The organism is Prochlorococcus marinus str. GP2, from assembly GCF_000759885.1.
Taxonomy (GTDB): domain Bacteria; phylum Cyanobacteriota; class Cyanobacteriia; order PCC-6307; family Cyanobiaceae; genus Prochlorococcus_A; species Prochlorococcus_A marinus_J.
The window spans coordinates 1-57,671 of the sequence record NZ_JNAH01000008.1 but is presented as its reverse complement, the minus strand read 5'-3'; the positions used below and the strand labels follow the sequence as shown (position 1 = coordinate 57,671).

The window sequence follows — 57,671 nt, the reverse complement described above, 5'->3', positions numbered from 1 at the left end:
TTTAAAAAATACAATATCACCCTCTTTTAGGTAAGGAAACATCGATTCACCACTAATAATGGCAGTTTTTCTTAAACCTAAAAAAAATAGAATGAAATCAAAAAGACTTTTGAAAATAATTCTGGTTAACTAGCTTTTACAAAAGCGTCTGTTCTTCCTTTTGAAGCCCAGAAAATATTATGAATCTTTTCTACATAACTCATGAGTTCTTCAGCTTGAGCCAAGTCAATATTAACTTTGCATGCACTGCATAATTTGGCAGCCTTCCAAATGGTTTCATGTAAATCTGGATAAGTTTCTAAGTGAACTGGTTTAAAGTAATCTGTCCACAAAATTAGAATTTCTTTCTTTGTTTCTTTTGCTTGCTCTTCTTTAACTGCAACATATCTAGAAAACGTATTACTGTAGGCAGCCCACTCGGTTGAATCAGTGCTAGAAGGAGCTTCTAATGCAATAAGTTTTTTTGTCATTGATAAAACTGCTTCAGCTGCAACTCTTGTAGATGCTGGGTCGTAAACACCACAAGGACCATCACAGTGAGCATGGGCTGTAATTGCGGATTTTTTATCTAGAAAAGAATTGATGAATTTACTTAACATTTCAAATGTCTTGTAATGTATATATTCTACTTGGAGATTAACTAAATTGAAAAGTCTTAGATATTTTTCTTACTTAATTTAATTGACTTTTAATAATTCGACTTCAAATATTAAGGTCGCATTAGCAGGTATTACATTTCCTGCTCCTCTTGATCCATATCCAAGTTCCGGAGGTATTGTTAATTTTCTTTTACCTCCAACTTTCATGCCTGCTACACCTTCGTCCCAACCTTTTATTACTCGCCCAGCACCCAAGGGAAAGCTGAATGGAGCTCTTCCGATACTGGTATCAAATTGTGTCCCGTCTTCTAGAGTTCCTGTGTAATTTACAGTAACTGTTTGCCCAGCACTAGCTTCATCTCCTTCCCCATTAACGATATCTGCAATAATTAGACCACTTTCTGTAGTCCTTGAATTGCTGTCTGATGGTGTTTCTTCTGTCATGGCGAAAAGTATAGGATTTGGATCTGATGGGTCTAGTTCAAATAAATTATTATTTGAAATATTTGATGATTTTGCTAGAGGCTTTTGTTGAATTAATTGATTTTCTGATTCAGCAGCATTAACAACTTGAGGGGAATTAAATTGACTAAAAATTGTTAATGAAACACAAAGAACAAAAACTGCAAAACTGATAAAGACTTCTTTCACTTAGATTTTGAAAGTTACTAAAACTAATATTACAGAATAAAGGTACAATAAATGGGTGATTTGAAATTTAATTTGAAATTTTAGATTGTTAATCCCAACTCAAGTTAAAAGTTTAAAACAATATTTTTACCCATGTTTAGGTGGCATTTTAGGGGGAATTTCTGTTGCAACCTATTTTTGGTTGATTTTTATGCCGATATCATTATTTATTTTATGGAAAGCAAGTGAAAGAAGAATAGCAAATTTTTGTTGGGGTTTTTTCTTTATCTTGATAAGTCATTCTTGGCTTTATGATCTTCATCCATTAACATGGCTAGGTTTTTCATGGCTTGTAAGTTTAATAATCACTATTTCAATATTATTATTTTGTGCTTTTCTGGGAGGTTTATTAGTTTATTTATGGGGTTTGTTAGTTGAAATTATTCTCTGGAAAGAGGATGTTTTTAAAATGAAAACATTACCTTTAGCCGTAAAAGTATTTTTTTTATCTTTGACTTGGGGGATAGGTGAATTGATACTTTCTCAAACACCTTTTTTTTGGATAGGTTTAGGCGAGAGTGTTCTTCCAGGTGATATTTATCTTGCTGGTTTGGCAGGATGGATTGGCGCAAGTGGTTTATGCGTATTACAAATATTGATTGGATTTTGGATATTTTTTTGTCATGGTAGATGGAGAAGAAAGCTTCATTTTAAAAAAATATTTATTTTCGGACTTTTTATTATTTTTTTCTTACATCTATTTGGGGGTTTAACAACTTCAATTAAAAGAAATTATGAATATCCTGTATCTATTTGGCAAACTAACCTCCCAACAAGAGAAAAATTTAAAATAGATGATGAATTTATTAAAGAAAAACAATCTATCGCTCAAAAATATGCTTTAGCCAATCAAGCAAAACTTCTCGTTGCTCCTGAAGGGACTCTGTATAATAATTTTTATTTATCTAAAGGCTTTAAGATTAATACCTTGGCAGGAGGTTTCAGAAATTCTAATAAGGAGTTAAGAAGTTCTTTACTCGGGTTTCAAATTGGAGATAAATCTTTTACCTCATTTATAGATAAAAATAGACTTGTTCCATTAGGTGAAAAAATACCTAGATTTCTAGATAGTTTTTCAAGAGGATTATCTGCAGTAGGAGGAATTCAACCAGGTTCTGATTCAAGATTTTTTGATCCTAAATTTACACCCCCATTAGCAGTGGCTATTTGTTATGAAATTAGTGATGGATTGAAAATAAGAAAGGCTATTAATAGCGGTGCAAAACTAATAATAACTGCAGCAAATTTAGATCCCTATCCAACTAAGCTTTATAATCAATTCCTGTCTTTGGCAAGATTGAGAAGTATCGAAAATAAAAAAGATAATCTACTTGTATCAAACACTGGTCCTTCGGGTTTGGTAAGTGATGATGGGAAAATTATCCAACTTCTGGATTTTAATGTGGAGCAAAATAAAGTAGTTTTCCCTAATTTTTCATCCGAGAAGACTTTCTATACAAAATTTGGCGATAAACCTATTTTGTTATTGTTTATATTTTTTATGGGATTAAATTTCTTTTGGAAAATTAATTAATTAATTAATCCGCCACCTAATAAAATTTCTCCTTTATAAAAAACTGCAGCTTGTCCAGGCGTTACCGAACTTTGACTTTCTTCAAAAATTAATTTAAATGTTGTAGTTGGACTATCAAAATTTTTCAAAGGAATTAAAGTTCCTTTTACTGGATGACTTCTATATCTGATTTGTGCTTCTACTTCAATTTCTTGTTTAGGTTCTTCGATAGAAACCCAGTTAATCTTACTAATTATTGCTTCTCTATTAAATAGATCACTTTTATCTGCTACATAAACAATGTTTTTTACCCTGTCTAGACTTTTTACATATAGTGGTTCCGGCCAAGCGATGCCCAAACCTTTTCTTTGACCTACCGTAAAGTGCTGTATACCATTGTGTATTCCTAGGATTTTCCCATTTACATGCACAATTTCTCCTTCTTTGGGTTCAATGTGTTTGTCGATGAATCTCTGCATTGATCCATAATGCTCAACTAAACATAAATCTTGACTTTCTGGTTTTTGAGCAGTTCTAAGGCCTAATCTCAGGGCTTCCTTTCTTGTTTCTTCTTTTTTCATTTCACCAAGGGGAAATTCTAATCTGCTTAGTACTTCTTGTGAAAGAGAATAAAGAAAATAACTTTGGTCTTTGTTTTCGTCAGCACCTCTGAGAAGAAGGAAGTCATTAAATACAAAGCTCTTGCAATCAAGTGTTTCAGCATAAGATGATTTTTTTATCCTTGCGTAATGTCCCGTCGCAATATGAGTAAAGTCTTTTTTGTTTAATGCGTAATTAAGCATCTCTTCAAACTTCACATTCTTGTTGCACATCGAACATGGAAGTGGTGTGAATCCTTTCTCGTAGCTTTCAGTAGTTTTTTTAATTACCTCTCTTTCGAAAATTTCTCTTGAGTCTATTATTTTATGATTAATTCCCAAATCTTCACAAAGGCCAGCAGCATCTACTAATCCTTCAGAACAACAAGAGCCTTGTCCTTTCATTAGCCAAAGAGTTAGTCCCTCAACATTCCAGCCTTTTTCTACAAGAAGAGCAGCTGAAAGAGAACTATCTACGCCACCAGAAAGACCTACAATAATATTTTTCTTTTTATTAGTTTTATTATTAGTAGAAAAACAGTTCTCTGATTTTTTATCCTTTTGTGTCTTTAACATGGAAGTTTAAATTTTTGAACAGTACCTAAATTGCTTTGTACTAATTATGAACGAAATTGTATGGCCAACAATTGACTCAAAACATTTAATTGTTGATTCAATGCAAATGTTGAAATTAGAGAAAGAAATGTTTTCTGATGGAATGCCACAAGAAGCATTGATGGAAAAAGCAGGTATCCAAATTAGTAGATGGCTCTTAAAAAAGAAACCTCTTCTCAAGCATGGAATAACTGTTTTTATAGGCCCTGGGCATAATGGTGGGGATGGTGCGGTAATAGCTAGAGAGCTTTTTTTGAAAGGTTTTTTAGTAAAGGTATGGTGTCCATTCCCTATAAAAAAAACATTAACAATCAACCATGTTAATTATCTTACATCTATTGGCGTCACAAAATTAGTAGAGCCCCCTGATGCAAATGGAAAAGAACTTTGGATTGATGCAGTTTTTGGTAATAATCAAAAAAGAAAAGTCGATAATACATTAATAAAACTTTTTAATCAAAAATTTTATAACAAATATGGCAAAGTAATAAGTATTGATATTCCAACAGGATTATGTCCTGATAAAGGAGAGCCTTTTTTAGGTAACGCAGTAAAGGCAGACCATACCTTGGCTATTGGTCTTCATAAGATTGGGTTGACGCAAGATTCAGCTTTACCTTTTATTGGAGAATTGCACCATATCGATATTGGGGTGCCTATTTATAAGCTACTCAAGATTGAAAAAAAAGTTTTTAAGGTTACTTACAAAGATTTAAAAAATATTGACTTACCTTCTTTACCAAAAAATTCCAACAAATATAAAAGAGGCAGAACATTATTAATAGCCGGAAGTGAAAAATATCCTGGCGCTGCATACTTAGCATTAAAAGGGGCCATATCAAGTGGAGCAGGTTTTATTTCCGCTGTTCTGCCTGAGTTGGTTGCTGAATCTATTTGGCAAGTGGCTCCTGAAATAGTTTTAAAGGGAACTATGCAATCTAATCAAAATGGAAATGCTTCTTTATATAGTGCATTAAAAAATATTGATTTAAGTGCATTTGATTCAGTAGCTGTTGGCCCAGGAATAGGAATTGATAATGATGATTGGCAAAAATCAAAAGACTATCTTATTAGTTATGGAGGATTATTGATATTGGATGCAGATGCACTTAATAGAATTTCGGAATCTAAGTTAGGGTCAAAATTCTTCTTAGAGAGAAAATTTAATACATGGATTACACCACATAGCAAAGAATTTCGAAGATTATTCCCTGATATGAAATCTGATACCAACTTAAGGTTAGCTGGCGATGCCGCAAAAGAATTTAATATTAGTATTCTATTGAAAGGTGCTAATAGTGTAATTGCTAATAACAAGAAAGCATGGCAAATTTTTGGTACTGATTCTCACACAGCTAGAGCTGGATTAGGTGATCTTTTAACTGGATTTTTAGCTGGCATATCTGCGATTGATTTAACCTTCAGTAGAAATGTACCAACTGATTTTTTTGCTAAATACGTTCTTTTACATTCATTCGCTGCATCAAAGTGTAAAACGGGGTCAAATGCATCTGCTATTGGTGATGAGTTGTCAAAAATAATGAGAAATGGGAAAACGAGACAAATATCTTGAAAGAAACAATTAAAGAGAGTTATTTCTAGTTTTAAACACATAAAGATGCAATTGTTACATCAAATCTGAAGCGCGCATTAAATATTTGGCTTTTTTCAAAAAAGTATAGGAAAGTTTTAATACCTCCTTTAGGTCAAAATTATGGTTTCTTCAATACCAGCTCAAACAGAACCACGGAAAAGAAGAGGTAACGATCCGATCAGCTGGTATTTGCAAAATATCGGCAGAGTCCCTTTGCTAACACCTGCTGAAGAAATTGAACTGGGTAATCAAGTCCAGAAAATGATGATTCTTACAGAAGATGGCACATTGAATGAAAAAATTAAAGAATTTACGGCTCATCAAAAAAGAACAATAAAAATTGGCAGAAGAGCCAAGGAAAGAATGATGAAAGCTAATTTAAGATTAGTAGTCAGTGTAGCAAAGAAATACCAAGGTAAAGGACTTGAACTTCTTGATTTAGTTCAAGAAGGATCGCTTGGATTGGAGAGGGCTGTAGAAAAATTTGATCCTACAAGAGGTTATAAGTTTTCTACTTACGCCTTTTGGTGGATTCGACAAAGTATGACAAGAGCAATTGCTTGTCAATCAAGAACGATTCGCTTACCAGTTCACTTAAGTGAAAGGCTAGCATCTATAAGAAAAGTTAGTAGGGATTTGGCTCACAAACTTGGTGCCATGCCAAGCAGAATTGAAATTGCAGAAGCAATGGAAATTGATGTAGAGGAATTAGATTCTGTTTTAAGACAAGCTTTATCAACAAGTAGTTTAGATGCTCCAGTTAATGGTGATGATGGTAGGAGCTTTTTAGGTGATCTAATCGCAGATAGTAATAATGAAGAGCCTTTAGATCAAGTTGAACAGAAAATGCATCAAGAGCAACTTGGGAAATGGTTAAGTCATCTAAGCGAACAAGAGCAGCATGTTCTTAAACTAAGGTTCGGATTAGATGGAAATGAAAGACATACACTCGCTGAAATAGGAAGATTATTAGAAGTTTCTAGGGAAAGAGTTAGACAGGTTGAACTTAAGGCATTAAGAAAATTAAGAAATTTAACAAGAAAATTACCTAGCGGTATTTAACTTAATCCTCCGCCCAAATATATTTAGTTAATTCCTGTGAAGGTGGTTCAGGAGCCTCTAAAGCATTTTTAACAGATTCTGATATCTCTTTGTCTATTTTCTTTTCGATATTTTTTAACTCATCTTCCGTGGCAAATTTACCATCAATAATTTCTTGTGCTAACTTTCTTATAGGATCTCTTTTTCCCCAAAACTCCTTCTCTTTCTCGGATCTTAATTCATCTGGATCAGCAAGAGAATGTCCTCTGTATCTATAAGTGAGGCATTCTAAAAGTGTCGGCCCATCTCCTGCTCTAGCTCGCTCAATCGCTCTTTGTGCTGCTCCTCTGACAGCTAAAACATCCATTCCGTCAACTTCCTCACCATGCATTCCAAAAGCAGAAGCTTTTCTCCAGATTTCTGGATTACTAGTTGCTCTATCGTGAGCCATACCTATAGCCCATTTATTATTCTCAACAACAAAAATTATGGGTAATTTCCATAATTGGGCCATATTTAAACATTCAAAAAACTGACCATTATTACAAGTCCCATCTCCAAAGAATGCTGCAGTTACTGCATCACTGCTATTATTGCCAACAACTTCCTTTTTATATTTACTTGAGAAGGCTGCTCCTAAAGCAACTGGGATTCCTTCTCCAATAAATGCGTATCCACCGAGTAAGTGATGCTCTCTTGAAAATAAGTGCATAGACCCACCTCTGCCTTTACTACATCCTGTAGCTTTTCCAAAAAGTTCACTCATTACTTCAAAAGATGGAACACCTGCACTTAATGCATGTACATGATCGCGGTAAGTACTGCAAAACCAATCATGTTTCTTTTTCATGGCACCAATTACCCCAGTGCTTATAGCTTCTTGACCGTTATATAGATGTACGAAACCAAACATTTTCCCCCTGTAGTACATTTCTGCACACTTATCTTCGAATCTACGACCAAGTGTCATATCCTCATAAAGAAATAATCCGGATTCTCGATCTAATTCGGCTTTTTTTATGTCTTGAAGATTTGAGATTCTCTCTACGGGTGTTTCCAAGAAAAATACCTTAATGAAGTTTTGATTTGTTAACATTCTAAGCTGCGAAGGTCTAATTTCATGATTTTTTTTAATAACTCTGTAAGACCATATGAAAAAATTTTTTAACTTGATAAAATTTGTCTAAGATTATCAATAGGATATTTGTTTGGAACTTCCTTTAGATCATTTTCGTTTAATTGGCGTAAGCTCCTCTGCATCATCTGAGGAGATATTAAGGGCATTTCAATTGCGTTTGGATAAAACGCCTGATGAAGGATTTACTTATGAAGTTTTAACTCAAAGGTCAGAGTTGCTTCGCCTAACTGCAGATTTGCTTACAGATCCAGAGAGTAGAAGGGAATACGAAAATTTATTACTCGATGGTGTATCTGGATTAGAGTTTTCTTCTAATAGAGAAGTAGCGGGTTTAATACTTCTTTGGGAATCAGGTTCTCCAAAAGAAGCTTTTAAAATTACGAGAAAAGCTTTACAGCCCCCACAAACACCAGCTTTAGGAAGTAGTAGAGAAGCTGATTTAACTTTATTGGCTGCTTTAACTGCTAGAGACTCTGCAATTAAAGAACAACAGCTTAGATCCTATTCAAACGCTGCAGACTTTTTACATGAGGGTATACAACTTCTTCAAAGAATGGGAAAGCTCGTAGAAAGAAGGAAGGATCTTGAGGAAGACTTAGCTTCCCTTCTTCCTTACAGGATCCTAGACCTACTTAGTAGGGATCTAAATGATCAGGAGTCTCATGCTAAAGGTTTAAATATGTTGGAAAATCTAATTATTAAAAGAGGTGGCTTAGAAGGTAATAATAAATCTGAATACGGAAATTATCTAAATCAGAGAGAATTTGAAGCTTTTTTCCAACAAATAAAGCCATATTTGACAGTCCAAGAACAGATAAATTTGTTTCTTGAATTACAAAAAAGAGGATCGTTAGAAGCGGGTTTTATGGCCTTTCTATCCATGACAGCAATTGGGTTCGCTAGGAGAAAGCCGGAAAAGATATTTGAAGCGAGGAGAATTTTAAAGAAATTAAATTTATCAGGTCTTGACTCAATGCCTCTTATGGGTTGTTTAGATTTGCTTTTAGCAGATATAGATCAAGCCACCGCTAGGTTCTCTAGCAGTTCTGATGAAAACTTAAGAGATTGGCTTAATAATTATCCAGATAATAAGTTAGAGGCTATATGTAGTTTCTGCAAAAATTGGTTGGAGAATGATGTTTTAATTGGTTATAGAGATATTGAATCAAAAGAGGTCGACTTAGATTCTTGGTTTGAAGATAATGAAATTCAAGAATTTATAGAAAAATTAGAAAAAAAATCAAATAAATCTTCATTTAAATCAAATCTTCAAAACCAAAGGATTAAAGAAGATTCTTCGACAAAAATTACTGAAGATTTTGAAAGTGATTTAAATAATGTCGAGGAAGGAAGTTTACCTTGGCCTGGTGGTATAAAAAAAGAATATGAAAAGCTAGATACCCAAGAAAACAAAATTAACGATGAAATCTTCATGAATAAACCAATAGAGGTTTACAAATATTTAATTGAAAAAATTGCTGAATTAAAATTTAGTTTTGGTGAATTTCTAAAGGAGAAAGATATACTTAGGCGGTCACCCTATACAATTTATTTATACGCTTTTTTTATCCTATTTACACTTGGGATTGGTATTGGATTCTTAAGAAATAATTTTAAAAAATCACTTCAAGATAAAGCTGTAATTGATAAACCTTTAATAGCTTTAGATGAAAATCAAAATAGAAGTAATAAAGATATTAATCAAGAGATTAAAATGAAATCTACAAATGAATTAAATTCTATTAATGAGAAGCCTATTGCAACCAATCCCACTCGATTTAAAGAGTTAACTGAAGCATCACCTTCTTTAGAAGAGATAAGAAAATTAATTAATGTATGGTTAACAAGTAAAAGAAATTACTTAGCTGGAAAGAGTGAAATTAATCTTTCTAAGATTGTGAGAAATGGCTTAATTGAAAGAACAATCGAAGAGAGAAGGAGTGATATCAAAAAAGGTATTTATAAAGAAATTAATTCCAAAATACTCAATATAGATTTGGAATCTCAAACTTCCTCTAGGATAGTTGTTTTAGTTGAATTAAATTATCTAGAGAGAGTAATTAAAAATTCTGGAGAATTAATTAATGAAACTTCATTGTCACCGCTGAAAGTTAAATATATTTTGGGTTTTTCCAAAAAATCATGGAAATTGGTGGATTTTGTAAGTGGCTTGTAATTATGAACTTTGAGATCGTTTATAATAGTTAAAAATACTTTTGATAATGTTTGATGAACTTTCATCACGCTTTGAAGATGCTGTAAAGGGTTTAAGAGGCGAAGCAAAAATTAGTGAAAATAATATTAATGATGCCTTGAATCAGGTCAAAAGAGCACTGCTTGACGCTGATGTTAGTTTGTCTGTAGTAAAAGAGTTCATATCAGATGTAAAAGAAAAAGCTATTGGAGAAGAAGTGGTTAGGGGTGTAAATCCAGGTCAAAAATTTATAGAAGTTGTAAATAAAGAATTGATAAATATTATGGGAAATGAAAATTCTCCATTAAACGAAAATAAAAATAACCCCACTGTTATCTTAATGGCCGGTCTTCAGGGAGCTGGTAAAACAACTGCGACAGGAAAATTAGGCCTTTATTTGAAGGAAAAAGAAAAGAAAGTTCTTTTGGTGGCTGCAGATATTTATCGACCAGCAGCAGTAGAACAACTAAAAACATTAGGAAGTCAATATGAATTAGAAGTTTTTTCAGCTAAAGAAAAAAATAGCAAACCAGAAGAAATAACAAAGGATGCATTGAATTATGCGGGTGAGAATAATTTTGACTCAATTATTATTGACACTGCTGGAAGATTGCAAATTGATGATTCTATGATGAGTGAAATGATTCGGATAAAAGAGGTTTCTAATCCTGATGAAGTTTTACTTGTTGTTGATTCTATGATTGGACAAGAAGCTGCTGACTTGACAAAGTCATTTCATGAAAAAGTAGGAATTTCAGGGGCGATACTAACCAAGTTGGATGGCGATTCAAGAGGAGGCGCCGCTTTATCAATAAGAAAAATAAGCGGTAAACCAATCAAATTTATTGGTGTGGGCGAAAAAATAGAGGCGCTACAACCTTTTCATCCAGAAAGAATGGCCAGCAGAATCTTAGGCATGGGTGATGTCTTGACACTTGTTGAAAAAGCTCAAAAGGAAGTTGAGCTTGCTGATGCAGAAGCTATGCAAAAGAAGCTTCAAGAAGCAACTTTTGATTTCAATGATTTTGTTAAGCAAATGAGATTAATTAAAAGGATGGGATCTCTAGGTGGATTGATAAAACTAATCCCTGGAATGAATAAAATTGATGATGGGATGATAAAAGATGGAGAAGATCAATTGAAGAAAATAGAATCTATGATCTCCTCAATGACTCTTGAGGAGAAACAGAAACCTGAGGTTCTTGCTGCACAACCATCAAGAAGACAAAGGATCGCTAAGGGTAGTGGTTATCAAGCAAAAGATGTAGATAAAGTATTAGCTGATTTTCAAAGAATGAGAGGTTTTATGAAACAAATGTCGAATGGAGGAATGCCAGGAATGGGAGGAATGCCAGGAATGGGAGGAATGCCAGGAATGGGAGGAATGCCAGGAATGGGAGGAATGCCAGGAATGGGAGGAATGCCAGGAATGGGTGGAATGAGTGGTAATAAACCAATAAAAAAACAAACCAAAAATAAGAAGAAAAAAGGGTTTGCTGATTTATAGTTTCTAAATTATTCCCGTTAAATGATATTATTGTTTAAAACGCATTGATTTAAGATGATTAAATTGCGCCTTAAGCGCTTTGGGAAGAAAAAAGAGGCAAGTTTCAGAATTGTTGCATGCAATAGTACTTCCAGGAGAGACGGCAAACCTTTGCAAGAACTAGGCTTTTATAACCCAAGAACTAAAGAAACTAGACTCGATACGGAAGCTTTAAGGAAAAGACTTACTCAAGGTGCTCAACCAACTGATGTGGTGAGGACTTTATTAGAAAAAGGAGGGTTATTAGAAAAAATAGAAAGACCCTCTATCGCTATAGGGAAGGCAAAATTAGAGAAGGAAAAAGCAGCTAAGGCTAAATCTAATGACTCAGAAAGTGATACTAGTAAAGCTGAAAGCGATAGTATCCAAGCTGAAAGCTAGTGATTTGATAAATTTTTATTCTTTATTCAATAATTAAATGAAAGAAGTTTCCAAAACTGGTCACTTCACAATTGATTTGCCAAACACTGATGCTGCTACAGCGTTATCAGGTCCCGGCAATTCTTTCTTGAAAAAGTTTGAGTCTCTCACGGGAGTTTCTTTAACTATAAGAGGCTTGCAACTTGAGATGAACGGTGTCATATCTAAGATTGAGAGAGCATCCGCATTGGTTGAACTGACAAGACCAATTTGGGAACAAGGATTAGAAGTGCCAGAGGTAGATCTTAAAGCGGCTTTGAGTTCTCTAAATATGGGAGAGTCATCTTCACATGCTGAACTTGGGAAAAAAGTTCTTGCGCGTTCCAAAGAAGGAAGATATCTAAGACCAAGAACTATAAGGCAAAAGGAATATGTTGAATCAATTGAGAACTTTGATCTTACCTTCGCAATTGGTCCAGCAGGAACTGGGAAGACATTTTTGGCTACTGTTTGTGCCGCAAGATTATTAAATGAGAAAAAAATAGAAAAAATTGTTTTAACCAGACCAGCTGTAGAGGCTGGTGAAAGTTTAGGATTCCTGCCTGGAGATTTGCAACAAAAAGTAGATCCATACTTAAGACCACTATTTGATTCTTTACATAGTATTTTCGGATTTGATAGAACAAATTCGCTTATAGATAAAGGAATTATTGAAGTTGCTCCTTTAGCATTTATGAGAGGCAGAACCTTGGATAATTCTTTGGTAATTCTAGATGAAGCACAAAACACTACTTGCTCTCAAATGAGAATGTTTTTAACCAGATTAGGTGAGAGATCAAAAATGGTTGTAAATGGAGATGTTACTCAAATTGATTTAAAAAAAGATCAGGAAAGCGGCCTCATTGAAGCATCAAGAATATTTTCTGAAACCGAAGGTATAAAATTTTGTTATCTAACTGTTGAAGATGTAGTTCGCCATCCTTTAGTTCAGAAAATTATTGAGGCTTATAAATAACTTTATAACTCTGGAGATCCGTACCCTGAAATTTGAAAAATCAAGTAGAATATAACCATGTTTAATAAAAAAAATGCCAGCAAGTAGTAATTTCAATCAAGCTATTCGTGAAGCACAAACTAGTTCAATTGTTGGACCTAATGTTGTTCAAAAAGCTCTACCTTATGTAGGTGGAGGTATGGTCCTAACCTCTTTAGGTGTTTTAGCAGGTGTCTCACTTATAGCAACAAACCCAGGTCTTTTCCAGCCCCTATCAATAGTCGCCTTAATTGCGGAATTAGTTTTGTTTTTTGTAGCTACAAGTGCAGCAAATAATGCAAATAATGCAAAAGCTCTGCCATTGCTAACAGGATTTAGTTTGCTAACTGGATTTACCTTAAGTGGAATAGTTGCTTTAGCAATAGGAACAATTGGGATTGGTTCAGTTGGAACAGCTGCCTTAGCTACTGGTATAACTTTCGTTATTGCCTCTTATACTGGCCAAAGAATGAGTGATAGTGTTGGTCAAGCACTAAGTGGGGTAGTTGGTCTTGGATTGATAGGACTGCTTATAGCAATGTTTGTCCAATTAATTGGTGGATTCTTTGCTCCAGGAGTTTTTGGAGGTTCAGGACTCGAATTGATAATTGCAGGATTTGGAACTGTCTTGTTTGTTGCAATGTCTTTCGTTGATTTCTATACAATGCCAAGAAGATACAATGACGATCAATACCTTGCAGGGGCTTTAGGTATGTATCTAACTTATATAAATCTTTTTGTTTTTATATTAAGATTAATGATTGCACTACAAGGTGGTGGAAGAAGAGATTAAATAAATTATTTAAATTTCCAAATTAAAGCGTAGAATTTTTTCTACGCTTTTTTATTGGGCGATATCAAGAATTTGTTTTTTTATGAATTCCTTTTGTTCTAAGTCATATTTTACTGAATTATCAAAACTATTACCCATATCATCTAAGTCTCTAAGTACTTGATTAACAGACTTTGTAACTAACTTAGTTTCTAGCAGTCTTAGAATGGCCTTACATCTTTCTGAAATGTTCTCCGATGTTGTCTCATATTCATGATTATTTTCTCTTCGATGAATAATAATTTGAGCGGAACTCATTATTAAATTTTTTACTACTATGTCTGTTACGGCACCACCACCTTCGTTCAGTTTGTAAATTAGTGAAAAGGGAAGTTTATCTAACAAAAAACAATCTTTATCTGATAAAGCGTACGCAAAAAATCCTCTGAGTCCATTTCTTGTTTTAGTTAGCTCTGCGATTCTATCTGCTAAAACCTCTTCGCTGAGTAAATCATCACCCCACTCTTTGCACCATTGTGCTGATATGTTTATTGCTTGCGTGAACGAAGCTTCTTTTAAATTTATGGTTTTTTTTTCCATTTTTGATCAGAATTTTATTATTGATGCATTAAAAGTCTTTGGCCAATTATAGATCTGGGTTTGTAACTTTACTAGGAAGGCCAAATGTCGGTAAATCAACTTTAATAAATAAATTGATTGGAGAAAAAATAACAATTACTTCTCCAATAGCGCAAACTACTAGAAATAAATTAAAAGGAATACTTACTACAGACAATGGGCAAATAATTTTTGTTGATACGCCAGGTGTTCATAAACCTCATCATCGACTTGGAGAGATATTAGTAAAAAACGCAAAATCTGCAATTAATGGAGTTGATATGGTAATTTTTGTAATTGATTCAAGTGAAGAACCTGGTAGAGGTGATGAATATATTTTGAACTTTCTAATCGCAAATAAAACTGAGTTTATTGTGGCATTAATTAAGTGGGATTTGGTTAATAAAGAATTTAGGAATTTACGATTAGATCAATATAGGAGATTTTTCGGAGTTAATAGAAACTTTCAAATTGTAAGTGCTTCTCAAGGAGAGGGATGTTCGGAACTAGTCGATATGGCACTAAATTTTCTTCCAGAGGGACCAAAACTTTATGACGAAGAGACGATTTGCGACCAACCATTAGATAACTTATTATCTGATTTAGTAAGAGAGCAGGTATTAAAAAATACAAGAGAAGAGGTACCTCATAGTGTCGCAGTAAAGATAGAAAAGAGAGAGAAAATGAAAAGAAAAAATGGCAAAGTTTTTACAGCTATTTTGGCTACTATTATTGTTGAAAGATCAACTCAAAAAGGTATTCTTATTGGAAAGAAAGGTTCAATGTTAAAAATGATTGGTCAGTCAGCAAGATCAAATATGTCAAAATTAATAGATGGTCCAGTTCACCTAGAGTTGTTTGTGAAAGTTGTTCCAAATTGGAGAAAAAAAGAATCAAGGTTAATTGAGTTTGGTTATGAGGAAGATTTCTAGATGAGTGGTTTTAACTTTGATGTAATTACTTTGTTCCCTAAAGCTTTTGAATTAATAAATAATTTAGGGGTCATAACAAAAGCTCTAGAAAAGAATTTGATCGATTTAAATTTACATGATTTGAGAGAGTATGGAGAAGGTTCTTACAGACAAGTAGACGATAAGCCTTATGGAGGAGGAGCAGGTATGGTATTAAAACCTGAACCTATTTATAAGGCATATGAATCAATTAGAAAATTATCTAAAAGTAAAACTTTGCTGATGACCCCACAGGGTAAAGTCCTTAAGCAAAAGGATCTTGTGAGATGGTCCACTTTGGATCAAATAATAATTATTTGTGGTCAATATGAAGGTTTTGATGAAAGGATTAGATGTTTAGCTGATGAAGAGATATCGATTGGCGATTATGTACTTTCTGGAGGTGAAATACCCGCTATATCAATAATTAACGGTTTGACTAGATTATTGCCAGGAACTCTTGGTGATCCAGAGTCCTTAGTCGATGAGAGTCATAATTCTTCTTTATTAGAATATCCTCAATACACGAGGCCAATAAATTTTAAAGATATGAAAGTGCCAGATATTCTAGTGAGCGGTAATCATGAAGAGATTAAATCGTGGAGAAGAAGAAAAAGTTTTGAAAGAACATTGGAGAGGAGAAGTGACTTGATTTCAAATGAAAACTACAAAAAATCCCCACAAAGTAAGAGAATAATAAAAGAAAATAATCAATTCATGAAATTTAGAATAGGTAATGGATACGATATTCACAGATTAGTAGAGGATAGAGATTTAATTATTGGAGGTGTAAAATTAAATCATCCTGAAAATTTAGGATTGGATGGTCATAGTGATGCGGATGTTTTAAGTCACTCAATAATGGATGCATTATTGGGAGCCCTTTCTTTGGGCGACATAGGAAAGTATTTCCCCCCATCTGAAGAAAAATGGAAAAATGCTGATAGCTTGTTTTTGTTATCAAAAGTAATTGACTTGATAAGACAAGATGGTTGGGAAATAAATAATATCGATAGTGTTCTTGTTGCTGAAAGGCCAAAAATCATGCCACATATAAAACTAATGAAAAAAAATATTTCTGAAATATTAAATATCGATGAAAATTTAATTGGGATTAAAGCAACCACGAATGAAAAATTAGGTCCAGAAGGGAGAGAAGAGGGTATAAGTTGCCATTCAGTAGTGCTACTTGAGAAAAAATGAAATTCAATTTAAATTTGAGAAGAATATTCCAAAAATTTTGTTTAATATTTATTTGCTTAGTAGCTTTAAATTTTCAATCTAATTTCCCCAATTTACAAGCTCTTCCTATGGATAATTATCAAGATGAAATGGTTACAGAGGAATTAAGACTTAAAGTCCCTTCTGAGGTAAAAGCTGCATGGTTGAATGCAGAAAAAGAAATCTGGGATCCCTGGTTATCTTCTCAAGAGGGTTTTTTGGGGAGGCAATTATTTTGGGATAGAGAAAAAGAAGAAGCTCTAATATTAGTGAATTGGGAGAGTAAAAAACTATGGAAAAGCATCCCAATGTCTGAGGTAAATGTAGTCCAAGAAAAATTTGAAGATATTGTTAAAACAGCTCTAAATGTAAAAGAAAATCCTTTTATATTAATTTATGAAGGAGAGTTAGATAAGCAAGGATGAATTTTGATATTAGATTTGATTTTCAAAGAAGAGATAGGCTTGGACTTATTGAAGCAATTTGGGGTCAAGACAAGAGTATCGACCAATTAAAAAGAGTATCTGAAACTGTATTGAATAAAAATGAGGTTGTTTTTATTACAAGGATTAATAGTGAAAAAGCTAATTATCTTTTAGATTTATTTGATGATGCAAGATTCTATGAAGAAGCAAAATGCTTAATAATTGGGGAAAATCTAAATAAAATAAATACAAATAAAAAAGTTGCTATAATTTCAGGCGGCTCAAGTGATTTGGCCGTCACACTTGAAGCAAAATTAACGCTTGAAATTTATGGAGTGAATTGTCAATCTTTTATAGATGTTGGAGTAGCAGGACTTCATCGATTAATGAGTCAGTTAGAAGAAATTAATAAATATGATGTATTAATTGTTTGTGCTGGAATGGAGGGCGCTTTGGCAACAGTTGTGGGAGGATTGTTGGCACAGCCCATTATCGCAGTGCCTGTTTCAGTCGGCTACGGTGCTAGCAAGGATGGAGAAACTGCATTAAATAGTATGTTGTCTAGTTGTTCTCCAGGTATTGCAGTTATGAATATAGATAACGGTTATGGAGGAGCAATGGCAGCCATAAGAATTATTAAAAGTATTTCCTAGATATTTACTTCTTTTCTATTTCTAATAGGTTTTCTATCCATAAATTCAGTTGTTTTGATAATATCCCTTCTTCTCGCATTTTGATTGCCTTAATTACAACTTCTGTGTTTACCCACTCTGGAAATCTTTTAGGCATTTATTATTTAGCTCAGTATTTATAATTTGGTACAAAATTTTATAAAAACAAGTTTTAAGTAACAAATTTAATCTTTTATGTTTGATTTAGTACCTAACCTAGAAAGTTCAGAAGAGGTATGTTCACTTTCCACATTTTTTAATCTCTCAATTAACTCGGATAAATCCTTAGAAGCAAGCTCCCCATTTTGTTCCCATTTTAAGGATCTTGAATTATTATTTATCTTTTCTTTCATTGGTTTATTTATGTATTAAGAATATATAACGAAAAAAGAAAAAATTTGGTAATTGTTTCAAGCTTAAAATTAAAAAAATATGAAGATTTTAAATGTATAAAAATCTTATCTTTTATCCACCGCCAACTATTGAAACGATTTCTAAATTATCTCCATCTTTAATTTTTAAATTTCCCCATTGTATTGAATTAATAATCACATTATTAAGTTCGACAACAACTGTGTTAGGTTTATATCCCATTGAATTAAGTGCTTTAGAGAGCAGGGCATTTTCTTGATCAAGTTCTATTTTTTTTTCTTCTCCGTTTACTTTAATTTTCATTGGTTAATTCTTTTAAAATCATAATAGCGTCTTCTTTAGGATCTTCAGAATTCATTAATTGCGAAACTAAAGCAACTTTTTTAAAACCATTTCTTTTTAGATATGAAATATTATTTGTCTTAATTCCTCCAATAGCGAACCAAGGAATGTTTAAATCTTTTGTTAATGTTTTGATCTTTTCAATACCTATTGGTTTTTTGTCCTTTTTTGTTACAGTTTCAAATACTGGTCCTATTCCAATATAATTACAACCATTTTTAAGGGCATTAGAAATATCAATTTCATTATTTGCACTTATACCAATAATTTTTGAATATCCTAATAATTTTCTTGCGTTTTTTAAGTCTAAATCATCTTGTCCGAGATGAATTCCATCCGCATTTGAAGCTAAAGCTATATCAACCCTATCGTTAATGATAAACAATGAATCATATCTTTTACATAAATTTTTAATTTGAATTGCTTCTTCAAGGTGATCTTTATCAGTCCCCGTTTTAAATCTATGCTGAATAATTCTTACGCCAGCAATAAGTAGATTCTCTATAATTTCTATTAAGTTTTCCTTTTGGTCCGTTATTACATATAAGTCATTTTCTTTTAATATTTCCTCCGACTTCATACATTCGCTTAAACATAATAAGTCGATCTCTAGAGTGTAAATTTCATATCTAATTTCCGAAGCGATTTTTGAAAGCTCATGATTATGTAGCCTTGAGAATTCTTCAATTACTCTCAACGCTTCTTGAACTCTGCCTGAATTAGAACTTATAATTTGCTCATTGCTTTTCCTCTTAAGTTGCTCTTGGTGAGTCAATCCTTTGCATTTGTCCTCAATATGATTCCTGGATAGTTTATAAACTTCTAAATGATTTTTCCCTAAGATTTGTCTAAAGTTTTTAATCCTCTCAACATATTTCTCTTTGCCTAGACCAAATCTAGCCCAATCCTCTAGTACTCTTAATCCTTCTCTAGCTCTATCTAGATTAGCGTCAATAATTTGATAAATTCTCAAATCTTCAGCGTTTGTGGGATTGAAATTCTGCATTTGTAATTTATTTTTCGTAGTTTTTAAAAATACTTAAAGCATTATCTCTATCTTTTTTTATTTGATTAGAAAGTTGATCTATATTATCGAATTGAATTTGAGATCTAAGCTTTTCAACTGGTTCTACTGATAGATTTAAACCATATAGATCGATATCTTTATTTATTAAATGGACTTCAACTGCAGATGGCAATAAAGGATTTATTGTTGGTTGAGATCCAAGATTCATAACAGATTCAATTTTTTGGTTAGAATTTTTCAAAGTTGTCCAAGCTGCATAGACTCCTTCTCCAGGTAAAAATTTTCTGCCATCTATTTCAAGATTTGCGGTGGGCCATCCTATGCTTTTCCCAATCCCTTTACCTTTGACAACCTTTCCACTAAAACTGTAGGGCCTTTTAAGAATTTTGAAAGCATTTTTTAGATCACTTTTATCTAACAAATCTCTTATTCTGCTGCTGCTGATCCTTCCTTCTTTATCTTCTAAAATAGGAGTAATTTTTAGTTTTATATCCGTATCTTTAATTATTTTTTTTATAGTATTTATGTCTCCACTTCTTCTAAAACCAAATTTAAAATTAGCACCTACAGAAATGTTTTTAGCTTGTAATTGATTTATCAAAATATTCCTTACAAAACTTTCTGCACTTAATTTAGATAGTTCCTTATCAAAAGGAATCAGAACTAGTTGTTCAATCCCGAGATCTTCAAGAATATGTAGCTTTTCATCTGGTAGATCTAGTCTAAGACGAGTCTCTTTGTATAAAATCTCTCTGGGATGTGGCCAAAAGCTTGCAATTGTTGGGGTATATTGATTTTCTTCAACTACACTTTTTATTAATTTTCTGTGGCCAGCATGTAGGCCATCAAAACTACCAATAGCGATTGAAGTGGGATTCTTAACTTCAGATGGCGATTTTAAAGAGATCAAAAGATTACGTGCAATTTTATGATTTTGATGGCAAATTTGAATAGTTATAGTTTATTCAATCAAATGAATGTCTGACAAAATTGATTTTCAGTCCCTTTCATTTGGAATGCGACGCATTGGATGGATACGCTTTTGGGTTCAATCCATTTTAGGTGTTGTTGTTGCAGCTGTTTTGCTTTTTTCAAATGTTGTAAATAATAACGAAGGACAGCTTGGGCTATCTCCTGGTTTATCACTTACAACTATATCCTTGATTTTACTACTTTTTAGTCTTTGGCAAGGTTGGTTAATAGTTAGAACAGGAAGAGCAATAGCAAGTAATGCGAGACCCTCAAGAGGTCAAACCACTAAATTAATAAAAAGAGGTTTGGTAGTTGATTTGTTAGGAATTTTGTTTGGAATAATTGGATATCAAGCTCTTATGGGCGCACTATTTATACAAGCATCCTCTCAAACTACCGGACAATTGATAACAGCGACATCTGATATCCCAATTACAGGACTTGAGATTTTATCAGTACTAAGTAATACACAAGTGATTGCTGCTCATTATTTTGGACTTTGTTTTTCTTTATGGCTTTTAAGAAGGATTTATAAATGAATTATTAATTTTAGGTAAGTCGTTTAAATCTCCCCTCCAAAACAAATCTGGTTCTACAGGTGTAAGAGATATTTTATTATCTTGTATTTGAGATACGTCGCTGGGCCAGTTCTTTGGGCCGTAACCTTTTGACTTAAGATCTAAAACCACCTCACCTGCTAACCAATAATAATCGTCTCCCCTAGGGTCTTCCCTTTTTGAAAATTGATTTTTATATTTTCTCACTGATAATCTTGTCCAGGATAATTCTTTTATTTCACTTTTTTCGCAAGGAGGTATATTTAAGTTTAAGAGAAGTGAAGCTGGCCAACTATTGTTAATTGCTTGTTCAGCAATATTCATTGCAATTTCTCCAGCAAATTCAAAATTTTTCCATTTGAAACTTGCAACACTTACTGCCATGGAAGGAACATTTTCTAAAGTACCTTCCATGGCGGCTGCAACAGTACCAGAACAAAAAATATCTGTCCCTAAATTTGGCCCGTGATTTATTCCAGATAGAACAAGATCAGGTTTATTATCCAAGAGTTCAGATAGTGCTAATTTGACGCAATCAGCAGGAGTTCCCGAACATCCCCAAGCTTTTATTCCTTTCTCAAATAATTCGTCTGCCCTTTCCAGTCTTAATGGAGATTGCAAAGTAAGTCCATGACCAGTAGCTGATCTCTCTTGGTCAGGACACACTACTGTCACTTTATGACCTCTCTTCTGTGCTGATTTTGCAAGAGATCTTATACCCTCTGCAAAAACACCATCATCATTACTAATTAGTATATTTAACGGTTCCATTAATCAATTCATTTTATTTATTGACGATATTTAAGTAAGATAAAGTAATACTTATTTTTACTATATCAGTGAGTCAAATTGAATCATTAAGTCAAATTGAGGAAAAGCTAAATAATCTTTCTCTTACTGCAAAAAATAATATAGATAATGCTAATACTCAAGAAGAACTGGATCAATTGAGAGTTTCTCTCATTGGGAAAAAAGGTGATTTATCAATGATTTTGAAAACCATGGGTCAATTATCTGCAACTGATAGACCAATTGTTGGCCAGAAGGCAAATTTAATAAAGATAAATTTGCAAGATCTAATAACTAAAAGAAAAAATCAACTAAACAATCAAGCTTTAGATCATCAGATTAAAAACGAAAAAATTGATGTAACTATTCCTGCAATTGGAACCCCTCCTGGGAATAAACATCCTTTGATTTCAACCCAAGATGAGATCATAGATATTTTTTGTGGTTTAGGATACTCAGTTGAAAGTGGCCCTGAAATAGAAAGTGATTTTTATAATTTTGAATCACTTAACATACCCAAAAATCATCCTGCAAGGGATATGCAAGATACTTTCTATTTAGATGAGAATCTACTTTTGAGGACTCATACTTCGCCTGTTCAAATTAGATATTTAGAAAAAAATCCTCCACCAGTAAGAATTATTGCCCCTGGGAGAGTTTATAGGAGAGATGCTGTAGATGCTACTCACTCTCCTATATTTAATCAGGTTGAAGTTTTATGTATCGATCAGGATATTAATTTTAGTCACCTCAGAGGAACAGTTCTAACTTTTCTAAAGGCTTTTTTTGGAGACATTCCTGTAAGATTTAGAGCTAGTTATTTCCCATTTACTGAGCCTTCTGCAGAAGTAGACGTTCAATGGAAAGGAAAGTGGTTAGAGGTAATGGGATGCGGAATGGTAGATCCTAAGGTCCTAGAAAAATTAGGAATAGATTCAGAGAAATGGACCGGATTTGCGGCTGGATTAGGAGTTGAAAGATTTTGTATGGTAAGACATCAAATTGACGATATCAGAAAATTTTATACCAATGATCTTAGATTTCTAGAGCAGTTTTAATAGGTTAAATTATTTAATTAGTATTGTATAACTTATTAGTTTAAAATGATTATAGTTTTAATTGTTTGATTGGTACGTAAAGCAGGACTGATAGTTAATGATGGTAAAGAACTGGCTGTTCATACTGCAAGTTCTGTGCAGGAAAAATTGGAAAAATCCAATTATGAGGTAGTAAGAGTTAGCAGTTCTGGTGGGATGGTTGGATTCGCAAATCCAGATCAACATGTTCGTCCTTTGGGATATACGAATTGCGTTCCAGAGGGGTTTGATTCGGCAATGGAATTTGCAATTGTTCTTGGTGGAGATGGAACCGTTCTTTCTGCAGCGAGGCAAACTGCACCTGCAAAAATTCCAATCCTTACAATAAATACTGGTCATTTAGGATTCCTTGCAGAGGCTTATTTATCTAATTTAAATGAGGCTATTGATAAGCTCATTATTGGGAATTGGGATATTGAAGAAAGAACTTGCTTCATAATCAGTGTAATGAGAAATGATCAGAGGAGATGGGAGTCTCTTTGCCTTAATGAGATGGCACTTCATAGAGAACCTCTTACAAGTATGTGTCATTTTGAGATTTCTATAGGGAGACATGCACCTGTGGATATTTCAGCTGATGGAGTGATTTTATCAACTCCAACAGGATCTACAGCATATTCTCTGAGTGCTGGAGGACCAGTAATCACACCTGATTGTCCAGTCGTCCAATTAACTCCAATTGCTCCCCATTCATTGGCATCTAGAGCATTAGTTTTTAATGACTCAGAGCCAGTGACTGTTTTCCCCGCGACTCCCGAAAGATTAGTGATGGTTGTTGATGGGAATGCTGGTTGTTATGTTTGGCCTGAAGATAGAGTTTTAATAAGAAAAAGTAAACATTCAGTAAAATTTATTAGACTTGAAGACCATGAATTTTTCCAAGTTTTAAGAAATAAGCTTGGTTGGGGTTTGCCACATGTGGCTAAACCTAACAAATAACAATAATTTGAATTTATTTTTTCCCTTTTAAAAGAAAAACAGGATTATTTGGTTCTAATCTCGCTCCCTCAGCGATACTTAAGCTTTTATAGGTCTGAATTAAATTTAAATTTGTTTTGAAATTTTTATCTTCTAATTCCTCCTTTAATTCTCTAATAGTTTGAATGTCAATTATTGGGATAACGATAATATCTCCATCACTCATTCCCTGAGCCAGTTTTTTAATAATTTTAATTTTAGTCTTTTTATTACAACCTCCAATTACTAATCTATTGGGTTTTTCAAATGAACTTAAATTTCTCGTATTTAAGGTATTGTTTATATCTTCCTCAAAAATAAATTTTGGTTTAACACCAAGCCTTTTTGAGTTTTCTAATATTAGTGCTTTTGTGCCAATCCTTTTATCAATACAAAATAAATTTAAATTAGGCCGTATTTTTAATGCCTCTAAACCAATTGAACCACAACCTGCGCCTATATCCCATATAACACCATTTTTAGGGAGCTCTAGATCAGCTAATATTTGAACGCGAACCTCTCTTTTTGTTAATAAATTTGGTCTATCATCAAAAGTTTTAAAAATATGGTCTTTAATCCCGAAAAGTGGAAGATTATTATTTGAGTAATTATTCTTTGTTTTTATAAGAACAACAATGTTCAAACTTGATATATCAGAGGGAAATGACTCTTTAAGATTTAATTTTCTTATATTTTCATCATCAAAGCCTAACTCCTCGCAGAGCCAAAAATCATAGAGGTCAATCAGATCTAATTCTGATAAGTTTTTTTTAATTATTTCTAAACTTTTGTTATTTGAATCTGTAATAATAGCTAAACTTGAAGGCCTTGCTTTAAGAGCCTCAACTAACTTGGTTGAATCTCTGCCGTGAATACTAACATTAACGGTATCTTGCCATGGGATCTTTAACTTCCTGAATGCTAATTGAATGCAGGTATTTGAAGGGTAGAAACTTAATTCATCTTTTGAAAAATTTTCTAGTAGTATTCTCCCAATTCCAAACCAAAGTGGATCTCCTCTCGAAATTAAAATAACATCAGTTTTTTGAGATCTAATCCAGTGAATAAGTTCGTTATTACTGTTGCTGGAAAAAAATGATTTATTTTTTTTTGAATCATTATCGATCCATGATTTTATTTCTTCAAAATATGAATTGGGAACTGCAATATTTCTTGTACTTATAAATAGATCTTGTAATTTGGAAGGTAAATCTCTAAATTTAAATGAATTAATACCTAATACATGAATTTTTCTATTAACTTCGGTCATAGATATTTAAAGGTATTAAACTGATTGAATGTTTTATTAAATTATCTTATTATTATTCGAGCCATCATAGTAAATTAATTGTCTGAAAGGAGAAAGAGATTACATGATTTATTGTTAACTCTAATTAATAAAGATAGTGATTTTGAGTTTATTGAAGAAGATTCTAGTGATTTGACATCTAGCTATTCTGAAAAAGACACTTTGAATTTATCTCGAGTTATAGAAAAAAATCGTAAAATAATAAAAAGATATCAAGCTATTGTAAGAACAGCTGTAACTCTAGATGCACTGATGGATTCTGAAAATGAAGAAAATTACAAAATCAAGTAAAAATATTTTTTTAAAAGGAATTTTCCCTTTAGTTTTACTAATATCCCTTATTTTTAATCCATTAAAAGTATCTGCAGAAGTTGCTGAAACAGAAATAAATGGGGAATTAATAAATGCTAGTAGTGAGTTTTTAAGGGATTTGGATTTTGAAACTTGGCAATTAGTAGCTTATAAATCTCCTCTTTTTGCAGATAAATTGATCTTGAGAGTAATAGGATATCCCGGCAATCTTAGGATTGATCATCCCACTGACTTAAGTGTTGAATCAGGAAGGAAAAAGTGGATTTTGGATGATAAAACATTACTTAATGTAGAATTAGCAAATGATGGAAGACAAGCTGCTGCAGAATTTGATCTTGATGAATTGATTAAAAATTTAGATAAAAATAGACCATTAAGATTATCTTTGTCGGGAGTTTTTTCTGAGCTGCCTGTCCCTCCCTTTGTTGTTAAAGAATGGAGATCAATAAACTGAAATTGATTTTTAGAGATGTCTGAAAAAAATGTAAGCCATACAAAATGGATGAAAAGGGCAATTTTTTTGGCTTCTTTAGGCAAAAATACAACTAGTCCTAACCCTAGTGTGGGAGCAGTAATAATTGATAAGAATGGAAATCTTATCTCGGAAGGTTTTCATTACAGGACAGGGATGCCTCATGCTGAGGCGATGGCTTTTAATAATTTAAAAAAAGATGCTAAAGGTGGAACAATGTATGTAAATCTTGAACCTTGCTGCCATCATGGCAAAACACCTCCATGCGTAAGTAAGGTAATTTCTTCAGGAATTAAAAAAATTTTTATATCTATTCAAGATCCTGATAAAAGAGTTGCTGGTAAAGGTATTAAATTGCTTAAAGAGGCTGGAATTCAAGTTGAATTGGGTTTATGTAAAAAAGAATCTTTAGAATTAAATAAGGCTTTTATTCATAGGAATAAAACTGAAAAAGCATTTGGGGTACTTAAATGGGCAATGAGTATTGATGGCAGAATAGGTTTAAAAAATGGAAAAAGTAAATGGATTTCTAATGAAGAATCAAGATCATTAGTTCACTCTTTTAGAGCAGAATTTGATGCAATAATCATTGGAGGAAATACATTAAGAAAAGATAATCCTCTTTTGACTTCAAGGGGTTTAAAAAATCCTGAGCCTTTACGAGTAATTTTTACAAAAAGTTTGGATCTACCTTCAAGATCTAATCTTTGGGATTGCGATAAAGCAAAAACTATTATTATTTATGATTCTTCTACAGCAAATGAAGGTTACCTTAATAGGATTCCTAAATGCGTGGAGGTTAAAAAAATATCATCAGATAATCCAGAATTAATTTCAAGAATACTAGCTAAAAGAGGTTGTAACAAGGTTTTGTGGGAATGTGGACCTAGATTGGCTACAGCTGCTATTAAATCTAATTGTATTCAAGAAGTTATTGCTTTTATTGCTCCAAAAATTTTAGGAGGAGAAAATTCTATGAATCCTTTAAGTGATCTTGACTTTAGTGAAATGAAGGAAATTATTGAACTAAGAAATTCTCAGTTTGGTTTGATTGGAAATGATATATGCCTTAAGAGTTCATTAGATTATTAATTTCGCTTCCAACGAAAATGGGTCAAAGTACCGTACGGTTCTTACCCAAATAAAATAATACAGATACGGAAACTCTTGGTTTAGTTTATAATAAGTTCATAATTTGACACCACTATGCCAATAAGACAAGACGATAATCAACCTAATAGAAGATTCGGAATAGTTAATATCATTTTAATAGGAGTTGGAGCTTTACTTTTATTCAGTAGTCTTTTCCCGAATCAGAATATGCAGATACCAAGAGTACCTTATTCACTTTTTATCGATCAAGTAAATGATGGTGAAGTTAAAAGAGCATATATTACTCAAGAGCAAATTAGATATGAATTGAATGGGGCTGAGGAAGGTGCTCCTTCAGTATTAGCTACAACTCCTATCTTTGATATGGATTTACCACAAAGACTAGAGAGTAAAGGGGTAGAATTTGCCGCTGCACCTCCTAAAAAACCTAATTTCTTTTCAACAATTTTAAGCTGGGTTGTACCTCCATTGATTTTTATACTTGTTTTGCAATTTTTTGCAAGGAGAAGTATGGGAGGTGGAGGCGCACAAGGGGCTTTAAGTTTTACAAAAAGTAAGGCTAAAGTTTATGTTCCAGATGATGAATCAAAAGTAACTTTTGCTGATGTGGCAGGTGTTGATGAGGCTAAAGATGAATTAACTGAAATAGTTGACTTTTTAAAAAAACCAGAAAGATATACAGATATTGGCGCAAGAATTCCCAAGGGTGTACTTTTAGTGGGCCCTCCTGGAACAGGTAAAACTCTTTTGTCAAAAGCAGTTGCTGGTGAAGCTGAGGTTCCCTTTTTTATTATTTCTGGTTCTGAATTCGTAGAACTTTTTGTTGGTGCTGGTGCAGCCCGAGTTAGAGATTTATTTGAACAAGCTAAAAAGAAAGCTCCATGCATAATATTTATTGATGAGTTAGATGCAATTGGTAAAAGTCGTTCTGGTTCAATGGGAGTTGTAGGAGGTAACGATGAAAGAGAGCAAACCCTAAACCAGCTACTTACTGAAATGGATGGTTTTGCTTCTACTGATAAGCCTGTGATAGTTCTTGCTGCGACCAACCAACCAGAAGTCCTTGATGCTGCTCTTTTAAGACCCGGTAGATTTGATAGACAAGTACTAGTAGATAGACCCGATTTGTCTGGGAGAAAAACGATACTGGAGATATACACTAAGAAAGTTAAATTAGCTGATTCAATAGACTTAGACTCTATTGCACAGGCTACAAGTGGTTTCGCAGGAGCCGACTTGGCTAATATGGTTAATGAGGCTGCTTTACTTGCTGCAAGAGCTAAAAGAAAGAGTGTGGAACAACAGGATTTGAGTGAGGCTATTGAAAGGGTAGTTGCTGGTCTTGAAAAGAAAAGTAGAGTTCTACAAGATGATGAGAAGAAAGTTGTAGCCTATCATGAAGTTGGCCACGCCATTGTTGGTCACCTTATGCCCGGAGGGTCAAAAGTTGCAAAAATTTCCATTGTGCCAAGAGGTATGAGTGCGCTTGGATATACTCTTCAACTGCCAACGGAAGAAAGGTTCTTGAATTCAAAAGATGAATTAAAAGGACAGATAGCTACACTGCTTGGAGGTAGGTCTGCAGAAGAAGTTGTTTTTGGGAAGATTACTACTGGTGCTTCAAACGATCTACAAAGAGCAACAGATATAGCAGAACAAATGGTTGGCACATTTGGAATGAGCGATATTCTTGGACCTCTTGCTTACGACAAACAAGGCGGAGGTCAGTTTTTAGGTAATGGAAATAATCCTAGAAGATCTGTTAGTGACGCCACCGCTCAGGCAATTGATAAAGAGGTCAGAGAGCTAGTTGATGATGCACATGAGACTGCACTCAAAATTTTAAGGAACAATTTATCTCTTTTGGAATCAATTTCTCAAAAAATTCTCCAAGAGGAAGTTATTGAAGGTGATGATCTCAAAGCTCTCTTGGAAGAATGTAAAATGCCTGCATAGTATAATTTAGGTTTTTATAGATAAGTTAGATGATAAAACCTATCAAGCTTGCACAAAAAGATTTTTTATCAAGCTTAGATATGTCAACTGAAGAGTGCACCCATATTATAGATCTTGCAAAAAATATAAAGAATAATAGCCTAAATCTGGAATATGAAAATAAAGTCTTGGGTCTAATTTTTGACAAATCATCAACTCGTACAAGAGTTAGTTTCCAAGTCGCAATGTCAAGACTTGGGGGGACAACTATAGATCTCAATCCGACCACATCACAAATAGGTAGAGGTGAACCTATAAAAGATACAGCAAGGGTTCTAAGTAGATATTGCGATTTAATTGCAATTAGAACTTTTAATCATTCAGATCTTGAGGAGTATGCAAAGTGGTCTACAAAACCAGTTATCAATGCTCTTACAGATTTAGAACATCCATGTCAGGCCTTAGCTGATTTTTTAACAATAAAGGAGGTATTTCAAGATTTTAGAAATGTAGTTTTGACTTTTATAGGCGATGGAAATAATGTTGCACATTCCTTGATCTTGTGTGGGGCATTATTAGGAGTTGAAGTAAGGATTGCTTGTCCAAAGGGGTTCTTGCCAAATCCTTTTATTATCAAAAAAGCTCGTGAAATTTATAAAAGTGATGATTTGTTAAAAATCATTCATGATCCCCAAACTGCTGTAAAAGGAGCAAATGTTTTGTACACAGATGTTTGGTCTTCTATGGGAGAGGAAAATCAAAAGGAGAATAAAGATAAAGAATTTAATGGATTTACTATTGATACTGATTTGTTAAGTAAGGCTAATAAAGATGCAATTGTTTTGCATTGTTTGCCTGCTTATAGAAATAAAGAAATTACTGATGAAGTAATTGAAAGTAAAAACAGTAGGATTTTTGATCAAGCGGAAAATAGACTACATGTTCAACAAGCACTCTTATCCTGCCTTATCCAATAGGAATACTTGCAAATTAATTAATAAAAGGGTACAAATGTATTAGTTTATATTTGTTTTATGGAAACCTCCTCAGGGGATAATCTTACGCAAGCTCAAAATGAGCTCTATGGTTGGATAAAAGATTATATGAAAAACTTCCAACATAGCCCATCAATCAGGCAGATGATGAAAGCCATGGGATTAAAATCTCCTGCCCCAATTCAAAGTCGCTTAAAGCATTTACAAGAAAAGGGATATATCTCATGGCAAGAAGGTAAAGCAAGAACAATGCAAATAGTTGATGAAATTATAGAAGGAGTACCAATTATGGGTTCGGTCGCAGCTGGAGGTTTAATTGAGACTTTTTCCGATGTTCAAGAGAATTTAGATATTTCAGATGTTTTAAAAAAGAAAAATGTTTTTGCTCTTACAGTTAATGGAGATTCAATGATAGATGCCTGTATAGCTGATGGAGACATGGTTTTGATGGAGCCAATCACTGATTCATACTCTCTTAGGAATGGAACTATTGTTAGTGCAATGGTTCCTGGGTTAGGAACTACTCTAAAGTATTTTGTTAAGAGAGGAGGACAAGTATTTCTAGAGGCAGCAAATCCTGCTTATGAGCCAATAATTGTTGATATTGATCAAATCTCGATTCAAGGAAAATTACTTGCAGTTTGGAGGAAAGTCTAAATTTAAAAAATTTCTATTTAGTTCGCTGATTAACATATAATAAATTTCATAACTGAAAAAAATATTGAAAAATTTTCAACAAATAAATCTTTTTATTTTTTTAAATGGATTATTGATATTTGACTTCTTACCTATTCATCCAATCAAAATTTTTGCCAAAGATCTTGATTTAAGTGATTTAACAAAAATAAATAATAATTCTCCTCAATTTAAACCTATGGAAACTCAAAAAGGCTTTGATTTTTCAATTAGTAACTATATATCTAAAAACAAAATGATTGAGGATTTAAAAGCTAATGGAGATGGATTATTTAATCTTTTGGCGTTTGAACAAAAAGATTTAGAAGAAGAGTTTTTTGTGGAAATAGATTCCGATTTACAGTATAGAGATAAAGATTTATTTGTAGCAGAAGGTAACGCGATAATTTATCTTTCTGATGCAACCCTTTCAGCCGAATTAGTAAAATATGATCTTACAAATAAAATATTAACTGTAGTTGGAAATGTAATATTTAAAAAAGGGGAGCAGTATTTTGAAGCTTCAAAACTAATTTATAATTTAAAAGAAGATACAGGTAATATTTATGATGTTTATGGATTGCTAGATAGTAAAACTTTTGGAGAAGATTTCAAATTAGAATTAGATAAGAATGCAAAAAAATTAGAAAAATTAGAAAAAATAAAGGGCACTAATCAACCAAAATATATAAATACTGCCACGATAGGATTGGTAAATAAATTTGAAGATGATAAAGCTTTTAATATTACAGATACAGATTTAGAAATTCCTAAAATTAGTAGGTGGAGATATAAAACTAATGAGTTTATCTATAATTCAAAAACTTTAGAATCAAAAAAAATATATTTTACAAATGATATTTATAATAAACCACAATTTATTTTTCTTAGTAAAAATTTTTCTGCAGAAATAATTGATAATAAGTTAAGACTTTTGAGCAAAAATAGCTGGATAATATTAGATAATAAATTAAAAATACCAATTGGAAGACAATCAGTTATTGATAAAGAGGATTCTTTAATAAGATGGGGATTTGGAGCTGATTTTGATGACAAAGATGGATACTTTTTTTATAGAAGCTCATACCCAAAGAAGATTTTCAGAGATTTTAGTCTGCAACTCCAACCTTATTTTTTAATACAAAGAGCTCTTAAGGGCAATACAAATGCCTTTAGAGCAAAAAATACCTCGGTTTTCAGCGGTAAAGAAAAGAATGATATAAGTTTTTCTGATTACCTTGCTTTAGATTTGTTATTAAATGGTAAAGAGAAAAATTGGAACATTGAATCCAAAATTCAGTTAAATAGTTTAGATATCTCTAGACTTGATGAGTCATTAAGAACTAAGTTAATATTATCAAAGAGAATCAATTTAAAAAATACTCAGAAAACTAAAAGCAATATAACTAATGATTATGCTTTAAATAAAATAAGTGATATTCAGGGAGATTTAAATAACGATAAGTTTTTAAATAATTTTATTGGTATTGACGAAACTGCTGATTCAAAACCTAACTTTAAAGAAGATAACTCTTTAAACATTTATTCAGAAAAGAATAAACAAACTTTTACTAATTTATTGGATATTCAAATTTATAACATTTTTAGAGAAAAGGTCGTAAAGGATTTTGCTACTGAAGAGATTCATTTTGCGAGTGGATTTAATATCGCAAATAAAAAAGCATGGTTAAACAATGAGAAATATTCAAGTTTATCTTTAATTTATGATCTAGGACATTTCAAGTCTAAAAGTAGATCCGTAGATGAATTTAGAGAATTGTTTAGAAATTCTTTTGTAGGACAATATAATTATCAATTTCCAATTTGGAAGAAAAATGCATTAGATAAAACTATAGATAAAACTTATAAATTTACTCCTAATGTTATTTCGCAATCTTTAGATTGGTCAACAGCAATTCAATCAGGTATTTTCTTATATAGTGATGGATCTAATCAAAATGTTTTAAAGTTTAAAACCGGACCAGTTTTAACTATTGGAAGCTTTAAGAAAAAAATCTTAGATTACACTAAAGTCAGAGCTAATTATAATTACACTTTAAAAGAAGGCCAGAGTCCATTCAGTTTCGATAACATCGATGATGAACCAAGAATAAACTTAAATTTACAACAACAGATTTTTGGCCCATTGTTATTAAGTTTTGATACCTCTGTAAATTTAAATACTGGATCTTATACAAATGTAAAATATGGATTAGATTTTAAAAGAAGAGCTTATTCAATAGGTGCTTTTTATAATTCAACAGATAAGAGTGCAGGTATAAAATTTAATATATTTAATTTTGATTATTCTGGATTGAGTGATAAATTCTAAAGATTGGTTTATATCTTTAATCCTCTTGTTTTAAACCTAATTTGTTTTTTTTCTTTTTCTATCATCTATCCATTCCCAAAAACAATTTTAAAGAAGCTGCGAAATGGATCAAGGAAAGATTTAGAAATGGTACTACAACTTGTTAATCTCTAGGACAATTTTAAAGAGTAGATTCCAATAATTAAACGCAATAAAGTAATATAAGAATTAAGGACGTTACTAAAAAAATCTTAAGATTGATTGATATGAGTTGCGTTTCAAGATTAGGGGGCCATAGCTCAGCTGGTAGAGCACCTGCATGGCATGCAGGGGGTCTGCGGTTCAAATCCGCATGGCTCCACTTAATTTTTTCAGTCATACCAATAGTTTTCAGACAGCGTTTAGTAATAACATAACTTTTGTCACTACTTGTCCAAGCTTGTTTATGCGATTCTGCTCTCTAAAATGCTCTTAGAAGTATTTTTTTTGTTGCAGAAATGAAATCTCCAAAATGGGTTGCTATGACAAGGCAATTAATAAAATCCAATCATGGCTTTGGTTGGTCAATATCTGGTTGGGAAAAGAATAATAAGTTGATAACTAAGGTTGTTTATAGATACCCAGATGGTTCAAGAAATTCTATTTTGCTTGACCTTAATTGGGCTTCAGATAACAGCAAAAAAATGACAGATATTATTGATGAACTTGCTGATTTAATGAAAGAAAGAAATGTTGATTTAGCCAAAGCTTATGAACTAATTAATGGAGGAAAAATATCAAAAGGAATTAAAAAAGAAATTAATTGGGAAGCATTAACTGATGAATTTATTTATGACGAAAGAGGTAATAGAAGAGATACAACAAAGCGTGATTTGATGACAAGAATGTATAGAACTTTGCAAGCTGTTAATGCAAAACCAAAGCCAAGAAATGGAGAACAATTATTTAAAAATTATGCAGAATTATTTTTTGATAGAACTATGCCAAAAGGCGGAGTTGGTAGAAAAAGAAATATGGGAGATTTAAGAGCATTTTTAAATTGGGCTGTTTTAGAGAAAAAATATTTAGGTGTTGAATGGTTGCCTTTAACTTCAAAACAATATGCAAAATATATTGGTGCAGTTCCAAAAGGTAAAAAATCAAAGGTCAGAGAACCCATTTCTACCCCTGATCTTGAGATGTTATTAGAAGCATTAAAGAGAGAAAATAAGCTTGGTCTAAGGGCAATAGTGGTACTCTCAGCGGTATATGGAATAAGGATTTCAGAGATAGCAAATATGAAAATTAAAAATAAAAAAGTTGAAATTACAACCCTAAAACAAAACGTAAAAACCATGCTTGAAGAACCACATGTAAGAACTGTGGAACCTCTAAATTTACCTAATCTTGCAAAAGAAGGAGAAAAAATTATTTCTGATTTAGAGTCTGGAAAAATAAAATATCCTGATCCAATTCTTAGAGCTATTGCAAAATCAGATGATGAAAAAGGCTACAAATTAATAGGAGAAAGATTTGGAAAAATGTTAAATAGATTTTGGTTTTGGAAAGAATTAAAAACTAAAAATCCAAATTATGTTCCCTATAGTTTTCGTCATTCTTTTGCTTGGAGAGCATCAATGGAAACGACCCCTGCATTACCACTAAGAACAATTTGCGATTATATGGGTCACGATCCAAAAACTCATTTGACCTATTACGGCAAGTGGTCGAATGATGCAGAAAATAAAAAACGTATTGAAGAAGCTAATAAAAATAATGCGGAAAAATACGCACTTGCACGCACTTGATTAATCACTATACTGACAATAATTGATGCCTTGAAATTATCTAATTTCTTGGAGAGAGGTAAACAAAAGGAAGATTTACGGCTTCCCTGATCCTCAGTAATAGCTCATATATAAACCCTGACTTCTTAAGTCTCTGAAGATGAAGCGACCCAAATTAAACTTAAAACAAAAATCTGGTAGAAAAAAAATTGACGTTGATGATTTTCTTAGGAAGATTCATCAAGCAAAATCTGCTGGAGATGAGTTTGTTTTGGATATTTATAGGACTGTTTATCCTAAATTTCCACGTCACTTGAAAGAGGTTTTAAAGAGGAAAGGAATAACTCTGTAGTATTCAATGACAACTGAATATGCAAGGCAAAAGCTGTTAAAAACAGCTGATGCTTCGAGGTACTTAGGGGTATCAACTAAAACCCTAAGACGTTATCGGGATCTGGAAGGCGGTTTTCTAGTTCAAGATAAAGAGTGGTTTTCTGGTGCATTTGATAACAGCCCTATTAGATGGGATATTGAAAAATGCGAAGAAGCTTTAGCTAAAAGAAGAAGAGGATTTTCAAAATATAAGGACTTTCAAATAGCAAAAAAAATTATTCAGGATCAACAAAAATGACCCCTAAAAAGATAGAGGTCATTAATGCTGTAACCAACAACATTGTACCTCCAGAACAACAACACCTGCATATATTGCAGATGCTATTGAACCTGAATCCTGTTCCAATTACTAGCTCTAGTGATGAAGAGTTATTGGTTCAAGTGCAGAAATTAGAGCAGATTCAATCCTTTTGTGGATTCCTTCCAATATGGAAAGGAAGTAAAAAACCAAAAGTTAAAGAATGGGGAGATGAACCGCATCTTTCATTATTAGAAGCTTTAGGTTTTGCTCCAGCTGCACTAGCTGTAAGAAGTCCTAATTTACTTTGCCTTGATTATGACAAGGAAAGTTCATTTGATTTTGCAGCTGAAAGGGGAATTGATTTCACTTATCCAACTTGGCATATCAGAAGAACAGATAATGTTCAGCGATTTAAGCAAGTGTTTCTAGTGAGTGATGAATTACTTTCAGAATTGCCTAATAGATCAATTAAAAGAACTATCAATTATTTAGATTCTGGACTTGATATTTTCTTGAGCAACAAAGCTTACATTATTTTTAGTGGAGAGCATGAGCTAGGAAAAGGGCAATATTATTCTCCAGCTGGACTTACTGTTTCTAATCTTCAACCACCTCCAAAAATTGTTTGGGATTTAATTTTAGAAATTGGAAGTTTTGAACCATTTTCAAGAAAAAGGAAATTTAGCACTAAAAGTAAAAAAATGAATCCCTGCATTATTTGCGGAAGAGATGAAAGACTTTGGTGTTCTGAATCTGATAATGGTCTAATTTTTTGCATGAATGGATCAACCTTCAATGCAGAGAAAAAACATGGCTTTTTAAAAATTGGAGATGTTACCAGTAATGGCTATGCCTTAGTCGGGCAAAGTCCAACTTGCAATACTTTCAAACTCGACCAACCCCAAAAACACAAACCCAGAAGAACCACAAAATTAAGGAGGTCAATTCGTGTTAAAAGATAATGTTATTGAATCTATTGAAGATGATTCAAAAGCTTTTGATCGGTTGGTTGAAATGGCTGTTTATTTAATAACAACAAATGAACCAGTTATTAAAAGAGCAGGGATTTTAAGAAATCAGGCAAAGATGGAAAGCATACCTTTATCTAGCAAAGATGTATTTCTAATTCTGGCTAAAGCTAGAAGAGATATTGAAGGTATAGATGAAGGAGAGAAACCTAATGTTGAATTAGATGTTTCTGAAGAGAGTTGGCTTTGGGATCAATTAATTACTGAAGCCAATTTAACTCTTATTGTTTCCATGCCTAAAGTTGGAAAGTCTAGTTTGGTTGGAGCATTTCTTGGTCAACTTAGTTCAGGATCAACTGAATATTTAGGCAAAGAAATCAAAGGAGAAAAAAGAAGTATTTATATAGTGGGATCGGATCAACCTTTAAATGATTGGGTCAAGATATTAATTCCAGCTGGACTTGCTGAAAGAACAGCATCAGGAAAAGTTATTTTGAAAGAACCATTAAAAAGGTTATGGCATAAGGGCAAGCCACTTCACTTAACTGAAGAAAGTATTGAATTACTTTATGGATTAGCAAAAAATGATCCTAATTCCATTTTTGTATTTGATGCTTTTGCAAGTCTTATTTCTGGCTTGGGTTTAGATGAAAACCACGCTGCATCTGTTGAGCCTATTCGCATGTTGACTGAAGCACTTGCTGCAACAAAAGCAACACCAATCTTGTTGCATCATGCAAGCGGAGGTAATTCTGGAGAAAGAGCAGTTAAGGCAAGTAGAGGAACTAAAGCTTTGCCAGCGGAAGCTTCTCAAATACTTGAATTAGATTGGTTAATTCCTGAAGATAAACATGATAATAGAGTTACGATTTCTTCAGCTGGTAGAAATTCAACGCCTGTTGATATGGTTATTGAGCAAGTTGATCGGGCTGTTTGGGTAAATCTTGGGAGCAAATCAGAAATTGCTGAAAACCTAAGATTGGAAAAAGTAAGAGAAAAACTAAACGATAGGCAAGAGTTGGTTTTAACTTTTCTTGAACAGCGTGATGAGAAGAATAAAGGCATGTTTACTACTTCTCAAGATTTAGTTGAAAATCTCAAATCAGAATTTGAAGGAGACAACACTAAAGCATTATCAACGCTTAACCAACTAGAAAATAAAAAGCTAATTTATTCAAAATATCGAAATTTTGAAGGGAAAGGAAAATGCAGAATTTTCTACCCAAATAAAAAATAAAGGCTTTTTTAAAACTGGCTATTTATCCTATTTACCACCCCTAAATAGGGTAAATTGGCACTTTTTAGAAAGGGTATCTGCACGATATGCAGGGGTCATTGAATCTAAAATTTTAGTTATAGATTTACTTTTAAATTTCTAATTTTATGATTAAGAGCAGAATTGAGAGCAAACAAAAAAAGTAGTTCAGCTATAATAGAAGTATGGATTCTTTAGATGTTTACACCAAGAGAAATATCATGGATTACCTTTCCCACCCAGAGGAAAGTAAAGATAAAAATTATTCAAAAGAAAGACAACAAATAAGGCAAGAGTTAAGAAGGCAAGATAATCAAACGAAAAAAATGGGAGGAGTTGTTGATTGGAATTATTTGCTCAACCACGTTGATTCTTTTTAGCAATACATGCTACAAAGATTAAATGAACTGTTATCCAATTAGAGAAAGGAAAGATTGGTTTATAACAGATAGGAAACCAACTATCTGTCCTCATTGTGGTGCGAAGGAAGTTAAGAAATCAGTTTTTGGTATGCCAAGTGCTGAAGATTATTATGAAGCGAAATATCATTTTCAGGGTTGCATACCAGATTTCCCCGAACCTCGAACATGGGGTTGCTGTAAATGTGATGCCGCATTTTTTAAAAATACTCAAAGAAATTTAGATGCACTAAATGGAATATGGAGAAGAAAATCTGAACCCGAAGAAGGAGAGAAAGTTATTAAAAGAACTGAAAAAGAAAAAGCGGATTTAATGAATGAAGTTATGGAGAAATGGGTAAAAGAACAAAAAGAGCAAAGTTTAGAAATACCTTTTTAATCCAATTCTTCTAATATTGTTTCTTTTGGAATCTCCTCCAGAATCGTTTTATCTGAATCAATAAAATCTAAAATATCTTCTTTAGGAATAAAATCTAAAATTGATTTTTTATTCTTATCCATTTGACCCATTGAAGTAAGTTGTTGATCTTCCATGCTTAAAACCAACATTGTGATTAACTTGCTGATGGTCTAATCCAATCAACCGCATAAGCACTTTTGCATTGGCTGCAACAGCACTAAATTGACCCTTCTTCATAGCTTCAAACATGGCTGTTTCTAACACACAGATTAGTTTTGCAGTCATTTCAGGGCGATTAAGGTCGCCTTCTTCAACATCATCTTTTATTAAAAGGTAGGCATGGGAAGCGATTTGCCTTGCTCTACGTCTGGATATTGAATATTTTTCGGCAACAAGGGAAGTAACAGCACTATAAGCTTTACCTTCCAATACAAGTTCAGCTGCATGAGCAACTCTTGTTTCCGTTTCTTTTTTACTTGCTCTCTTCATAATCCCTCTTCATTTCTTGGTCAAAACAATACATATTCATTTCTCTCATAGCCCAACAAAGTGAAGAAGCAAAAACTGCAACTGTTGTTGGATTGGCATAAAATTCAACCAAATAATCAGCAACAACTCTTACTTCTTTTGAGATCATAAAACTGATTCAATTAACTCTTTTCTGGTTTTCATCTTTGCCAATTCTTCAGCAAGATAAGTTTGATTTAATTCTTTTTCTCTATTGGAAATAGATAAATCTAATTGAGATAAATGTTGCTCAATTCTTTTTTTATAAATTGGAATTTTTACCAATTCTTTGAGATGTTCAAAAGCCCAAGATTCGTAACCTTCGGGAAGTCCAGAATCATAAGTTCCTTTTTTCATTTGTTCATCTCTCATCTGAATTAGCTTGTTAAAAACAATTCGATAATGTTCGCCTGAAAGATGCAACCAACCAAAACATGGGTGTAATTTTGCAAGTGCCATAATTAAAAATTTGGAAGTCCTGTAGTTAGATTTAAATTATTTCTTTGGCGATATTCTCTTAATTCTTTTGCTCTCTGATTTTGGTCTTGTAAGGCTGCAATTTTTTTAGCCATACTTGCAGCTGCTTCTTCTCTTGCTTGTTCAATTTCTTGTTGTCTTGAATGATAACCAGAATTAAATCCTAAATAACTTGCAACTGCTGGTTGATGTTTTTCAATGATAAATTTAGCTGTCATTGTGAGCTTACTTGGGTCAAAAGGTTGACCCCATTTTCTTTCAGGAATCATGCTTTTTTTAAACTCATAATTCTCTAATAATTTGTTCTCAAGTCCTTGAGCTTCAGCTTCAACCTTTTCTTGATTTTGAAAAGATTGGCTTATTTTGTTATTGAGTTCTTCAGGATCAAACATAGGAAAAACTATTAAATACTTACCTATAATATATACCCTATTTATCATATTTAGCTATACTAAAAGCGTTGCAAGAACTGCAATTTGGCGTAACTTGGGCTGCTGCAACCAGCCCTTTTTTAATGACAAAATATAATTAATAAATATACAAGATGCTAGTTATATCAATGAGTTTACTAACTTCTAAATGCTTGGACAATTCTGCTCTTATGTCTGCTCTCAGCTATGTTAAAATACTGTCATAAACCCTGTAATTGCCAGTATTTGCAAGGCTATTGGCTACTGCATGGCATGCAGGGGGTCAGCGGTTCGAGTCCGCTTGGCTCCATGAGTATTTTGCTTGTAATACTAAATAGTTTGGTTTATTTATCATAACAAAACGATAGGTTTTGATATTGTTAAATATGGTTAATCATGGCAACAAATTTACATTTTCAAAAGTTTAAAAGGAACATTCTCATGTGGAAGTTTTTTCTCAAAAAATCACTTCCATTTTTTGAAATAAAAATGAATTCGGACTATTGCAGAATATAGATATTTTTTACCTACTAGTTTTATATTGACTAATATTAACTTTATTTAGATATCTTTCAAAGTAGTCAATTGTTTGTTGCATACCTACTTTTAGGTCAACTAAATCTTTCGGATCCATTTCTATAAGTCTTAGAGTATTTATATCTGCTTTAACAATTGAACCAGGTATCTCACCAGGTCGCATTGGAAGATTAATAATCTTAGATCGGCTCCCAGATAATGAAATTATTAATTCTGCTACTTCTTTTACACTATTATGTTTTTCTGGTCCAACTTCTATTGGAACTTTAAAGACTTCTCCTTGATGAGCTTTCAATAATGCATTAACCAATGCTTTTGCAACATCTGCAACAAAAACCATATCACTTATTTGTGATCCATCTCCATATATTTCAACATCCATATTTGATAAGGCACGACAAACAAAAGAGGGAGTAATCTTTCTAACTTTACCAGGTCCAAAGGGAGAAAATGCAACTTGTCTTGGACCATATGCATTGACAGCTCTAACAATATTTACTTTTGTACCTCTATATTTATTAAACATATCTATAAACCTTTCTATCATCGATTTAGTAATACTATAAGTATTATTCATCCAGTGATTCCCAACCGCGATATAAGAACCAGGTAAATTATATTGTGCCGCTGCCTCTAAAATATTTAAACCTCCCATGATATTAGATTGAGCAGCAGGTCTAGGATTATTTATGGTTTCTTGTGTTCCTAGAACAGCTGCTAAATGAATCCATCCATCAGAGTGAGCCATTGCTTCTGTAACGGCAACTTCATCAAGAATATCTCCTTGAAATATTTCTACACCGTCTGGATACTCATGTGAAAGTCTTCTATGATGGTCAAAGATTACAGGAACATAACCTCTTCTCTTAAGCTCTTCAACCACATATTGGCCAATAAAGCCCATCCCTCCAGTAACTAATATTTTCAATTAACTTAAAATTTTAGCTATACATTAAAATTATAATTAAATTTTATTAATTAAGCCATTAATAGGATTCGTTTATTTAATTAACAAATTTACTGAATTATATTTGGAACTTAATTTTAATGGAATTTAATAATTAATTTTAAGATATAGTTTTTGAATAATATTAAGTTGATAAAGCGTTAATGATATTTAGATTTAATTAGAATGGAAGCATCACACAAAAAATATTTAAGAATTAAATCCCTGTGAAGATAATTATTTATTGTTTAAATTTTGCACCCGAGATCGTTGGAACAGGCAAATATAATAGCGAACTTGTAAATTTTCTACATAACAAGGGTCATAAAGTTAATGTAATTACTTCACCAAAATATTACCCAGATTGGAAAATTAAAAATAATAAATATGAATTAGATAAAAATTTTAATTTTAAAGTTTATAGATGCCCTATATATGTACCCAAAAAACCCACAGGTATAAAGAGAATTTTACATTTAATTTCTTTTTCAATTACAAGTTTTCCAATTTTAATTATTCAATTATTTTGGAAGCCCGATTCTGTAATTCTAATTGCCCCAACAATATTATGTTTCACAAATATTTTTATCTTTAAATTATTTTCTAAAAAAAATTTATTTACTCTCCTTCACATACAAGATTTTGAAATAGATGCTGCATTTAATCTAAAAATATTAAGTTTTCCCTTATTAAAAAATATACTTATAAAGATTGAATCTTATATATTCAAGAATTTCAAACACGTAAGTACTATAAGTCATGGAATGATTAAAAAGTTGATTTCTAAAGGTATACAAAAAAGTAAAATTTACCATTTCCCAAATTGGGTTGATGTAAATAAAATAAGGAAAAGTAAATTAATTTATAAGAAAAAAAATTATTATAGAAATAAGTTAAAAATAAACGATGAGACTATTATAATTCAATACTCAGGAACTCTTAATAAAAAAACAGGAATTTACTTTTTACTCCCAATAATAAAATTTTTTGAGAAAGAAAAAAATTTATTATGGCTTTTTTCTTGTGAGGGTCCATTGAAAAAACAATTTGTACAATTAACTAAAAATATTCCAAATATTATCTTTATTCCACTTCAAGAAGAAGAAAAATTTAATGAATTGCTTAATGCTGCTGATATATCTATTATTCCACAAAAGGAAAATACTGAGGATCTTTTTTTACCCTCAAAGTTAATTTCAATTTTAGCTAGCGGAACCCCTGTTGTTGCGAATGTAAAAACTAATAGTGATCTTGGTAAATTAGTAAATGAAGCTGGAATAAGAGTTGATCCAAATGATCAGGCTGGATTTATAAATGCCATAAGTAATCTAAAAGATAATCAACAACTAAGGATCAGATTAGGAAAAAAGGGAAGAATTATTGCTGAAAAAATGTTTAACAAGAATATTGTATTAAATAATTTTAATGATTTTATCGAAAACTATTTCAATCAAAATATTTGCGAAAAAGATTTTTCTAATTAAAAATTGAATTACCAGATTCTTAATGTTTGGCTATATTGAAGGAAAAAGCCTAACAATGCTTAGAGGGAAGCTTAGAGAAAGTTCTACAATATTAAATCAATTTCAAAGATTATTTGATCCCTTTTTTTTGACAAATATTTCTTTCTTAATATTTAATCAAAATCAAATTACAATTAACTTTAATTATTTTCTTATTTTTTTTATAAATTTAATATTGCTTAATCTTAGCAATTTATATGAAAGTTATAGATTAAAAAATTTATACAAGTTAATTCCTAAGATATTCTATTTAAGCTGTTCTATATCTATTTTCAATAATATTTTTACAGTTTTTAGTAAGAATTATAATAATTTTCAATTATTAAATTTTTTTATTTATTGTTTTCTTTTTTTAGTAGTTCATCATATTTTAACAAGAATTTTATTAAGAGTTTTAAGAATCAATGGTTGTAATTCAAGAAATATAATATTTTTTGGAAATAAAAATTCATTTCGTAATTTGTTGATTCAAATTGCTAAAAATCCTTGGCTTGGTTATAAAGTAATTTATTGGTTCAGTCCAAATTCAAATGATCATAAAAAAAGAACGTCAATTGAATCTAAAACTTATAATTGTATAGGAGGTATTAAAGATTTTAAAAAGAAAATTAATAATGAAGAAATAGATAAAATAATTTTTTCTTATGAAAATTCAGATAATATTTCTTTGGAAAAAATTTTAAAAGTAGTTGGCGATTCTTGTATATCATCATCTTTTTTAATTGATAAAAAAATTCCTTCGATGAGTCTGAAAAAGGAAAATTTTGGTGACAATTTAGCTCTTAATATATGGAATCCCGAAGTTTCAAAATTTAGTAAAAAAATTAAGAGGTTAGTTGATTTTTCTTTAGCGATTTGTTTTTTATTATTTTTTATGCCGCTTTTTTTACTAGTTGCGTTATTAATAAAATTTTCTAGTAAAGGGCCAATTATTTATTATCAAAATAGATATGGTTTAAATGGGAAAGTTTTTAAAATGTATAAATTTAGAACTATGTTTTTTAATCCGAAATTAGATCATAGTAAATTAATACAAGCAAAAAAAGGTGATAAAAGGATAACATTCATAGGTAGGATTTTAAGAAGGTATAGCCTAGATGAGTTGCCCCAATTATTAAATGTTATTAAAGGTGAAATGAGTTTAGTAGGTCCCAGACCCCATGCGACTCAGCATAACGAATTCTATAGAAAAGTTATAACAGGTTATATGCAGCGACATTCTAACTTACCAGGGATGACTGGTTTAGCCCAAATAGAAGGAGAAAGAGGAGAAACAAATACTATAAAAAAAATGAAACGAAGAATTCAATATGATATGGAATATAATAATGACTGGAATTTGTTAAACGATTTTTTAATTTTGATAAAAACAATTTTAGTGGTTATAAAAGGAGATGCCTATTAGTTTTTATTAAACCATTTTTTAAATTTTTTATATAAAAAGGCAAAAATTGATATTTTTGAACTTTCTAATTTATTCTTATAAATTTTATTTTCATTTAAATATTCATAACCATATCTATAACTACCATATTCATATGAAAAACCAAATGATTTATTTTCTTTGGAATTAATGCTAATAACTCCAAGAATATTGCCATTCGATAATCTAATATTATTTATAGCCGCATTTATAAGATTTCTTTCAACTTTAAATAGACTTATAACAAGCAAAGTAAAATCGACCTTATTAGATAATAAATTCGTATCTGCAAGAAAAAGTGCTAGAGGAGAATCAAATATAATATAGTCATACTCTTCAAGCGTTTCTAACCATTTTAAGAATTTTTCAAAGTTATGAGAATTAAAAATTTTGTAGGGGTCTTCAAACTTCTGACCAGATGTTATTATATCTAGATTTTCATAATCTTCTATTTTTTGGATTATGGATGAAAAACTAGATTCATCGAGTTCATTTATTTTTGATAAACCAATTTTATTTTTTAATCCAAGACGTAAATGAATCTTTGGTTTTCTTAAATCTCCATCTATTAGCATTACTCTTTTATTTAGAGAATTTAAAGTTTTTGCTAAATCAATAGATGTTTGCGTTTTACCTTCACCCTGGATAGTACTTGTTATATTGATTATTTTAAAATTTTTTCTTTCTTTAATCAATTCTAAATTATTAACAAGATATCTATATGACTCACGATGAAAGTAAAAGGATTTATTAATTTTACTAATTTTCAAAAGATCTCTCTTATTCATATTTGCAATAGAATCAGATGAAATTTTATTTATAGAAGAATAAAAATCCTCATTTTCAATATTCTCCAAATATGGAATTGATCCATAAACATTTAAATTTAATTTCTCTTTTATCTCATTTGGTGAATGATAAAAATTCTCTATTCTATCTTTGAAAATAGCAGCAATTGCTCCAACAAAAAAAGATAAAAAAAGTAACTGAATAAATCTTTTATTTAAATCTGGTTTAACTGGTTTTTCTTCAACTGATGGGGGATTAATAATTTGCCAAGGAAAGTTATTTTGGGCGATTCCCAACCTAAATTTTTCCTTGGTTTTTGTAAATGAAATATAATTTTCTTCTGCTAATTCTAAATCTTGATTTAGTTTATTGAATTCGTTAATAAAGTCAGGTAGTTTTTTGTTTTGAGTCAAAACTTTTTTTTGTTTTTTATTTAATTCATCAATTTTTATTTTAATATCATTAACAGCATTCAATTGGCTTTGTTTTGCTATTTTTGATACGGCATTAATTCTTTTTTCTAGTGAAATAATTTTTTGAGAATCAGGTTTAAAAATTGTTCTAGATGAAGCTAATTTTTTTTTAAGTGCATCTAGCTCAATAAGAATTGCTTGCCCCGAAAAATAAGATGCCAAGCCTGACTCATCAGAGCTGAATTTACTTTCAGGAATTAAAATTGAATCTTTAAAGCTGACATCATAATTTTTCTCATTTTTAATTTTTTCTTTAAAATTTAAATAACTCTCTAATTGAATTTCAAGGTTTTTCTTATCATTATCTAATTCTAGAATTAATTCATTAAATAAATCTGCTTGCTTTTGTGGATTTGCTGGTGAAGAATTAGTTCTTAAATTTTTTAGTTTACGTTGTATTTCATTTATATTTTTTTGAAGATCAGGGTTTTGGGAGTTAAGGAATTCTAGACCTTCTTTAATTCTATCTTTTTTTTGTTTTAGGGAATATGAAATATAATCTTTGCTTAAGTTGTTTAAAACAGAAAGAATTAAAGATTTGTCTTTGCCAAAATATGATATTTCTAAAATTCCTTTAGCTTCCTCTCTAATATTTTTGATATTACCTCCTTTAGTAATTACTAATGAGTTTATTAAATCTTTATAGGACAATTTGTTTGCCCTTGAAGCAGAAATAAGCAAAGGCTTACTTTTTAAGACTTCGATGATTGTTGGTATATCGTTTTTTGTATTATATGAAGCTATATCTTCAATAAAGTTATTACCCCTGTTATTCCCCTCATTCTTCTTAAAAGGATCTTCAACTAGCATAGAAAAATAACCCTTATATATAGGATTATTCACTCTTTCAAATAAACTATAAATTAAACCTGATGATAAAGTTATTATTGCTAATAAATAAAATATTTTTTTTTGCCTATCTAAAATCCTTATAATTTCAACAAAATTAAAGCCAAATCCATCTTCATTATCATTAAATTCTATCTTGTCCATTTATTATCTTTTTATTGAACAATCATATGTATATAATAAAAATAACATATATTATTAACAATTAAATAGTGAATTTATTTTTTAATTCGGTATCTATTACATTAATAATTATTTTAAATTTTTTTTCGATTAACAAAATTAATAGCAAAGAAATTAAAACTACAAACTTATTTGTTTCAGAACAAAAAAATACCAAAAATCAACTAAAAGAATATATTCATATTAAGCATAAGCAGAAATTAGATCTTTTTTATCTTGTAAATTTAAGTGATATTTCTATTAACAAAGGTAAGAAAAGAGATAAGTCAAAAGATTTAAATAGACATGGTCAAATATTAACAACGAATTTAAATTCTAAAGAATTTAAAATAGTTGAAGAAATTAATAATAACCAAAAAACTAAAATTAATAATAATCCACCTATATCTCTATTAGAAAAATCAAGATATCTTTTAGGTCCCGGGGACAAAATTAAAATATTATTCTATGAGCCAGAAATATTGACAAATCAATTTGAGATAAAAGCTAATGGTAATGCAGATATACCTTATATAGGTTCTATTAAATTAAATAACCATACTCTTCAAAGTGCAAAAGAAAAAATTGCAAATAAAATGAAAGATTCTGTCATTGAGCCTATTTTTGATTTAATTCTTGAAGAACCTAGACCAATAAGAATTACTTTAATAGGCGAATTAAACAATCCAGGAGTTTATACATTACCTTTTAGAATTGCGAATTATACTAATAGTATTGATGAATTTAAATTTGAGCCTGAGGGTCAAAAATACCAACCAACAATTATAGATGCATTACAAATATCTGGAGGAATTAATCCAGATTCTAATCTCCAAGAAATAGAGTTAAAAAGAAGGTTTAATGTAAAAAATGAGATTATTAATAAAAGTATAAATGTTAACCTTGTGGATTTATTTATAAAAGGTGATTTAGATAATAATATTTTGTTATTTGATGGAGATATAATAAAAATAAAAAAAACAATTAACCAAAGTGATGAAAATTTTAAAATAATAAATGCAAATCTTGCACCAAAAAAGATTCCTATTTATGTTGTTGGTGAAGTTAAATCTCCTGGACTAATTGAAGTACCTACGAATTCAACATTAATTGATTCAATACTTAGGGCAGGCGGTCCACTTAATTCAAGGGCAAGTAAAAGTAAAGTTAGAATTATAAGAGCTGAAGATAATGGCTCTATTTCAAGAAAAAACTTTAAAGTTAATTATTCAAAAAGAAACCAAAATTCTAATACAGTTGTAAGAAAGGATGATATTATTTTTGTAGGATCAACTTCTTTAGCAAAAATTTCAGATGCTCTTGATACGATAACTGGTCCAATTAGAAATACAATTTCAATATATGCGTTATTCAAATTGATAGAAAATTGATTTAAAAATTATCTTAAAATATTTTTTTAAAACTTAAATGAAAAAATCTTTATATCTTTTTTCAATTAATTTATCTTTAATTTTAAGTCTATGTTTAATTATAAATAATTTAAGCCAACTAATTTTATTCAGTATAATTTTCAATATCATTAATATCTGGTGGATATCCCAAAAAATAAAAAAAAGAGATAGCATTACCAATTTCTCAAAAATAATAAATTTATTATTTAATTTTTCAGCAATAATTTTTCTTTACCCAGATCTTTTAGTAAATGATCCAAAATTATTTTTCTATGGGGACGAATTGTTTATAGTCCAAGCTTTTAAATTAATGATTTTTTATCAATTTATAGTAACTATAATCTTAAAACTTTTTGAAAGTTTAGGTTTTGGTGATGTCGATTTTAAAAATTTTGATTTTTTTAATAAAGATTTAATTAAAACTGTTATTGAAATTAATATTTTCAGTTTTATATTATATGAATTATCAGGGAAAAAAATACTTTCTATATTAAGTGGTAGAGCATCTAATGTATATGGTTCTTTTTTTAAAGTCCCTGCATACTCAGGAAGTACAAATACTTTCTTTATTTTGTTTAATTATTTTATCCAATTCACAGCCGTAATTGGTTCTTTATATTTATTAAATTATTTATTCACAAAATTAATAAAAGGAGTAAAAGTAGAATTCCTAAGAATAAATATTTCTGATTATTATCAATTTATTCTTTTTTTTATAACAATTATTTACTATATTTCTGCTTTTTATTCAGATGTTAGGGTTAATTTACTTTATGTAATTATCCCAGTATTAATTTTATTCTCATCATTGATTTTTAGTAGCAGTAATGTAAATACTAAATTTTCATTATTAACAATTCAGACTACAAAAATAATTACACTTACCTTGTTGATATTAGTATTTCTTCTAGTATCACAAATTCAAGTTTATAGAAGAGGAGGATCTGGGGCAACATTTTTTAAAAGACAAGGTTATGAATTTACGAAAACCCAAGGAATTGTCCAAACTGATAGAAATCTTTATATGCTATCTGAAATAATAAAATTCTCTCCAAATAATGGAACAGTAGAAGGGAGAAAAAGATTTGCTAACATACCATATCAATTCGTTCCATCTTTAATTTTCCCCAACAAACCAAGAATCTCAGAAGATATCCATCGTGATGTTGAAAATTCTATAATTAATAATTTTAGTTATAAATATACAAATACAAGTGTTTCATTTACATTATTAGGTAATTTTATTCTTGCCTATGGTAAAAATTTGGGATTTATTCTTTCTACAGTTTTTACGATAATAATTTCATATTTAAATATTTTTATTCTTAGCAAATTCTTAAGCTCAAGATTTTATCCATATATAGCTGTTTCTCTTTTAAGCGTTTATTTTATTTTAAGTAGATCCTTATTTTACTACTTTACATTGATTTCAATAATAATATATTCATTAATTATTTTGCTAATTTATACGAAATTAAGAAAATCAATATAAAAAAAGTTTTTTATTTACTCTTTTTCTAAAGAAAGAAGTTTATTGAATAACTTATTTCTTTTGCTTAAATCAAAATAATTTCCAATATCCTGAATAGATCCATCATTAAAAACAATTATTTGATCACATTTTTTTAAGGAATTTAACCTATGAGAAATTAAAATTACTGTACTATGCTTAAAATTCTCAAAAATATTATTTATGATTTTTAATTCATTTTTAATATCTAAAGAATTTAAAGCCTCATCTAAAACTAGGATTTTAGGTTCTTTATATAAACCTCTAGATATGCCAATTCTTTGTTTTTGCCCTGCGCTTAATTTAGAACCTTTTTCACCAACCTTGGTCAAATACTTCATTGGTAAAGAATTAACAAATTCTTCTATTTCAGATAGTTTTGAAGATTTTATAACTTTTTTTTTATCTATATTTTTAGCTTCTATCCCATAAGCAATATTGTTTAAGATAGTACCATCAATTAAGTATATATCAGGAGGAAAATATGAGATCATATCTTGCCAATTTGACAAATTACTTTGACTCATGAAGATATTTCTATTTTCATTAATAATAAATCCCTCATTAGGAACTAATAGACCCATTAACAACTTTGCAAAAGTAGACTTACCACTGCCTGAAAATCCAACTACCCCAATCTTTTGTCCTTGCTTTATCTTTAAATTTATTTTACTTAGACTATATTTATCATCAGTTTTATATCTAAAGCTAACATTTAAAAATTCTAAAATTATGTCTTTATCCATATTAAAAAGTTTATTGGATCTTTTAATTAATTTATTATTTTTTAATAAGAAATTTGAAATTTTCTTAAATGATGATTTATACGCTTGAATGCACGTAACGCCATTGAAGAATTGTTGAAGGGGAGTTAATAATTTTAATGAACCTAAACCTATTGTTCCAAGAGCTATAAATTCATTTTGAAAGTCTTTATCTTTGGAGTATATGAATAATGAAGCAGCTATTATTAAAACTAAAATAAAAGTTTCAATAATATATCTTGGAGATTGAGATTTTATATTTATATTCGCGCTCATGTTCCTAAATTCTTTATTAGGAAAGTTAAATTTTTTTTTAAAATATTCAAAATTATTAGATAATTTTATTATATCGATATTGTTATATGTCTCTTCTGCTATTTGTAATGTTTCCTGATATTTTTTTGAATAAATCTTTCCATCATTAGAAAGACTAAATTTGATTTTGAAAAATAAAGATAAATATAGAAAAGAAATTATTGAAAGCAGAATTGCAGTTCTCAATGGGTAAACAAATATTAAATAACTAGAAATAACCATTATTAATATTGAATTGACCAAAATAAACGTTATTCCTTTAACATATTCACTAACATTATCTACATCTTTTGTTATGTATCCCTTAAGGACACTTGAGTTAATAGTTTGATGCCAGCTATATGGCATTTCTAAAGACTTAGAGAAAATTCTTAATCCAAGATCTGAAGCAATGTTAGTACTTAGCTTAAACTGGTATTTCAAAGTAACTAAACGAAAAAACATGGATATCAATATAGATAAAATCATTAATAATGAAATTATCAGAATGAAGTTTTCTCCTGGAATAAATTTTTCAATATAAGAAAGAGTGGTTAAAGCATTATTTGATTGAATATTGGCCATAGATCCCAAATATGGAATTATAATGGATATATTAAGGATCTCAATTAATGCAGATATCAAGCTTAAAACTACTAGTTGTAGAAATTGAAACTTTCTTTTTCTAGTTATTAAATTAAATAAATTTGAAATTTCATATATCCTCAAGAGAATGCTTTTCATCATTAATATAAAATCTTACTTTTATTTACAAGATAGAATATTCATTTATTTTAAAGATCGTTTGTTAAAGATACGAAACATCAAAAAGGTTAATAAATTTACGCAAAATAATTAAATATTGTTTTTAAAATTATTGGTTTTTATTAATTTTTAAAATTAAAATAAATTATTTAATGGAGTTAAATTCTTTTAAATAAAAAGTCTCCTTGTATTAACTCTAATTTATCATAAATACAATTTTCTGATCTTATAAATTTGAATTTTTTATTTTCTAAGAAATTCATAATCTCCCAGCCCAGAATTTGTGATTTATAAAACTCTTTAAAAGATAATTCTATATAAATATATTTAAACTTCTCCAATAAATCATTAGCTCCTTTTAATACGTTAATTTCTAATCCTTGAACGTCTATTTTTATAAATCCATTATTAAAATCTTTTATATTATTAAATTTAAACCAATGTTCTAGTGTGATTACATTAACTTTTTGATGGCTTAAAACATTACTTGTTCCAAAAAATTTTTTTTGAAAACTTGATATTTCGAGTAAAGAAGAAGAATCATTCTTCATGGGAATATTAATTTCTTGACTATTGCATATATCTGATATTGCAAATGGAAAGAATTCAATATTTTTTAAGTTTTTGGTGATGATATCAAATGATTTTTTTGAAGTAATTAAAGGATCGAAAGAATAAATTTTTTTATTAGGTTCCAAAGATTTAATTGCTAATGTAAATTGACCTTTATTAGATCCAATATCCAGGAAAGCATCAATTCTTGATTCTTTTAAAACATATTTTAGAGTTGATATATGTTCAACTGAAGGATAAATTCCTACTAAATAAAACCTAGTGAAAGATAGATTATTTACTATGAAGAATATTTTTCTAATTCTTAGTTTTAACAAGTAAATTAAAAATTTAAAACTCATTTATTTATAATTATGCTTCATTTTAATAATTTGCAGTATTCATATGCCATCTTTTCCTGAGAAAACTGAGATTTTGAATATTCATATGCATTCATGGAAATTTTCATGCTATGAGGATATTTAAATATTTCCAAAATTTTCAAGAATAATTCATAGTTGGATAAATTATCTGGGAGCAAAAATCCATTATGTTTATCGATTATATTTTCTCTCGTAAAATAGTTATCAAATGCTATAACTATTGAGCCATTAGACATAGCTTCCATAATTTGATTAGGCGAATTATCTTGTTTTGATAAAAACAAAATATAATTACTTTTGTGATAGAAATCTCTTATTTCATGCTCTTCTTTAAGAAATCCAAAATTATTTATATTAAGGTTCAAATTCATATAATTAAAAGGTAATATCATTTTTGTTGAATTACCACATAAATTGATTGTCAAATCTGATTCTTTAAGAAGCAAATCAATTATATTTTTAACTTGGCTAAGGTTTTTTCTTGGATCATCAAATCCTTGCGAAATAACTCCAATTGATACTTTTCTATAATCTCTTTGAACATAATCAGCAATCTCCATTCCATTAGAAATATAGAAAATTTTTTTATTACTAGTTAATTTCTTAGCAGTATTAAAAAGATGCTTTGAAGGAGAAATTATATTTACATTTTTTTTATTTAAAATACTCATTTTAATTTTAAATAAGATTTTAGGTATCCACCTAAAATTTTTTTTAACCGCAGGACAATCAATACATTTATTTCTCTCAAATGCATTACAATTTTTCGGATAGTGACAGCCTCCAGTTAACCACCAATAATCTGCAAATTTTATTAATATATTTTTTCTCATCGTAATTACATAAATTAACCATATTGAAGCAAAGTTATTACCCAACCAATGAAGATATATATTATGTCCTTTTTTACTAGATAAATAAAGTTTTAAATCTAAAAGAGTTGGAATTAAGTTAAAAGAAAAATGTGTTTTACTTTTATTTTTTAAAATTAAGATATTTATTATTTTTGAAATTAAGGCCATTTTCAAGTAAAAGAATTTAGATAACCCAAATGGATAAATTGTATTTATAAAATTTTTATTTAAGTTTTTAATAGCTACATATAACTTGACTTTATCTTTTCCTAATATCTTATTTAGCCCTGAGAATAATCTATAGGTTCCTAGCCAAGCTCCGCCTCCTGAGCCTTTATCTTTTGGAATTAATCCAACTAAATCATATTTATGCATTATAAAGATAATTTTTATACCACCTGAAGGTATCTTCAAGCAAAGATTCTAAGTCTTTATTTGGCTCAAATGATAATTCCTTATTAGCTAAATTGTAATCAGCAAAATTTCTATATACCTCTCCAATCCTTTCGGGGAAGTAATTAATATCAATTTTTGTATCTGTTATCTTTGTAAATATTTTTATTAGTTCATTTAAAGTCGTTTCTACATTAGTTGAAAGATGATAAGTATTTTGCATAGAGTTTGAATCTTTTAGCACACAACTTAAAATAGCTTTTGCTATGTCTTTAACATAAATATAATCTCTGGATGAAGTTCCGTCTCCAAATATGTTGAAAATTTTTTTTTGTAAGGTGCATTCTAATAATTTATTAACTACTCCTTTTTTATGAAAGCAGTAAGGACCATACACATTCCCAAATCTAAGGATATAACTTTCAATTTCATACATAGAAGAATAAGCGTTAATATAACTTTCACAAGATAATTTTGATGCTCCATAAGGAGAAATTGGTTTCGGATAAGAATTTTCATTAATGGGAAGAGAATTATTACCCATAAGAGCCCCTCCTGTAGAAGAAAATATGAATTTGGGGACTTTTGATTTTCTTGCAAACTCTAGAATATTTAGCGTTGCTCTTACATTATGTTCGAAATTATATATTGGATTTTTTGTACTTTCAATAACATTCCCAGCAGCAGCTAAGTGTACTATGCAATCTAAATTAAGTTTAAAATCTTCTAATTTTAATAAATCATGATTAATTAATTTGATATTTTTATTTAAATTAAGAGGGATATAGTACCTTTTTATTGATATTTTATTATTGTCAATAATGTATATTTTATCAAATTTATTATTATTAATTATTAGTTCTAAAAAATTTGAACCTATAAAACCTAGTCCACCTGTAATCAATATGTTCATAATTTTTTAAATTAATAATTTATTAAATTTTACTCTGTAAGAAAATATATTCTATATAGAATGATCGATACATTAGCGTTTTTTAAAAATTATAATTTTATAAATTTATGTAATAGATAAAAATTATTATAAATTATTTTTTTTGTTGAATTAAAAATCAATAAGAAAATTATTTTCTTTAATTTATTAGGATTTGGCTATTTTTTAATAAATAAATTCAGTTGTGTTTTATATTTTTATAAATTATCTATTAAGAAATTTTAGGAAAATATGAAAGTTTTGTATATAACTCCCTTTTCCTCAAATTCAAATAATTATTTTAATTCTATTTATAGAGAGGGTCATGATATAACTCTTTTGACAGATGATTTGACTTTCCATTTACAAAGATTCTCACTTCCAAGCTTTGAAAGTTCTAGTAAGCAAATTATTGGTCCATATTATATGGGTATTTTAAAAAAAGTAATTTATAAACTAAATTTTTCTAGACAATTAATATATTTTTTTATCAGAAAAATAGATGAGTCATATTATAAATATTTAAGAAAACTTAAAAATGAAAGATTTGATATAGTTATTTCTTATAGAGATATTGGACTAGAATATATTCAAGAATTTAAAAAAAAAGGTGCAATTTTTATAGTTGAAGAGGTTAATACACACCCAGACTTTATGAATAAATTACTTAAAAGAGAAGCAATAAGACTTGGATTAAATCCAATAAAAAACATTTTAAGTGATATTAAGGTTAGTAATATTAAGGAAGCATATGAAAAATCAGATTATATTCTATGCTCATCCAAACATGTTTATAGAACAATAAAAAAAAGAACTCAGCAAGGTAAAAAATTCATTATTAACCCATATGGTTGCCCTTATCCTTTAATTAAAAAAGAAATAAAAGAATTTAAGAAAATTAATTTATTGTGCATTGCAAGAATTCATTTAAGGAAAGGAATACATTACCTTTTAGATGTATATGAATTATTAAATCAAAACTTTCCTGAAAAATACACCTTAACAATAGTAGGAGGTATTTCATCAGATCCAGGATTTAATTTTAATAAAGTTAATGCAAATATAAAATTTCTAGGATCTTTGAGCAAAGATAAAATAAAAAAATTGTTTATTAAATCCCATATTTTTGTACTACCAACAATTGAAGAGGGCCAAGCTATAGTTATAGGTGAAGCACTATCTCACGGTTTGCCTATTATTTCTACTCCACTTTCTGGAACTATTGATTACATAAAAAATAATGAATTACTTGAGAAATCCTACAAAAATTTATCTATACAGATTATTCAACCTTCTAATATTAGGATCTTTTACGATTCAATTATTAAGCTATCAAATATAAATGCTTATAAGAAGGCTTCAGAATCCTCTTTATTAATTTCATCACAAAATACCTGGAATTTATCAGGGCAGGAGTTAGTAAAAAAATTGTCTTTAATATAATTATTTAAACTATTTGAAAAATACTCTTAATACTTTATATTTCTCTTTAAATTCTTTATAAAAATTTTAGTAGCTGATATCAAAGAGAAACCTATTAAATAAAATTTATTAAATAAAATAGATCTCATAAAAGTTCTTTTAGTTAGTCTTTCCCCTTTAAAAAAGGATTTTAAAATATAAAAACTTCTAACTAAACCAACCGGCGAAAAAAATCCAACTCTCCAAAACAAATATTTTTTAAGTATAGATTTATCTTCCAAATTTAATAATTTTGAGGTTAAAGAAATTGATATAGGAATCTTTCTTAAATAAAAAGAAATTCCTTTGTTTTTGTATAATTTCTCTGTTCTTAAGTCAATTGTGAACTTTGGATCGCAAACAAGCACTTTATATTTCTTTTTTTTCATCAAAAGTAATGAATGCCAAAAATGAATAGCATCAAGGTGGTCACAATCTAAATTATTTTTAGAACTATAAAATTTTTTAAAATTTGGCTTGTAGATGAAATCTCCCCACTTCATCTGGTTCCAAAAATATTTATACATATCCTTTAAATTATCAAATTCATAATCTTTATCTCCTCTCCTTTTTAAAATATTTCTCGATTTATAATATATATATGCATCTTTTGGTTTGGACATGATTGAATGGCAAATATTGAGAAAAGGTTCGAATGAAATTAAATCATCATCACCTATAAAATAAAAATAATTAGGTTCTTTTTCATTTTTCTCCAATTCTTTTATCTTGCGTATCAATTTAAAGTAATGCCTATCAAAAGAATTATTACTTTTTGTTTTAAAAAAATAATCAACTGTTTTTGAATTTTTCTTTATTAAACTTTCGCAAGTTAAATTGTATTCTTCTGAATCAGAATCAGAAGAAAGTATGCAATAGTTAATATCTAATCCATTTTCTCTAAGCTTTTTCCTGGTGTTAAAAACAGAAGGTATCACTAAACTAAGAGATTTTATTCTTTTAGAAGTTGTAATAACAATATTTAGTGGAATTGTCGCAAATTTTTTCTGACCCATTTTTATTTGTTCTTATTTTAATTTTATGGGTAGATTCATCGTTTAATCTATCTAAAAAATTAATTTTTTCAATATTAAATTTGCCTTTTTTTTTTAAGCTTTTATATAAAAGTTAATTCAGCTAAAGCTACATCTTCAATTATGGCCAATAGATCGCTACTATACCTTATTATTGAATCGCTTCCTGAAAGACTAAGGGATAAATCACTTGAAGAAATCCCATCAGGCAACTCTATATTGTCTTGACCAAATAAATAATCAGTAATCAGATCCCTGCCGCTTCCGGTACTAATCCGAAAAGTGTCGTTTCCTGAGCCTCCAGTTATCTGGTCATTACCAGTCCCACCAAAGAGGATGTCATTACCAGCATTACCCATAAGGATGTCATTACCATTATCTCCAATTAGTGTATTGTTACCACTATTACCAGTAATAGTATTAGCGAGAGTATTTCCCGTGCCGTTTATATTAGATGAACCAGTAAGAGTAAGATTTTCTACGTTATTTGACGCAGTAAAATTGGTTGCTGAGGAATAAATAAGATCAGTGCCTGATGATGCACCCTCATTAACTGTATCGGAATTGCTATTTACATAATAAATATCATCACCAGAGCCACCTGACATATTGTCATTCCCATTACCGCCATGAAGAGTATCATTTCCAGAACCTCCTATCATAGTGTCATTACCATTGCCACCATTGAGGTAGTCATTACCAGCATTTCCAATAAGAGTATCTGAAGCATTACCCCCTACCAAAGTATTGTTACCACTATTACCAGTAATAGTATTAGGGAGAGTATTTCCCGTGCCGTTTATATTAGATGAACCAGTAAGAGTAAGATTTTCTACGTTATTTGATGCTGCAAAATTGGTTGCTGAGGAATAAATAAGATCAGTGCCTGATGATGCACCCTCATTAACTGTATCGGAATTGCTATTTACATAATAAATATCATCACCAGAGCCACCTGACATATTG

General features: G+C 30.4%; 60 protein-coding genes and 1 tRNA gene (1 of these 61 running past the window's edge). 35 read left to right on the top strand and 26 right to left on the bottom strand.

All coding sequences use genetic code 11. From position 1 onward, the window contains the following. The 3 genes from sodX to EU91_RS02095 all read right to left on the bottom strand — a co-directional run. On the bottom strand, nucleotides 1-117 hold the start of the coding sequence (gene sodX / locus EU91_RS02085) for a nickel-type superoxide dismutase maturation protease (RefSeq protein WP_072012904.1). The gene continues 276 nt to the left of window position 1, outside the view; 117 of the gene's 393 nt are visible here — the first part of the coding sequence; it begins with the start codon at nucleotides 115-117; the stop codon falls past the left edge of the window. A gap of 8 nt (nucleotides 118-125) precedes the next feature. Then, complete coding sequence (sodN, locus tag EU91_RS02090; protein WP_032524882.1) at nucleotides 126-599, bottom strand: superoxide dismutase, Ni; 474 nt, start codon at nucleotides 597-599, stop codon at nucleotides 126-128. Between the two features lie 78 nt (nucleotides 600-677). Continuing rightward, entirely contained in the window at nucleotides 678-1,250 is a 573-nt protein-coding gene (locus tag EU91_RS02095; protein ID WP_032524881.1) for an FKBP-type peptidyl-prolyl cis-trans isomerase, read from the bottom strand. A gap of 85 nt (nucleotides 1,251-1,335) precedes the next feature. Here EU91_RS02095 and EU91_RS02100 point away from each other — a divergent pair, with 85 nt between their 5' ends. Continuing rightward, on the top strand, nucleotides 1,336-2,823 hold the full coding sequence (locus tag EU91_RS02100) for an acyltransferase (RefSeq protein WP_032524880.1): 1,488 nt from the start codon (nucleotides 1,336-1,338) through the stop codon (nucleotides 2,821-2,823). Here EU91_RS02100 and mnmA read toward each other — a convergent pair. Then, nucleotides 2,820-3,977 (bottom strand): tRNA 2-thiouridine(34) synthase MnmA, encoded by a 1,158-nt coding sequence (mnmA, locus tag EU91_RS02105; RefSeq protein WP_032524879.1) that lies wholly within the window; start codon nucleotides 3,975-3,977, stop codon nucleotides 2,820-2,822. The genes EU91_RS02100 and mnmA overlap by 4 nt on opposite strands. A 46-nt stretch (nucleotides 3,978-4,023) precedes the next feature. Here mnmA and EU91_RS02110 point away from each other — a divergent pair, with 46 nt between their 5' ends. Together EU91_RS02110 and EU91_RS02115 are read left to right on the top strand one after the other, a co-directional pair. Continuing rightward, the gene (locus tag EU91_RS02110; RefSeq protein ID WP_032524878.1) at nucleotides 4,024-5,589 is read left to right on the top strand and encodes a bifunctional ADP-dependent NAD(P)H-hydrate dehydratase/NAD(P)H-hydrate epimerase; all 1,566 of its coding nucleotides are present in this window, start codon (nucleotides 4,024-4,026) and stop codon (nucleotides 5,587-5,589) included. A 141-nt stretch (nucleotides 5,590-5,730) separates the two neighbouring features. Then, nucleotides 5,731-6,672 (top strand): RpoD/SigA family RNA polymerase sigma factor, encoded by a 942-nt coding sequence (locus tag EU91_RS02115; protein ID WP_032524877.1) that lies wholly within the window; start codon nucleotides 5,731-5,733, stop codon nucleotides 6,670-6,672. 1 nt (nucleotide 6,673) lies between these two features. Here EU91_RS02115 and pdhA read toward each other — a convergent pair whose 3' ends face one another. After that, on the bottom strand, nucleotides 6,674-7,747 hold the full coding sequence (gene pdhA, locus EU91_RS02120) for a pyruvate dehydrogenase (acetyl-transferring) E1 component subunit alpha (RefSeq protein ID WP_032524876.1): 1,074 nt from the start codon (nucleotides 7,745-7,747) through the stop codon (nucleotides 6,674-6,676). Between the two features lie 112 nt (nucleotides 7,748-7,859). On the opposite strand from pdhA, the gene EU91_RS02125 reads away from it, so the two are divergent. The 5 genes from EU91_RS02125 (at nucleotide 7,860) to EU91_RS02145 (ending at nucleotide 13,715) form a co-directional block, all read left to right on the top strand. Further along, nucleotides 7,860-9,965 (top strand): IMS domain-containing protein, encoded by a 2,106-nt coding sequence (locus EU91_RS02125; protein WP_032524875.1) that lies wholly within the window; start codon nucleotides 7,860-7,862, stop codon nucleotides 9,963-9,965. 46 nt (nucleotides 9,966-10,011) lie between these two features. Continuing rightward, nucleotides 10,012-11,490, top strand: a complete 1,479-nt coding sequence (ffh, locus tag EU91_RS02130) for a signal recognition particle protein (RefSeq protein WP_032524874.1) — start codon at nucleotides 10,012-10,014, stop codon at nucleotides 11,488-11,490. 54 nt (nucleotides 11,491-11,544) lie between these two features. Further along, on the top strand, nucleotides 11,545-11,910 hold the full coding sequence (gene rpsP / locus EU91_RS02135; protein WP_032524873.1) for a 30S ribosomal protein S16: 366 nt from the start codon (nucleotides 11,545-11,547) through the stop codon (nucleotides 11,908-11,910). A 37-nt stretch (nucleotides 11,911-11,947) separates the two neighbouring features. Beyond that, the gene (locus EU91_RS02140) at nucleotides 11,948-12,904 is read left to right on the top strand and encodes a PhoH family protein (protein WP_032524872.1); all 957 of its coding nucleotides are present in this window, start codon (nucleotides 11,948-11,950) and stop codon (nucleotides 12,902-12,904) included. 73 nt (nucleotides 12,905-12,977) lie between these two features. After that, nucleotides 12,978-13,715 (top strand): Bax inhibitor-1/YccA family protein, encoded by a 738-nt coding sequence (locus EU91_RS02145; protein ID WP_032524871.1) that lies wholly within the window; start codon nucleotides 12,978-12,980, stop codon nucleotides 13,713-13,715. Nucleotides 13,716-13,766: 51 nt separating this feature from the next. Here the strand turns inward: EU91_RS02145 and EU91_RS02150 are convergent, their stop codons facing one another. Beyond that, the gene (locus EU91_RS02150; protein ID WP_032524870.1) at nucleotides 13,767-14,294 is read right to left on the bottom strand and encodes a hypothetical protein; all 528 of its coding nucleotides are present in this window, start codon (nucleotides 14,292-14,294) and stop codon (nucleotides 13,767-13,769) included. Between the two features lie 38 nt (nucleotides 14,295-14,332). Between EU91_RS02150 and era the strand changes: the two genes are divergently transcribed. From era to larB, 4 genes are read left to right on the top strand one after another with little or no spacing between them, the layout of a single operon-like run. Next, nucleotides 14,333-15,244, top strand: a complete 912-nt coding sequence (gene era / locus EU91_RS02155) for a GTPase Era (RefSeq protein ID WP_032524869.1) — start codon at nucleotides 14,333-14,335, stop codon at nucleotides 15,242-15,244. Further along, nucleotides 15,245-16,465, top strand: coding sequence for a tRNA (guanosine(37)-N1)-methyltransferase TrmD (gene trmD, locus EU91_RS09065; protein ID WP_072012903.1), 1,221 nt, complete (start codon nucleotides 15,245-15,247; stop codon nucleotides 16,463-16,465). After that, entirely contained in the window at nucleotides 16,462-16,908 is a 447-nt protein-coding gene (locus EU91_RS02160) for a TIGR03792 family protein (protein WP_032524868.1), read from the top strand. Before trmD ends, EU91_RS02160 begins: the two co-directional genes overlap by 4 nt. Further along, nucleotides 16,905-17,561, top strand: a complete 657-nt coding sequence (larB, locus tag EU91_RS02165) for a nickel pincer cofactor biosynthesis protein LarB (protein ID WP_032524867.1) — start codon at nucleotides 16,905-16,907, stop codon at nucleotides 17,559-17,561. The genes EU91_RS02160 and larB overlap by 4 nt, the downstream gene beginning before the upstream one ends. Nucleotides 17,562-17,565: 4 nt before the next feature. Here larB and EU91_RS09670 read toward each other — a convergent pair whose 3' ends face one another. The 5 genes from EU91_RS09670 to EU91_RS02180 all read right to left on the bottom strand — a co-directional run bounded on the left by EU91_RS09670 (nucleotide 17,566) and on the right by EU91_RS02180 (nucleotide 20,230). Continuing rightward, nucleotides 17,566-17,697, bottom strand: a complete 132-nt coding sequence (locus EU91_RS09670; protein ID WP_275040672.1) for a hypothetical protein — start codon at nucleotides 17,695-17,697, stop codon at nucleotides 17,566-17,568. A gap of 67 nt (nucleotides 17,698-17,764) precedes the next feature. Continuing rightward, nucleotides 17,765-17,932, bottom strand: a complete 168-nt coding sequence (locus tag EU91_RS09490; RefSeq protein ID WP_193741635.1) for a hypothetical protein — start codon at nucleotides 17,930-17,932, stop codon at nucleotides 17,765-17,767. Nucleotides 17,933-18,044: 112 nt separating this feature from the next. Then, the gene (thiS, locus tag EU91_RS02170) at nucleotides 18,045-18,254 is read right to left on the bottom strand and encodes a sulfur carrier protein ThiS (protein ID WP_032524866.1); all 210 of its coding nucleotides are present in this window, start codon (nucleotides 18,252-18,254) and stop codon (nucleotides 18,045-18,047) included. After that, nucleotides 18,244-19,299 (bottom strand): thiamine phosphate synthase, encoded by a 1,056-nt coding sequence (locus EU91_RS02175; protein ID WP_032524865.1) that lies wholly within the window; start codon nucleotides 19,297-19,299, stop codon nucleotides 18,244-18,246. The genes thiS and EU91_RS02175 overlap by 11 nt, the downstream gene beginning before the upstream one ends. A 7-nt stretch (nucleotides 19,300-19,306) precedes the next feature. Next, on the bottom strand, nucleotides 19,307-20,230 hold the full coding sequence (locus EU91_RS02180) for a bifunctional riboflavin kinase/FAD synthetase (protein ID WP_032524864.1): 924 nt from the start codon (nucleotides 20,228-20,230) through the stop codon (nucleotides 19,307-19,309). A gap of 67 nt (nucleotides 20,231-20,297) precedes the next feature. On the opposite strand from EU91_RS02180, the gene EU91_RS02185 reads away from it, so the two are divergent. Further along, entirely contained in the window at nucleotides 20,298-20,831 is a 534-nt protein-coding gene (locus EU91_RS02185) for a DUF3611 family protein (RefSeq protein WP_032524863.1), read from the top strand. Here the strand turns inward: EU91_RS02185 and surE are convergent. Further along, nucleotides 20,811-21,620, bottom strand: coding sequence for a 5'/3'-nucleotidase SurE (gene surE / locus EU91_RS02190; RefSeq protein WP_032524862.1), 810 nt, complete (start codon nucleotides 21,618-21,620; stop codon nucleotides 20,811-20,813). The genes EU91_RS02185 and surE overlap by 21 nt on opposite strands. A 68-nt stretch (nucleotides 21,621-21,688) precedes the next feature. Between surE and pheS the strand changes: the two genes are divergently transcribed. Both pheS and EU91_RS02200 read left to right on the top strand, forming a co-directional pair. Then, nucleotides 21,689-22,696, top strand: coding sequence for a phenylalanine--tRNA ligase subunit alpha (gene pheS / locus EU91_RS02195; RefSeq protein ID WP_032524861.1), 1,008 nt, complete (start codon nucleotides 21,689-21,691; stop codon nucleotides 22,694-22,696). A 69-nt stretch (nucleotides 22,697-22,765) separates the two neighbouring features. Then, nucleotides 22,766-23,674 carry an NAD(+) kinase gene (locus EU91_RS02200; protein ID WP_032524860.1) on the top strand — a complete coding sequence of 303 codons (909 nt, stop codon included), beginning with the start codon at nucleotides 22,766-22,768 and terminating at the stop codon, nucleotides 23,672-23,674. Between the two features lie 13 nt (nucleotides 23,675-23,687). Here EU91_RS02200 and EU91_RS02205 read toward each other — a convergent pair whose 3' ends face one another. Then, on the bottom strand, nucleotides 23,688-24,962 hold the full coding sequence (locus EU91_RS02205) for a bifunctional cobalt-precorrin-7 (C(5))-methyltransferase/cobalt-precorrin-6B (C(15))-methyltransferase (RefSeq protein ID WP_032524859.1): 1,275 nt from the start codon (nucleotides 24,960-24,962) through the stop codon (nucleotides 23,688-23,690). 78 nt (nucleotides 24,963-25,040) lie between these two features. Here EU91_RS02205 and EU91_RS0108820 point away from each other — a divergent pair, with 78 nt between their 5' ends. From EU91_RS0108820 to EU91_RS02270, 15 genes are all read left to right on the top strand, one after another. After that, nucleotides 25,041-25,292 carry a hypothetical protein gene (locus EU91_RS0108820; RefSeq protein ID WP_032524858.1) on the top strand — a complete coding sequence of 84 codons (252 nt, stop codon included), beginning with the start codon at nucleotides 25,041-25,043 and terminating at the stop codon, nucleotides 25,290-25,292. Then, nucleotides 25,267-25,767, top strand: coding sequence for a DUF3122 domain-containing protein (locus EU91_RS02210; protein ID WP_032524857.1), 501 nt, complete (start codon nucleotides 25,267-25,269; stop codon nucleotides 25,765-25,767). The genes EU91_RS0108820 and EU91_RS02210 overlap by 26 nt, the downstream gene beginning before the upstream one ends. 15 nt (nucleotides 25,768-25,782) lie before the next feature. Beyond that, nucleotides 25,783-26,877, top strand: coding sequence for a bifunctional diaminohydroxyphosphoribosylaminopyrimidine deaminase/5-amino-6-(5-phosphoribosylamino)uracil reductase RibD (gene ribD, locus EU91_RS02215; RefSeq protein ID WP_032524856.1), 1,095 nt, complete (start codon nucleotides 25,783-25,785; stop codon nucleotides 26,875-26,877). Nucleotides 26,878-26,991: 114 nt separating this feature from the next. After that, entirely contained in the window at nucleotides 26,992-28,854 is a 1,863-nt protein-coding gene (gene ftsH / locus EU91_RS02220; RefSeq protein WP_032524855.1) for an ATP-dependent zinc metalloprotease FtsH, read from the top strand. A gap of 29 nt (nucleotides 28,855-28,883) precedes the next feature. Further along, nucleotides 28,884-29,810, top strand: coding sequence for an ornithine carbamoyltransferase (gene argF, locus EU91_RS02225; protein ID WP_032524854.1), 927 nt, complete (start codon nucleotides 28,884-28,886; stop codon nucleotides 29,808-29,810). Between the two features lie 57 nt (nucleotides 29,811-29,867). Then, nucleotides 29,868-30,485: a transcriptional repressor LexA gene (gene lexA, locus EU91_RS02230; RefSeq protein WP_032524853.1), complete on the top strand. Its 618-nt coding sequence runs from the start codon at nucleotides 29,868-29,870 to the stop codon at nucleotides 30,483-30,485. A gap of 64 nt (nucleotides 30,486-30,549) precedes the next feature. Then, entirely contained in the window at nucleotides 30,550-32,835 is a 2,286-nt protein-coding gene (locus tag EU91_RS02235) for a DUF3769 domain-containing protein (RefSeq protein WP_032524852.1), read from the top strand. 267 nt (nucleotides 32,836-33,102) lie between these two features. Further along, nucleotides 33,103-33,175, top strand: a tRNA-Ala gene (locus tag EU91_RS02240). A gap of 136 nt (nucleotides 33,176-33,311) precedes the next feature. Next, complete coding sequence (locus tag EU91_RS02245; protein WP_032524851.1) at nucleotides 33,312-34,601, top strand: tyrosine-type recombinase/integrase; 1,290 nt, start codon at nucleotides 33,312-33,314, stop codon at nucleotides 34,599-34,601. 139 nt (nucleotides 34,602-34,740) lie between these two features. Beyond that, complete coding sequence (locus EU91_RS02250; protein WP_032524850.1) at nucleotides 34,741-34,932, top strand: hypothetical protein; 192 nt, start codon at nucleotides 34,741-34,743, stop codon at nucleotides 34,930-34,932. 6 nt (nucleotides 34,933-34,938) lie between these two features. Further along, entirely contained in the window at nucleotides 34,939-35,211 is a 273-nt protein-coding gene (locus EU91_RS0108815) for a hypothetical protein (RefSeq protein ID WP_052041308.1), read from the top strand. After that, complete coding sequence (locus EU91_RS02255; RefSeq protein WP_032524849.1) at nucleotides 35,208-36,176, top strand: hypothetical protein; 969 nt, start codon at nucleotides 35,208-35,210, stop codon at nucleotides 36,174-36,176. Before EU91_RS0108815 ends, EU91_RS02255 begins: the two co-directional genes overlap by 4 nt. Further along, the gene (locus EU91_RS02260; RefSeq protein ID WP_032524848.1) at nucleotides 36,163-37,419 is read left to right on the top strand and encodes an AAA family ATPase; all 1,257 of its coding nucleotides are present in this window, start codon (nucleotides 36,163-36,165) and stop codon (nucleotides 37,417-37,419) included. The genes EU91_RS02255 and EU91_RS02260 overlap by 14 nt, the downstream gene beginning before the upstream one ends. 239 nt (nucleotides 37,420-37,658) lie before the next feature. After that, a complete protein-coding gene (locus EU91_RS02265; RefSeq protein ID WP_241433948.1) occupies nucleotides 37,659-37,817 on the top strand; it encodes a hypothetical protein in 159 nt (52 codons plus the stop codon). A gap of 22 nt (nucleotides 37,818-37,839) precedes the next feature. Further along, the gene (locus EU91_RS02270) at nucleotides 37,840-38,235 is read left to right on the top strand and encodes a hypothetical protein (protein WP_072012902.1); all 396 of its coding nucleotides are present in this window, start codon (nucleotides 37,840-37,842) and stop codon (nucleotides 38,233-38,235) included. Here EU91_RS02270 and EU91_RS09665 read toward each other — a convergent pair. The 6 genes from EU91_RS09665 to EU91_RS02280 form a co-directional block, all read right to left on the bottom strand. Beyond that, complete coding sequence (locus EU91_RS09665; protein WP_275040671.1) at nucleotides 38,232-38,357, bottom strand: hypothetical protein; 126 nt, start codon at nucleotides 38,355-38,357, stop codon at nucleotides 38,232-38,234. The genes EU91_RS02270 and EU91_RS09665 overlap by 4 nt on opposite strands. After that, a complete protein-coding gene (locus EU91_RS0108805; RefSeq protein ID WP_241433947.1) occupies nucleotides 38,350-38,745 on the bottom strand; it encodes a hypothetical protein in 396 nt (131 codons plus the stop codon). The genes EU91_RS09665 and EU91_RS0108805 overlap by 8 nt, the downstream gene beginning before the upstream one ends. Continuing rightward, entirely contained in the window at nucleotides 38,729-38,893 is a 165-nt protein-coding gene (locus EU91_RS09485) for a hypothetical protein (protein WP_193741634.1), read from the bottom strand. Before EU91_RS09485 ends, EU91_RS0108805 begins: the two co-directional genes overlap by 17 nt. Further along, a complete protein-coding gene (locus EU91_RS0108800; RefSeq protein WP_032524845.1) occupies nucleotides 38,890-39,222 on the bottom strand; it encodes a hypothetical protein in 333 nt (110 codons plus the stop codon). The genes EU91_RS09485 and EU91_RS0108800 overlap by 4 nt, the downstream gene beginning before the upstream one ends. 2 nt (nucleotides 39,223-39,224) lie before the next feature. Further along, entirely contained in the window at nucleotides 39,225-39,632 is a 408-nt protein-coding gene (locus EU91_RS02275) for a hypothetical protein (protein ID WP_032524844.1), read from the bottom strand. A 541-nt stretch (nucleotides 39,633-40,173) separates the two neighbouring features. Continuing rightward, entirely contained in the window at nucleotides 40,174-41,115 is a 942-nt protein-coding gene (locus EU91_RS02280; RefSeq protein ID WP_052041306.1) for an NAD-dependent epimerase/dehydratase family protein, read from the bottom strand. 245 nt (nucleotides 41,116-41,360) lie between these two features. Between EU91_RS02280 and EU91_RS02285 the strand changes: the two genes are divergently transcribed. Both EU91_RS02285 and EU91_RS08965 read left to right on the top strand, forming a co-directional pair. Further along, a complete protein-coding gene (locus tag EU91_RS02285; protein WP_032524843.1) occupies nucleotides 41,361-42,617 on the top strand; it encodes a WcaI family glycosyltransferase in 1,257 nt (418 codons plus the stop codon). A 22-nt stretch (nucleotides 42,618-42,639) separates the two neighbouring features. Next, entirely contained in the window at nucleotides 42,640-44,061 is a 1,422-nt protein-coding gene (locus EU91_RS08965) for an exopolysaccharide biosynthesis polyprenyl glycosylphosphotransferase (RefSeq protein ID WP_052041305.1), read from the top strand. Here the strand turns inward: EU91_RS08965 and EU91_RS02290 are convergent. Then, nucleotides 44,058-46,334 carry a GumC family protein gene (locus tag EU91_RS02290; protein WP_032524842.1) on the bottom strand — a complete coding sequence of 759 codons (2,277 nt, stop codon included), beginning with the start codon at nucleotides 46,332-46,334 and terminating at the stop codon, nucleotides 44,058-44,060. The genes EU91_RS08965 and EU91_RS02290 overlap by 4 nt on opposite strands. Before the next feature lie 68 nt (nucleotides 46,335-46,402). Here EU91_RS02290 and EU91_RS02295 point away from each other — a divergent pair, with 68 nt between their 5' ends. Next, entirely contained in the window at nucleotides 46,403-47,743 is a 1,341-nt protein-coding gene (locus EU91_RS02295) for an SLBB domain-containing protein (protein ID WP_032524841.1), read from the top strand. 304 nt (nucleotides 47,744-48,047) lie between these two features. Then, on the top strand, nucleotides 48,048-49,256 hold the full coding sequence (locus EU91_RS02300) for a hypothetical protein (RefSeq protein WP_193741633.1): 1,209 nt from the start codon (nucleotides 48,048-48,050) through the stop codon (nucleotides 49,254-49,256). Nucleotides 49,257-49,270: 14 nt separating this feature from the next. On the opposite strand, the gene EU91_RS0108790 is transcribed toward EU91_RS02300, so the two are convergent. The 4 genes from EU91_RS0108790 to EU91_RS0108785 form a co-directional block, all read right to left on the bottom strand. Then, nucleotides 49,271-51,079 (bottom strand): ABC transporter ATP-binding protein, encoded by a 1,809-nt coding sequence (locus EU91_RS0108790; protein WP_082303039.1) that lies wholly within the window; start codon nucleotides 51,077-51,079, stop codon nucleotides 49,271-49,273. A gap of 176 nt (nucleotides 51,080-51,255) precedes the next feature. Then, a complete protein-coding gene (locus EU91_RS02305; RefSeq protein WP_032524838.1) occupies nucleotides 51,256-52,011 on the bottom strand; it encodes an FkbM family methyltransferase in 756 nt (251 codons plus the stop codon). A 17-nt stretch (nucleotides 52,012-52,028) separates the two neighbouring features. After that, complete coding sequence (locus tag EU91_RS02310; protein WP_152556177.1) at nucleotides 52,029-53,261, bottom strand: glycosyltransferase; 1,233 nt, start codon at nucleotides 53,259-53,261, stop codon at nucleotides 52,029-52,031. Continuing rightward, nucleotides 53,254-54,192 (bottom strand): NAD-dependent epimerase/dehydratase family protein, encoded by a 939-nt coding sequence (locus tag EU91_RS0108785; RefSeq protein ID WP_052041303.1) that lies wholly within the window; start codon nucleotides 54,190-54,192, stop codon nucleotides 53,254-53,256. The genes EU91_RS02310 and EU91_RS0108785 overlap by 8 nt, the downstream gene beginning before the upstream one ends. Nucleotides 54,193-54,462: 270 nt before the next feature. Between EU91_RS0108785 and EU91_RS02315 the strand changes: the two genes are divergently transcribed. After that, nucleotides 54,463-55,653: a glycosyltransferase family 4 protein gene (locus tag EU91_RS02315; protein ID WP_032524836.1), complete on the top strand. Its 1,191-nt coding sequence runs from the start codon at nucleotides 54,463-54,465 to the stop codon at nucleotides 55,651-55,653. 26 nt (nucleotides 55,654-55,679) lie between these two features. On the opposite strand, the gene EU91_RS02320 is transcribed toward EU91_RS02315, so the two are convergent. Then, entirely contained in the window at nucleotides 55,680-56,687 is a 1,008-nt protein-coding gene (locus EU91_RS02320) for a hypothetical protein (RefSeq protein WP_032524835.1), read from the bottom strand. A 101-nt stretch (nucleotides 56,688-56,788) separates the two neighbouring features. Continuing rightward, a partial coding sequence (locus EU91_RS02325; RefSeq protein WP_275040669.1) for a calcium-binding protein occupies nucleotides 56,789-57,671 on the bottom strand: 883 nt, incomplete at its 5' end.

Bases quoted from the DNA above. Each gene is read 5' to 3' on its own strand.
- sodN (WP_032524882.1), bottom strand. From the start codon at position 599: ATGTTAAGTAAATTCATCAATTCTTTTCTAGATAAAAAATCCGCAATT.
- mnmA (WP_032524879.1), bottom strand. From the start codon at position 3,977: ATGTTAAAGACACAAAAGGATAAAAAATCAGAGAACTGTTTTTCTACT.
- EU91_RS02110 (WP_032524878.1), top strand. From the start codon at position 4,024: ATGAACGAAATTGTATGGCCAACAATTGACTCAAAACATTTAATTGTT.
- EU91_RS02115 (WP_032524877.1), top strand. From the start codon at position 5,731: ATGGTTTCTTCAATACCAGCTCAAACAGAACCACGGAAAAGAAGAGGT.
- pdhA (WP_032524876.1), bottom strand. From the start codon at position 7,747: ATGTTAACAAATCAAAACTTCATTAAGGTATTTTTCTTGGAAACACCC.
- ffh (WP_032524874.1), top strand. From the start codon at position 10,012: ATGTTTGATGAACTTTCATCACGCTTTGAAGATGCTGTAAAGGGTTTA.
- rpsP (WP_032524873.1), top strand. From the start codon at position 11,545: ATGATTAAATTGCGCCTTAAGCGCTTTGGGAAGAAAAAAGAGGCAAGT.
- EU91_RS02140 (WP_032524872.1), top strand. From the start codon at position 11,948: ATGAAAGAAGTTTCCAAAACTGGTCACTTCACAATTGATTTGCCAAAC.
- EU91_RS02145 (WP_032524871.1), top strand. From the start codon at position 12,978: ATGCCAGCAAGTAGTAATTTCAATCAAGCTATTCGTGAAGCACAAACT.
- EU91_RS02150 (WP_032524870.1), bottom strand. From the start codon at position 14,294: ATGGAAAAAAAAACCATAAATTTAAAAGAAGCTTCGTTCACGCAAGCA.
- trmD (WP_072012903.1), top strand. From the start codon at position 15,245: ATGAGTGGTTTTAACTTTGATGTAATTACTTTGTTCCCTAAAGCTTTT.
- EU91_RS02160 (WP_032524868.1), top strand. From the start codon at position 16,462: ATGAAATTCAATTTAAATTTGAGAAGAATATTCCAAAAATTTTGTTTA.
- larB (WP_032524867.1), top strand. From the start codon at position 16,905: ATGAATTTTGATATTAGATTTGATTTTCAAAGAAGAGATAGGCTTGGA.
- EU91_RS09670 (WP_275040672.1), bottom strand. From the start codon at position 17,697: ATGCCTAAAAGATTTCCAGAGTGGGTAAACACAGAAGTTGTAATTAAG.
- EU91_RS09490 (WP_193741635.1), bottom strand. From the start codon at position 17,932: ATGAAAGAAAAGATAAATAATAATTCAAGATCCTTAAAATGGGAACAA.
- thiS (WP_032524866.1), bottom strand. From the start codon at position 18,254: ATGAAAATTAAAGTAAACGGAGAAGAAAAAAAAATAGAACTTGATCAA.
- EU91_RS02175 (WP_032524865.1), bottom strand. From the start codon at position 19,299: ATGCAGAATTTCAATCCCACAAACGCTGAAGATTTGAGAATTTATCAA.
- EU91_RS02185 (WP_032524863.1), top strand. From the start codon at position 20,298: ATGTCTGACAAAATTGATTTTCAGTCCCTTTCATTTGGAATGCGACGC.
- surE (WP_032524862.1), bottom strand. From the start codon at position 21,620: ATGGAACCGTTAAATATACTAATTAGTAATGATGATGGTGTTTTTGCA.
- EU91_RS02205 (WP_032524859.1), bottom strand. From the start codon at position 24,962: ATGACCGAAGTTAATAGAAAAATTCATGTATTAGGTATTAATTCATTT.
- EU91_RS02210 (WP_032524857.1), top strand. From the start codon at position 25,267: ATGAAGAAAATTACAAAATCAAGTAAAAATATTTTTTTAAAAGGAATT.
- ribD (WP_032524856.1), top strand. From the start codon at position 25,783: ATGTCTGAAAAAAATGTAAGCCATACAAAATGGATGAAAAGGGCAATT.
- ftsH (WP_032524855.1), top strand. From the start codon at position 26,992: ATGCCAATAAGACAAGACGATAATCAACCTAATAGAAGATTCGGAATA.
- argF (WP_032524854.1), top strand. From the start codon at position 28,884: ATGATAAAACCTATCAAGCTTGCACAAAAAGATTTTTTATCAAGCTTA.
- lexA (WP_032524853.1), top strand. From the start codon at position 29,868: ATGGAAACCTCCTCAGGGGATAATCTTACGCAAGCTCAAAATGAGCTC.
- EU91_RS02245 (WP_032524851.1), top strand. From the start codon at position 33,312: ATGAAATCTCCAAAATGGGTTGCTATGACAAGGCAATTAATAAAATCC.
- EU91_RS02250 (WP_032524850.1), top strand. From the start codon at position 34,741: ATGAAGCGACCCAAATTAAACTTAAAACAAAAATCTGGTAGAAAAAAA.
- EU91_RS0108815 (WP_052041308.1), top strand. From the start codon at position 34,939: ATGACAACTGAATATGCAAGGCAAAAGCTGTTAAAAACAGCTGATGCT.
- EU91_RS02255 (WP_032524849.1), top strand. From the start codon at position 35,208: ATGACCCCTAAAAAGATAGAGGTCATTAATGCTGTAACCAACAACATT.
- EU91_RS02265 (WP_241433948.1), top strand. From the start codon at position 37,659: ATGGATTACCTTTCCCACCCAGAGGAAAGTAAAGATAAAAATTATTCA.
- EU91_RS02270 (WP_072012902.1), top strand. From the start codon at position 37,840: ATGAACTGTTATCCAATTAGAGAAAGGAAAGATTGGTTTATAACAGAT.
- EU91_RS09665 (WP_275040671.1), bottom strand. From the start codon at position 38,357: ATGGATAAGAATAAAAAATCAATTTTAGATTTTATTCCTAAAGAAGAT.
- EU91_RS0108805 (WP_241433947.1), bottom strand. From the start codon at position 38,745: ATGAAGAGAGCAAGTAAAAAAGAAACGGAAACAAGAGTTGCTCATGCA.
- EU91_RS09485 (WP_193741634.1), bottom strand. From the start codon at position 38,893: ATGATCTCAAAAGAAGTAAGAGTTGTTGCTGATTATTTGGTTGAATTT.
- EU91_RS0108800 (WP_032524845.1), bottom strand. From the start codon at position 39,222: ATGGCACTTGCAAAATTACACCCATGTTTTGGTTGGTTGCATCTTTCA.
- EU91_RS02275 (WP_032524844.1), bottom strand. From the start codon at position 39,632: ATGTTTGATCCTGAAGAACTCAATAACAAAATAAGCCAATCTTTTCAA.
- EU91_RS08965 (WP_052041305.1), top strand. From the start codon at position 42,640: ATGTTTGGCTATATTGAAGGAAAAAGCCTAACAATGCTTAGAGGGAAG.
- EU91_RS02290 (WP_032524842.1), bottom strand. From the start codon at position 46,334: ATGGACAAGATAGAATTTAATGATAATGAAGATGGATTTGGCTTTAAT.
- EU91_RS0108790 (WP_082303039.1), bottom strand. From the start codon at position 51,079: ATGATGAAAAGCATTCTCTTGAGGATATATGAAATTTCAAATTTATTT.
- EU91_RS02305 (WP_032524838.1), bottom strand. From the start codon at position 52,011: ATGAGTTTTAAATTTTTAATTTACTTGTTAAAACTAAGAATTAGAAAA.
- EU91_RS02310 (WP_152556177.1), bottom strand. From the start codon at position 53,261: ATGCATAAATATGATTTAGTTGGATTAATTCCAAAAGATAAAGGCTCA.
- EU91_RS0108785 (WP_052041303.1), bottom strand. From the start codon at position 54,192: ATGAACATATTGATTACAGGTGGACTAGGTTTTATAGGTTCAAATTTT.
- EU91_RS02315 (WP_032524836.1), top strand. From the start codon at position 54,463: ATGAAAGTTTTGTATATAACTCCCTTTTCCTCAAATTCAAATAATTAT.
- EU91_RS02320 (WP_032524835.1), bottom strand. From the start codon at position 56,687: ATGGGTCAGAAAAAATTTGCGACAATTCCACTAAATATTGTTATTACA.